Genomic DNA, 57,671 nt, shown 5'->3' with positions numbered 1-57,671 from the left:
GTACTTGGCGCTGGGGCTGAAGGCAAGATCATGCGCGACCATCGACCGTCGGTGGTTAGCGAAGGATGATGGGTTCGTGAGAGTCGAGTGATGGACGAATCAGTTCCGTATCCGGCCACGTAGTTCTCCTAGTGGCGCCCGTCGGAGTCGTTTTAAAGAGCAATTGCACAAGTGAGAGGAAGGAAAGCTGTTTGTTTGTGCAAGTTGTTTGATTTTGTTATACTTTGCCATTAATTAGAAGGAGATTCCTTGATAGGGGCAGGGCCGGTTGCGAAGCTCATCGATGGAGCGGTCTATCCCAAAGCGTACGTGCTCAATCGGTTTATTGCGAAACTCATTGATGTATTCATTGTCGTGGCGGCCGATGAGGTTGCACCGCCGGTCGGGTTTCTGGCAGGACTGGTCTACATTCTGATTGCGGACGGGTTTGCGGGTGGGCGAAGTATCGGGAAGCGGCTGGTGGGTTTGCAGACCATGCGTCTCGATGTTCGTGAGACGGCCGGATTCCGGGAATCGATTATTCGGAACTTGCCGTTCGGAGTGGCTCAACTGCTGTTTGCCGTGCCGTATGTCGGGTGGATCGGGTCTGCGGCCGTGCTGGCCTTTGAGAGTGTCTTGATCGTAGGAAATGAGCAGGGACGGCGCCTTGGCGACGAGGTTGCGCGGACCCAGGTGTTGGACGCAGAACAGTTAGCGGTACCCGACTAAATTTATGAATAGCGAGGGACTCGCGCAGCGCGTAGCGAGTTCATGACGAAGGGAGAGTGCCGTGGGGTTCACGGGAGATGTGTTCGGATGGTTTTCCAACGATCTTGCGATCGATTTGGGGACAGCGACGACACTGGTGTATGTGCATGGGAAAGGCATCGTCCTGAACGAGCCCTCGGTGGTGGCGGTGGAAAAGAAGACGGAGAAGGTCTTGGCGGTCGGCGCCGATGCGAAAAAGATGCTCGGTCGAACCCCTGGGAACATTGTCGCCGTCCGGCCGATGAAAGAGGGCGTGATTGCCGACTTCGAGATGGCCGAGCAGATGCTTAAGCATTTCATCCGCAAGGCGCACAATCGGAGCGCCTTCGTGCGGCCGCGGATCATCATCGGCGTTCCTTCACGCATCACCCAAGTGGAACAACGCGCGGTTCGTGACTCTGCCGAATTGGCGGGTGCACGCGAGGTCTATTTGATCGAAGAGCCGGTGGCGGCCGCCATTGGGGCGGGCCTTCCGATTACCGAACCGTCCGGTAACATGGTTGTCGATGTGGGCGGTGGCACGACGGACATTGCGGTGATTTCGCTCGGCGGCATCGTCTATAGCGAGTCGGTGAAAGTCGCCGGCGATCGGATGGACGAAGCGATCATGAATTACATCAAGAAGAAGTATAACTTGCTCATCGGCGAACATATGGCGGAACGGGTCAAGTTCGAAATCGGATCAGCCTATCCCTTCGAAGAGCGCAAGACGATGATGATCAAAGGACGGGATCTGATTTCCGGCATTCCCCGCACGCTGGTCGTCGACGATGCTGAAATTCGAGAGGCGTTGCAGGAACCGATCGGAACGATCGTCAATGCCATTAAGGTCGCCTTGGAAAACACTCCGCCGGAATTGGCGGGGGATATTATTGACCGCGGGATCGTGCTCACAGGTGGAGGCTCCCTGCTGAAGGGGATGGATACACGATTCCGTGAAGAGACAAATTTGCCGATCATTACGGTCGATGACCCGCTGACCTCGGTGGTGCTGGGGGTCGGGAAGATTCTGGACGAACTGGATCTTCTCCGTAAGGTGTCGGTCATGTCTCAATGCAGTAGCCTCCGGTAAGGTTCCTTCCTCCCCATGCGGATGGCCAACTTTCGTTCATCATACGGCGCCCGGCGTCTTGCCCTCGGGGTGTTGCTCTCCGTGCTTCTCGGGTTTTTCCTGCTGCCGCACCAGCTTCAGGCGCTCTTCCAGGAAATCGGCGGTCCGGTCGGGTGGGTGCTCAGCTGGCCGATCCGTCTCGTCGCCTCGGTGGAAGGCGGGATCGGAGAGACCTGGAGCCATTACGTGGCCCTGCAGGACGTAGACGAAGAGAATCGGCAACTGCGCAAAGAGCTCGAGCTGTTGCAGGGGCAAAATAGTCAACTGCGCGAGGCCGCATCGGCGACGGACCGGTTGACGGCGTTGCTTGAGTTCAAGGCGCAAGCTCTCCCGACGATGATTGCGGCGCAGGTCATCGGCCGGGATACGGGCAATTGGTATCGAACCATTCTCCTGAACAAGGGAAGCACCGACGGCATCCAGGCAGACATGGGTGTGGTCACGTCCGCCGGCGTCGTCGGACGAGTAGTGAAGACGACGATGGCGACCGCGGTTGTGCTCTTGGTGTCCGATCCCAACAATGCCATTGCCGGGCTGATTCAGCGGACGCGAGATGAAGGCATTGTCGAAGGAACGACCCCCGGTCTGGCTCGGCTCAAGTATATTCCGCTGCTCTCGAATGTTCGCGCCGGTGATCGCGTGGTGACCTCCGGACTCGTCGGGGGCTTTCCCCGCGGACTTGCCATCGGCACTATCACCACGATCGGCAAAGAGGAAGGCGCGTTGTTCCAATCCGCTGAATTGCGCCCTGAAGTTGATGTGAATCGAGTCGAAGAAGTTTTGGTTATTCAGTCTCCCTATATACCCGGCGAGGACGGAAAGAGCGATGCGCTTCTTCCGAAAGCCAAACCGTGAAGATTGTCGTGTATGCCTGTGCCGTCGCTGTCCTGGTGGCGGTGCACGCCACGGTGCTTCCGTACCTCAGTGTGTGGGGTGTCAAACCGGATCTCGGTCTTGTGGCGGTCTGCTTTATCGGTCTCCTGTCTGGTGAATTGGAAGGGTTGATCGTCGGGCTCTTCGTAGGATGGGCCATGAGTTTGTTTTCCGCCACCGACCTTGCGACAAGTATGGTGACCAAGGGGACGGTGGGATTTCTTGCCGGACTGGTCGGTCGCCAGGTAGCCCAGATCAATCCGTTGGTGTTGGTCAGCGGCCTTGTTGTCGCGTCTACCTTGTCGAGTCTGATGATCATCTGGTCGCTCAAACCGAATGATCAGCAGGATGTTTGGTGGATGATTCGGACGATCCTCATGCCGCAAGCCTGTTTCGATGCGGTGGTCGGAGGACTGTGTTATTGGCTGATCTGGAGCCGGTTGAATCTTGACCGGCTGGCAGAGGGGCGAGAGTTCTAGGAGTTATCGTGGCGACCAGTAGTACCCATGAGTCTGAACTCGGAGAGTTACAGCGGCGGCTCATGCTGCTGCGTGTGGGACTGCTCCTGGTCGTCGGGCTCCTGGCGGTCCGGTTGTGGCATTTGCAGATTCGTGAAGGCCCATACTACCGCGACCTCTCGGAGAATAATCGTACCCGCTCGGTGCTGCTGGAGCCGGCCAGGGGGCTGATCTACGATCGCCACGGGGTTTTACTCGCGAATAACGTGCCGAGCTTTAGCCTCTACGTAACGTTGGAAGACGTCAAGGATCGGGAGGGGTTGATTCAGAATCTGGCGGACTTGCTGGGACTCGATCCGGCCATGATCCGGAAAAAACTGGCGGTGCGGGGCAGTAAGATGCTGCCGAAAAAAGTAAAAGACCGGTTGACCTTGCGCGATGCCACCGTAATCGAATCCCACCGGCTTGATCTTCCGGGTGTCATGATTCAGGTGGAGTCGCAGCGGAACTATCCCGGCGGTATGGCCGCCGCGCATCTCCTTGGGTACGTCGGAGAAATTTCTCCTGAGCAATTGGAGAAGCCGGAATTCGCGGATCTCCATCAGGGCAGCGTGGTCGGGCAATATGGAGTGGAGAAGTCGTTTGATCGTCACGTGCGCGGCCAGGCCGGACAAAAAAGCGTCGAAGTGGATGCCTTAGGCCACGAGAAGCGGACGGTGTTGGTGGATAAGCCGCTCGCCGGAAACGATCTCTATCTCACGATTGATATTAAGCTACAAAAGGTGGCGGAGGATTTATTGGGGGACGAATCCGGTGCGATTGTCGCCCTGGATCCTACGAGCGGCGACGTCCTGGCTATGGCGAGCCGGCCGGGATTCGATCCGAATATTATGTCGCGCGAGCTCACGCCGAAGCAGTGGGTGGAGATCGTCCAGGATGAGAGACGCCCGCTCAACAATCGTGCGTCGCAAGGACAGTATCCTCCCGGGTCCACCTTCAAAGTGCCGATGGCCGTCGCGGCCCTGGAATCCAATACCATGTCGCCGTCGAGTTCCGTGCTCTGCACGGGCGGGTACCAATTCGGCAAGCGTATTTATCACGATTGGAAAGCGACCGGTCATGGGTATGTCGACCTTCACAAGGCGCTTATCCAGTCTTGCGACGTGTACTTTTACACCATCGGGCAGCGGATGGGGATCGATACGATGTCGGAGTATGCCAAGGACTTCGGCCTCGGTCGTGAGACCGGCATTGAATTGCCTTCCGAGCGAGTGGGGTCGATTCCTTCCACGGCTTGGAAACTGAAGGTGAAGAAAGAAGCCTGGCTGCCAGGTGAAACGATTTCTGCCGCGATCGGACAGGGGTATGTCACGGTGACGCCCTTGCAGATGGCCAGCATGATCGGCACGGTGGCCAACGATGGCGTGAGCTATCGTCCGCGTCTGGTGCAGGCGATTATGGATCGCACGACTGGAAATTTACAGGAGATGCCGGCGGTTGCGCGGGGGAAGGCGCATGCCAAACCGGAGACGTTTCGGATCATCAAAGAAGCATTGGCCGCGGTGGTGACGGAAGGGACGGCGACTCGCGCAAAATCTTCGATCGTGACGATCGGGGGGAAAACCGGGACGGCGCAAGTCGCGGCGCTGGGAAAAGAGAAGAGGGCGGAGAAAGACATTCCCAAAAAGTTTCGTGATCATGCGTGGTTCGTGGCGTTTGCGCCGGTCGAGGCTCCGAAGATTGCCGTGGCGGTGTTGGCCGAGCATATGGGACACGGTGGGTCGGCGGCGGCGCCGCTGGCCAAAGAAGTGATTGAGACCTATATGAAGCTGAGTGCGCAGGAGCCGGCGGTTGTCCCGCCAGCGCAGTGACCGTGGCGCCATGGGTGGTGTGTGTGAGTTTTTATGATTGATCGTCTGACCGACAGCCGGGGGCTCGATAGTTTCGACTATCGGTTTTTGGCATTAGTATTCTCTATCCTGGGGATCGGCGTTCTGTCGATCCACAGCGTGACGCACAGCCAGCAGGCGGGCCTTGCGCCCTACTACGTCAAGCAGATGGCCTGGATTCTCATGGGCAGTGCGGCTTTCGTGTTCATGTTGGTGTCCGATTATCATCGCATCGCACGGCTGGCCTACCCGCTCTACGGGGTCGTGTTGCTCATGCTGGCATTTGTGCTGGTCGATGGGCGCACCAGCAAAGGCGCGCAGCGCTGGATTTCGCTCGGTCCGTTTGGCGTGCAGCCCTCCGAATTCGCCAAGCTGGTCTTGATCCTCGTGTTGGCGCATTACTATTCGAAGGCGCCTCGGGTGGGGTGGTTGCAGCGGGTGATTATGCCGGGCATGCTGATGTTTCCCGGTCTGGTCTTGATCCTGAAACAGCCCGACTTAGGCAGCGGATTGAGTTTCGTGGCCGTGTATGCCGCCATGCTGTTAATGGTCGGCGTGCGCTCAAAGGCCTTGGGCGTCATTCTCCTCCTGATCGTCATGCTGTTCCCATTTGCCTGGGAAGGGGTCTGGGGGTCCTTGCATGATTATCAACGACAGCGCATTATGGCCTTCGTCGACCCGGAATACGATCCGGGAGGAAAGGGTTATCATGCCCTACAGTCTAGAATTGCGATCGGATCCGGCGAGCTGATGGGCAAGGGCCTCTACGGAGGGACGCAAAGCCAGCTGAAGTTCCTTCCGGAGGGCCATACAGACTTTGTGTTTGCCGTCTATGCGGAAGAATGGGGATTCTTGGGAGTGTTGCTATTGTTGGTGCTGTTTGTCGCACTGATCTGGCTCTCTCTGGAGATTGCATCGAAGGCGAAAGATCAATTGGGCGCGCTCCTGGCTGCCGGTATTGTCGCCATGTTGTGCTTTTGCGTCGTGGTGAATATCGGGATGACGGCCGGGATGTTCCCGATCGTCGGAATTCCGCTGCCCTTGATGAGCTACGGAGGCAGCGCGACGATCATGACCATGGCGTCGTTGGGATTGTTGCTGAACGTCAAACGGAGACGGCTGAGTTTGTTCTATTGAGCGGAGACACGAGTGTTGAGCGGTGTGAATGAGTGGAGTGTTGTGAGGCGTGGGATTGAGTCGCTGGAATGTGACGCGGATGGTGGATGTGACGGACCTGGGCGTTGTGCCTGCGTCTGTCGCCCATTGCGTCGTTCTAGGGCTTGCAGACTAAAGGAGTAGTTATGGGAATTGAGATTGCGATTTCGGTCGCACGGGAAGAAACCCGTGTGGCGGTGTTGGATGGCGGTGTGGTCACGGATTTATTCGGCGACCGGGCCAAACATAAGGATTTCGTCGGGAACGTGTACAAGGGCAAGGTCGCGAAGGTGCTGCCGGGCATGCAAGCGGCGTTTGTGGATATTGGTTTGGAGAAAGCGGCGTTCATGCACGTGTCCGACCTCTCGGAAGAAGCGGAGCCGGGCGATACGCTGGTGGATGCGACCGACGACGATGATGATAAAGATGCGGACATGCTTCGGCCGAAACGCCAGAGTGCCAAGCCCATCGAGCAACTGCTGACCGAGGGGCAGGAGTTGATGGTACAGATCTCAAAAGGCCCCATCGGGACGAAGGGGCCGCGCGTGACGACTTATGTGTCGCTCCCCGGCCGCTATCTGGTCTTTATGCCGAATGTCGAGCACATCGGCGTGTCTCGCCGGATTGCGAAGGACGAGGAGCGCGCCCGCTTGAAAGACATTATGCGCCGGGTGCGCCGCCCAGGGTGCGGGTACATCGTGCGCACGGTGAGCGAAGGCGTCAAGGAAGACGAATTGAAATCCGACGTGGATTTCTTGCATGTGCTGTGGCAGGACATTTTGACCAACCGGGAAAAGCTGAGCGCGCCGGCGTTGCTGCATACGGATTTGAGCCTCAGCTTTCGCGTGGTGCGCGATCTGTTCGGGAAGAAGGTGGATCGCCTATGGATCGATTCGCGCCAGGAGTATGAGGCTGTGCGGGACTTCGTGCAGCGGTTCTCTCCGGAGCAGACCTCCCGCATTCATTTCTATGACAAAGATGAAAGCCTCTTCGATCACCTTGGTATCGAGCAAGAGATCACCCGCGCGACGAGCCGGAGGGTCTGGCTGAAATCCGGCGGCCACTTGGTGATCGATCACACCGAAGCCATGACGGTCATCGACGTCAATACGGGGCGATTTGTCGGTAAGCGGGATCAGGAAGAAACGATTCTCCGCAATAATCTTGAAGCGGCCAAGGAAGTGGCGTACCAGATGAAGTTGCGCGGGATCGGCGGCATCATCATCGTCGACTTTATCGACATGGAACGGGAGAAAAATCGGGACAAGGTCTATCACGCGCTGGTGGACGCCATGGCGTCGGATAAAGCGCGGACTCGAATCTCAAGGATTTCGGACCTCGGACTGATTGAAATTTCCCGGGAGCGTGTCCGCGAAGACCTGCTGCGGTCTTTGTCCGAGCCGTGCCACTACTGCGAAGGCCGAGGGTACACCAAGTCTCCGACGACGGTCGCCTACGAAATTTTCAGGGAGATTCGAAAGATCGGCGAATCGGGGGAGAGTCAGCGGATCGTCATCGGGGCGCATCCCAGCGTTGCGGGGCTGCTCCAGGATGAAGAACGCCAAGGTCTCGAAATGCTGGAGCGCGAGTGTTCGGCGAAGATCATCGTGACACCGGACCATCAGTTACATCTTGAGCAGTATGACCTCGTGACGCTGTAGATCGCACGGTCGTCTGTGTCCCATGTGTTTCTTGCCTGATCGCGAGGCCAGGAAGGCCTGCGGTCAGGCCGCGTATATGTCACGGTTACAGATTGCCCTCCTGCGCAGGTCTGTCGCATGGACTCCACTCAGCTCACATCCTGGCTTCTTCTGCAATCGATCGATGGAGTGGGTGACCGCACCGCCCTGAAATTGGTGCAGGCCTTCGGGACTCCGGCCGGCGCGTTGGCGGCTCCGTCGGGGGACTTGAGGCGGATCGGGTGCAGCGCGGAACTCGCTGAGGCGATCAGGCGAGGTGCGGATCTCAGGATTCGTCATCTCATCGATCGTCAAGTGACGCTGGTCGAACGGCTTGCTATTCAGGTCGTCACGCTGACCGATCCCTTGTATCCGAAGCGCCTGAAGGCCATTCCCGATCCGCCGCCCTTGTTGTATTACACGGGTGCGCTGCATGAACAAGATGGGGCAGCGCTGGCGATCGTCGGTGGGCGATCGGCCACCTCTGCCGGGAAGGCCCTTACGGAAGAAATTGCTCAGGAGTTAGCGCGAGGGGGCTGGACTATTGTCAGCGGGATGGCGCGGGGGATCGATGCTGCGGCTCATCGTGGCGCGCTGGCCGGACAGGGGCGCACGATTGCCGTCCTCGGCTGCGGAGTGGATCAAACTTATCCACCTGAACATGATCAGTTGCGCAGACAGATTGAGGCACAGGGAGCGGTGCTGGCGGAACTTCCCGTAGGATCGCCGCCGCAGAGCCATCATTTCCCGAGACGGAATCGGATCATCAGCGGGTTATCCGTCGGGGTGCTCGTGGCGGAGGCGGCGATGAACAGCGGATCGCTCATCACTGCCAAATTGGCGTTGGAGCAGGGGCGCGAAGTGTTTGCCCTTCCGGGGTCTGTCAAAGAAGCACGGTGCCGCGGGTCGAATGGATTGATCAAGCAAGGGGCCAGATTGATCGAGTGTGCGGCGGATATGATAGAGGAGTTGTTGCCGCAAGTGGAGCCCGCTGTCCGTGTCCGTATGGTGAGCGGAGTGACGGGTGCATCGGTGCGTGGCGAATTAGGGCCGGAGGAACAGCGGATCTATGAGGTTCTTTCTCCTGTCGCGCAATCCGTTGACGTCGTGATTGAACGGACCGGACTCAGTGCCGCGACGGTCGCTGCGACCATGCTGGCGCTGGAGCTCCGCGGCTTTGTCCGGCAGCTGCCTGGTCCGCAATACCTGCGTCGCTGATCCGTGGCCGAGTGCATTCCAGTTGCAGGATGTCGAAAAGTTTGGTACGTGATGGGACAACGCGTGCGCTGAATACGGAGATGTTATGGCGAAATCGTTGATCATCGTTGAGTCGCCGACCAAGGCGAGAACGATTACGAAATATCTGGGCCGCGGATACACCGTGATGGCCTCGGTCGGCCATATCAAAGATCTTCCGACGAGTAAGTTGGGCGTCGATCTCGAACATGATTTTGAGCCGCAGTACGTCACCATCAAGGGCAAGGCCAAAGTGTTGGCCGATATCAAAAAGAAAGCCGAAGAGGCCGACAAGATTTATCTGGCGCCCGACCCCGATCGCGAAGGGGAGGCGATTGCCTGGCATCTGGAGCAGGAGTTGCTCGGCAAGTCCAAAAAGAAACAAGGCGGAAAGATCTTTCGCGTCTTGTTCAACGAGATCACCAAGACGGCGGTTAAGCGGGCGCTGGAGTCGCCCGGTGAAATCGACATGAATCTGGTCAACGCGCAGCAGGCCCGCCGTATTCTGGATCGCATCGTCGGGTATCAAGGTAGTCAGCTCTTGTGGACCAAGGTTCGGCGCGGACTCAGTATGGGGCGCGTGCAGTCGGTCGCCATGCGGTTGATTTGCGAACGCGAAGCGGAGCGGGAGGCCTTCAGGACCGAAGAGTATTGGTCGATCGTCGCGTTGTTGTCCGGCACCAATCCACCCTCATTCGAAGCCAAGCTCCATAGTATCAATGGTGAAGCCGCGTCGATCGAGAACGGCGAACAAGCGGCGCGTGTGGTCGAGCATATTCAAGGGAAAGCCTTTGTTGTCGAATCCATCGAACGTCGTGAGAAGAAGCGGAACCCGGTTGCGCCGTTCATCACCAGCCGTCTCCAGCAGGAAGCCTCCAGAAAGCTGCACTTCTCGCCTAAGAAGACCATGACCCTCGCGCAGCAGCTCTACGAAGGTATGGAGATTGGGGCTGAGGGAGCCACCGGTTTGATTACCTATATGAGAACCGACTCGCCGCGCATTTCCAATGAAGCGATGGCCGAAGCGCGGGAAGTCATTCAGGCAAGATTCGGGGCAGACTATCTGCCGGCGACGCCGAATATTTATAAGACTCAGAAGGCCGCGCAGGAAGCGCACGAAGCCGTCCGGCCCACCTCGGCGGCCCGCGACCCGGAGTCGATTCGCCAGTATCTCGACCAGGATCAATACAATCTCTATAAGTTGATCTGGAATCGATTCATCGCGTCGCAAATGGTGCCGGCTATTCTCGATGTGACTCGGATCGATTCGACCCCGGTGGGGACGCCGGTGAAGTATGGTTTTCGTTCCACTGGAACGGTCGTCAAGTTCCCCGGCCACACCATCGTCTATATGGAAGGCGTCGATAAAGAGCTGCCGACTGAAAAGCCGAAAGCCGATCAGGAAGCGGAGGACGACAATGATCGCCAGCTTCCGGCTCTGTCCGAAGGGGAACAACTGCGGTTGGTTCAACAGGAGGGGGAATCGGCGATCGGACTGACGTCAAAGCAACACTTCACTCAGCCGCCTCCCCGCTACAATGAAGCGCTGTTGATCAAGGAATTGGAAGAAAAAGGAATCGGCCGCCCTTCCACGTATGCGGCCATCATTTCCACGATTCAAGACCGCAAGTACGTGGAGAAAACCGAGGGCCGGTTAGTGCCGACGGAAACCGGCAAGACCGTTCACGATTACTTGATGAAGGGGTTCCCCGAGCTGATCAATGTGGACTTCACCTCGCAGCTTGAGGAGCAGCTTGACGAAGTGGAAGGGGGAACGAAGCCCTGGGTCACGGCGGTACGGGATTTTTACACGCCATTCACCAAGGAACTTGAGCGGGCGAAGACGATTCCCGGTCCGAAGGATATTGTGGAGCCGCCCACGGATGTGCCCTGTGAAAAATGCGGCAAGATGATGGAGATCAAGTGGGGGCGAAACGGAAAGTTCCTGGCTTGTCCGGCCTATAAAGCCGATCCTCCCTGCAAGAACACGCAAAATTTCCAGAAGCTCGAAGACGGCACGATTAAGATCGTCCCGAAAATTGAACTGACGACCGATCAGAAGTGCGACAAGTGCGGGAGTGGCATGGTGGTGAAGACCGGGCGGTTCGGCAAGTTCATTGCTTGCTCGGCCTATCCCGAATGTAAAACCACTAAACCGCTCGCGCTAGGCGTGAAATGTCCGCAGCCGGACTGCGGCGGAGATTTGGTCCAGAAGCGCACGAAAAAAGGACGATCATTTTTTGCGTGCGGCAACTATCCCAAGTGCGAGTATGCGCTGTGGGATCGTCCGATCAATAAAACCTGTCCAACCTGCCACGCGCCGTTCCTGATTGAAAAAGTCAGCAAGCAGGCGGGGCGAAGCGTGCAGTGCCGCAATGAAGAATGTGGCTATCGTGAGGCCGGATAGCGGTAAACAGTTTCCGTAATCTGGTGGCGGCGATGCGCGTCATGCACCGACTCTTCTTCCGTCGAAACTGAGAAGCAGACTCATCACGCTCAACTTTTTTCTCTCTCAATCAGAATCTCCTTGGTTGACGACCGCTTTGCTGCGGACGATAATGAAGCTATTCGTATGACGTCATCTGATAGCGCGAGCTTCTGATCCGATGGCTCACTCACATTCTGAAAGGGGGAACACACTATGAAAGCAAAAGAGGGCGTCATCAATATTCTGAATAAGGTGCTGACGGCCGACCTGACGGCCATCAATCAGTATTTTGTGCATGCCAAGATGTGCGAGAACTGGGGCTTTGAACGGTTGCAGCATAAGGTGCGCGAGCGCAGCATCGATGAAATGAAAGATGCCGACGAACTCATCGGGCACATCCTCTATCTCGAAGGCGTGCCGAACGTGCAGCGCATGAATACGGTGCATGTCGGCGAGACGGTGCCGGAACAGTTCAAGCTGGATCTGGCGGCCGAGCAGGAAATGCTGACGCTGCTGAATGAAGGCGTCGTGCATTGCATGAAGGTGACCGACTTCACGACCCGCCATATGCTCGAAGAAATGGCGAAAGATGTGGATGCGCACATCGATTGGATCGAAACGCAGATGGAAACGATCAAGCAGGTCGGCCTGGAGATGTATCTTGCCGAGCAGATCACGAAGGAAGGCTAGTTCAGGCCACGACAACAGTCCGTGCGCTAAAACAAAGGGAATGTTATGAAAGCCAAAGAGGGGATTCTCGATCAGCTTGGAACCATCCTGACCGCCGAGTTAACTGCGGTGCATCAATATCTGTTGCACGCAGAGCTGTGCCGTCACTGGGGCTATGAACGATTGGCCGATAAGTTTCAACATTTGTATACGGAAGAAGTCACTCATTCCTCGCAGCTGGTTCGTCATATGCTGTATCTGGGCGGCCAGCCGGATGTTGGGAAGTTAGACGAGGTAAAGGGGAGTCAGTCGGTGCAAGGTCTTTTCGAGACCAACCTGGCGTTTGAACGGGAAGATGTGGAGATGCTGCGGAAGGCGATCGTTCATGCGACCGCAGTCGGAGACTTTACTACCCGCCAGAAGTTGGAAGAGATGGTGGTGGATTCAGAAGAACATGTCGATTACTTTGAGCGACAACTCACCACGATCGCCCAGGTGGGGTTGACGGGGTATCTCGCCGAGCAGATTAAGTCGTAAACCGTTTCTCGGTATGAAGCGCCTGGAGATGGAGCGGTTGTCCGTGCCTCTCAAGGCCGACCGGTAGTGAACAAAGGGCGGGTGGGGTGACCCCATCCGCCCTTTTGTTATCGCTGAAACGGCTCACAGATTCTTGTGCGGTCCAATCCAAGAAATAATAGGGCGGGGGGACCCAGGAGGACTGAGGCCCCCCGCCGCAAAGAGGCGGGATACTACGAATCGCGCCTCTTTGCTCGGGAAGGATATGTTCGAAGGGGGATGCTCGACCGATCTCGACAAGATCCCTCACTTCAGCTCAAACAGCAGCAGCGCCAGCAACGGCGGCAGCATGCCGACGGCAACCAGCCATTTCCCTCTGCGCGCCATTCCATACTTGCCTTTCAAAAGGAACAATCCTGTAAAGCTGAGGATAATCAAGATCAGTGCAAACGCGTCCGCCGCCCATTTCCATCCTTTGAGGCGATTCAAGTGCAAGGCGTTGACCTGATATAAAACCGGTCTCCGAGAGACTTTCTCATAGGTGCCGCGTCCGTCCGCGAAATGCAGATGAAGCGACGCGTTGTCATAATAGATTTTGACCTGGTCGGAGGTCGGGAAATCGTAGACCTTGTAGTTCTCTTCCTGGACCAGTTGTCCAAACTCCGCGATTCGTTCTTGTGTAATGTCTTCTTTCGCGAAGGGATGAGGCAACGAGATCGACTGTCTCGACACGATGAAATCAGGATTCCAATCGCCGATATGATTGAGGGCAATGCCTGACAGGCAATAGGCCAGAATCAGAGAGGCGCAGGCATATCCGATGTCCCTGTGCGCCGCCATGTTGAAGCGCGTGATGGCGTCCGGTCCCGGCCAGCGGAGTCTGGTTGTCATCCATTTCAGCATCAGTTCACTCTGGAGACTTGCGGTTGAATCTTCCGCACATACTCGTCGGTGACCGCGACCACCCATCGCTCGATGTTCGGATCGGGCAGAATGGAATCCGGTCTATATTGCACACGCTTTTTACTGTCGGGGACTTTGGCGATCCCATCGCCGATAATCTTAATTTGAAACTGTTCGTCGTGCGCAACCAGCACAGGGATGACGAGGGCTGTGCCTGACGTTTTGAGGACCGAGTTGATGGCCGCAGTCGTCTCTTCAGGTTTATAGTTCGCGATATGGCCGCACCAGCCGTAGGAATATCCCGTAATGCCCGTATGCTCTCTGACGTAGCCTGCCGCTTTGTTGAAGAGCTCAACCCATTCCTTGTCGTAGGTCTCATCGCCGTATCCAATCAGCACGAGACCCTCATCAGCCGGATTGTGTGAGAGAGCCGTCACTCGTCTGAGGAGGTTCTTCTGAAGGATGTCTGTAAAGTCGAGCGGCGGGGTAATGTGAGGTTTGGCTTTCGGAGAGTACCGCTGGATATTTTCAATCTTGAGCTGCTGCATGGAATGCGGATCTTCCTTCAGTCCCACAATGGTGGGAATGTCGTCAAAGGTATGGGGGCTGACGGTCAAGAAGACCGGCACAATGATGACGTCGGTGAATCCTTCGTGATCGAATTCTTTCATGCGAGTGGCGATGGACGGCTCCGTGTATTCCATGAACGCGGTTTTAACGGACTGGACTGCGTGGCCCTGCATGATCGTCGGAGCGACCTGGGCTTCAAGTTGGAGCAAGGATTGGCGCCACGTCACGGATCTGGACCCGTGGTTGACCAGGAGGACCCCGATCCTTGGTGCGCTGGAAGATGAAGGAAGAGTTGTAGGCGCCGCCAGGGCTGCCCATGGAGCAACTGTCATCAGAAGCGCAGAGAAGAAGACTATCATCTTGACCGGCATGTGCTACCTCCTGTGTGAGTAATGGGAGTTCAAATCGTCATCCGCAGGGCGCCGCAATGCATGCGCTCGCCGTGGTATTGAGCGGCGGCCCCATCAAGAGTCGATGCGCCCGCGCTGCCACGTGCTTCGACATAGTTCCCGGCGTCGTTCGTGCGTGTGCTTGTGAATCGGAGCTGGCGTGGGATATGGGACGGAGCCTGTTCGTTCGGATTGATCCGGCGGCGGCGACCGGTCTCAAGGTGAAGCCGATCCGATTGATTGTCAGCAGCTCGCAACGGCAGTGTGGCTCACGATCCAGCAGCTGCCGAAGCACGTGCACATGGACATCTACGGTGTGTTCGCCGACTGCAATGTCTGGCCCCCATACAAGATCGATCAATTTGCTTCGGCTGAATACCTTGGATGGTTCCCGCATGAGGACGCTGAGAATGGCGAAAGGCTTGGTGGTGAGCTTCACCGGCCGTCCGGCAATGGTCACCTCGTGCGCATCGCCGTCCAGCTCAATGGCGCCCACATGATGGACGCCTCGCCGCGCGCTCGCGCATCGCGCCCGCCGGAGATAGGCGCCGACCTTGGCGATGAACAGGCGATGCCCGTCGTGCATCTCGTAGATGCCGTCCATCCCTCGTTCTAGGTCCGCGATCACATGGCACTCGGTGTAGAAGCAGTCGGGAGGAACGACGGCCATCAGCAGGACATGGCGCAGTGAGGAATCTGTCCGAAGCATGTCCCAATCGTGGGTCCGGCAATCCACCAACACCAACAAGAGCGACGCCGGATCCGTGAGGGCAACGATCTCGCTGGGTGTGGCTGCCACTCGGGCTTCATAGCCCGCGCGATGTAAATACCCTTCCAGCTGGGTGGCCAACCCACCGTCGGATGTGAGCACGACAATCGGCACGGCCGCGCCTCGCCGAGGCGGGGCAAGGTCGGACGCAGGCACGGCTCGCTTGAAGCGCGCCTCTCCCCGCACCGCGGTCACGGTCCCCAGCATCCCCACCAACGCTGTCATGAAGAGAAGGCCTGAAGACGGAGGCGTAGAAATCGGCACTGCCGGTGCATTGCTTCCTGCGTCGATCGCTCCAGCGTGCGGCTGTGCAGGACTGGAATACGCGACATCTTGAAGAGACCGATCGAAGGTGAACCGGGGGGAGCATTGATCGATCCAATGAGACGGTCTTCCGGTATCCGCAGCGGGATTCTGGCGCGACGCCGGCACTACGGGGGCCATGTTCTCCGGTCGCTCGTGAAGCACGAGCGCGGCATCCTGCGTCTCGGTCTTTTCGGGCAGGCGATGGCTGATAAGCCAGGGCTGTGTGTCGGACGCGAAGCCGACGGATCCGGCCCCTTCGTCGACCGGCAATATCCCGGAAGCGTGCGTCTCAATACTGGTGAGGCTAAGTAAGAGCAGCGCCCCAACCAGACAGAGCGAATTGACCCTGGGCTGCGCGTTGATCCGGCGTAGAGAGTCGTGCGGGTGTTTCATTCGGTTCCTTGTGTCAGTTTCAGAACGTTTGCATGGTGTGCATTTCGTCACCGATGGGAGGGTGACAGTTGTCGGACGTATGGCCGGGTCCATGGGGGCGAGTGCGCCGTCCATGACCTTGCTTCTGGCCTGGCTTCGCGGCGGTTTGTGTGAACGCATAGTGGTGTCTGTTGCCATAGATCATCAGAACGACAGTGACGCGAAGACGCGCAGGTTGTAGCCCGGTGCCTCCTGGCCGATTCCTCCACCAAAGCCATCGTTGAGGAAGTACCGAGTGTTGGTGAAATTATCGAGAGTCAGGTTCAGGCTGAGCATCTGATGGGGCCGGTATGCCGCAAACAGATTGTGCAGGAGATACCCGGCCTGGTCCCCGATCGTGAGGCCGGTGTTGCAGGGGGAGGCGATTTGGGCGCTGGAGCCGGTGATCACTCGGCGGGGACCGACGGCGCGGATGCGATACCCGTATTCGAGCCGGTTTCCCAAATCGCTGCGCCCGAGGGTGAACACCAAGGTATTGCCGGGGATGTCGTACATCGCGCGTTCGCCCTCGCAGACTTGCTTGCCGCGTACGGCGGCGAGGTTCAGGTTGCTGAACCAGTGTTCCGTCCGAAACCCAAGCTCGAACTCAATCCCTTCCCGATGCTCTTGCCCGTCTTGCGTGAGGTGCGTGCAGACGGTATTGCCCTGTCCCAAACTATTGAACGGATCGCAGAGCACTCCGCTCGACGTCCGCGCCGCGAGCGATTCGAGGATGTGTTGAACGCGGTTGCGGTACACCACCACTTTCGCCGTGAGCGCATCGACGCCGGCGAATAGGCGGGGATAGTTGAGCGACAGGCCGACTTCATGGTTCCGCGATGTCTCGGGCCTGTAGCGATCGCCGCAGACTCTGGAATCCGGCGCGAGCGCACCGAAATATAAAGGCTGACAACGGCTGAATCCGCCTTGCGTGAACAATTCGTCGACAAGCGGCGGCCGGAACGCTTCCGCATAATTGTAGAAAATGGTCAGGGGGCCGCCCAGCATGTTCCATGCAATGCCGGCGCTGGGCACGGTCTTCGCGAATTCAATGCGCGGGCTGCGGCCTTCGGTTTGCAACAGAGTGCGAGTCTCTTGTGCGTTGACCTCGACGGCATACTGGTCGTGGCGGAGGCCGGCGGTGAAAGTCATGTCGCCGATCTCCAGTCGATCCTCCACCATGAAGGCCAGATTGGACTTGAGACCTGACGGCTGACTCAGGTTGTCCACGGTCTGTCGTCCGACGGGGCTGACCTGCTCGGTCTTGGTCGTGCGGCTGTTGTGGTTGTATTGGATGCCGTAGGTGAGCGCATTGCGCACGGGGTTGATGCGCAGCATAGAGGTGTTTCTCAGATCGAGCGTCAGAATCCGGTAGTCGAAGAAATTTGTAGGCGAGTTCGGGATCAACACGCCTTTGGCATTTTGTCTATCGGAATCGGTGACGCTGGTGCTCGTATGACCGAGCGTGCCTCTGAGATTGATCCAGGGCGCAAGCGTGTGCGAGGCCGGCGTGTATTCGAAATTGGCGGTGGGAGTGCTGTCGGTCACGGCTCGCCGCACAAATCCAAACACCCCGGGAATACCGATCGTGGCGTCAAAGGGCTGCAAGGTGCTTTCCTGGGAGTACGTCTCTGCGAAGGTGATCGATGCGCCGGGCCGCGGGCGGTACGTCGCCTTTGCCAATCCGCTCAAGCGGTTCGACTTCGTGTTTTTTAATGGGTCGCCGCTCGCCGTGGTGATGTCGCCAGACCAGCGCCGGGTGAAATTGGCGAGGAGATCGATCGAATCGAGCACGACGCCATAGACACTCGCCGATCCAAGCTTTTCGTCATTGTTGCTGGACCACCCGCTCTTGATGCGCGCGCCTGCGCGATCCCCGGGCGCCAGGAGGTCGGCGGCGTCCTTGGTCCGCATCTCCACCACTCCGCCGATCGCGCCGGAGCCTTGCAGCGCGCCCGCCGGCCCGCGTGTCACCTCGATGGCTTTCAATAATTCAGGCTCGATGAAGACGCCGCTGCCGAAGCGGTACTTCTCGAAATTGCGCATGGCGCCGTCGAGCTTGATCAGCACGTCTTCTGAGTCACTGAAACCGCGAATGTTGAATTTCATGCCGCTGGCGAGCGGTCCGCCGTTGACCGAGACGCCGGGGGTATCCTGGAGCACCGTGAAGACATTGTCCGACTGCCGGCGTTCTAGTTCCTTGGCGGTCAGGGTCGTGCGCGAGCGCGTCGGATCGAATTCGACGGCCTCGCGTCTCCCTGTCACTTCCACTTCCGCGATCATCAGCGTGTCTCCTTGCTCAAGACTCGGCGTCTCCATCGATGGCCGCGCAGCCGCAGTGTCATTGCGCTCTGTCATGTGCGATCGGCTCTCCCCACGGTTCTGTTCCGCGGTCGTGGCTTGGCTCAGCGCCGCTGGCGCTGGGCTGCTCGCGGCGATACTCCGGCGTTCCTGATCTGCGGGCAGCGGGTTGGGCAACGGACGAATATCCGCCGCCCCCCCCTGAACAGGCCATGCATGCAGCAGTGCCACGACCGTCATGACAATTCCCCAGTGTGCGCAATTCATGCTGCATATACGCATTCGCATGGCCGCCCTTCGGCAGGCGGCCACTCCTATGCGGAATAGACCAGGATCCTTAGACGGCTCGCTGTCTGCGCCGAGCCATGGCCGCGATTCCCGCAAGTCCAGAACCCATCAGGTACACTGCGGCGGGTAATGGCACCGGGGCCACATCAAGGGAAAGCTGGTCCAGGCTCACGCTGCTGCCGATGGCGTGGAACGCGATATTCAACGATCCGGTGTGCGTCACACCCAGCCAGCTCACAAGGCCTTCGACTTCGTTCCCGCCGAATCCGCCGGTGATGGTTTCGTTGAACAACTGCGAGTAGGCGCCGGAGACGCCGTTCAGCGTGAACCCGGTGAGACTCTGGTTGAGCGTGGTATCGAACGCGCCCACGGTGGCGACCCGCAGAAACACGTTAGACGTTCCGCTGCCCAGATTGCCTGCCGTCAGGGTAAACGCTGTTGGAGAGGAAGGGCTGTAGATGTTCCCGCCGCCGATATGGCTGACATCCGGTGTGTTGTCCTGAATATTCCCACCAGGAATGTTGTCGTTGAACGCGTTCCATTCGGCATAGTGCGGCCCCACCTGCGTATACGCGCCGTCCCAAACGGCCTGCACGGCATGCGCCGGCTGGCCGGCGGCCAGCAAGAGCCCCAGGCCGAGCAGGCCCCCTGTAAAAAGTGACGTTCTGTTGTTCATGGCAAGAATCCCTTTCACTGATTGGCCTTCACCGCCTCACTCGCTGAGGCCGGAATACGGCCGGCGGCTGTCAAAATAAAGCAGCGGCCCCGCACCGCCTGCCTCAACGTCGGTAACAAAAACATGCCGAAGCCCTCAGCCCTCCTTTCGTTATCGCCCTGGGGCGTCAGGGCAGTTGATGACGAACCGGTATTGCCTGCCGCAATGGAGGATCACTTCTTTCTGTCCGCGCTTGAGGAGGCGGATCTCCACGGACATCTCCGCGAACCCGTCGTGCGTAATGAGCTCGTCATACAACGCGGAGAGCCGCGACTTAACTTCGGCGTTATCTACCCGTGTCGACATACGGTCTTGTCCTTTGTCTTCGCCCGCGGTGCGCAGCCGGATGGCCCGTGAGGGTGGCTGCCTGTTTGCGATCCTCAACCCGTGGTCTTCCTGATTCATTCCGCTCGGAACGCTCCCGGCCTTGTTCCGAAACCCCGTCTCTCGTCCTGTCGGCGCGTGCGCGGCGAATGGACATGAACAAAGACGACTAGGGATGGGCGGCGGCGGATTGTTCGCTTTTTGACGGGATCAACTCCGCCGTCATGCGCGTCAGCCCGTCCTCCAGCCATCGCGTGAGCACGGGATCGACCAACCCCTTTTCACTCAACTCAAAATTCAACCCGCTGAGCATGGTCTTGTAAGGCCCCGATCCGTACAGGCGATTGGCGATGACGAGCACGCGTCCCTGTTTGCTCGCTTCTTCGATCATTGTGCGGACGGCAGCAACCGCCTGCTCCCGTTCCTTGGGCCAGTCTTCTCTGACAGTCAGCGCCGTGATGGCTTTCAGTTTGGCGCAGTGAGGGTCCAGGCGAAGCCGGGCGATGTTCTGATTCATGACGGAAATCCATTGAGCATCCCCCTCGTCAGTGCCCTCGCCGTGCGCCAGCAGCACCACGGTCTCATTGGCTGGGTCTTTGCTCAGCTCGGCGATCCGTTTGTGCAGAACGAGGGCGATCTCCGGATTCTGCTCGTAGCCTCCGAAGGTGGAGAAGAGCGCGGCTGTTCTGACTTGAGGCGGGACCTCAGACGCATGATCGTGTCCGCCTGCAGGGGCACTCTCGGCCAGGCCGAGAATGTAGTCCGTGACCGGTTTCATATGGTGATCCAAGGCATACATTCGGACAAAAACGATCCGTCTGATTCCCTGCTGCTCAAGACGGGAGACGGCGTCCTGAATGATATGCGGATCGCCCATGCCATAGGCCATCTCGATCGGATACTTGGACCTGAGTGGCGTGATGGTTGTTTCAACGGCGTCGTTCCAGGGCTGGGTTGACCCGTGAGGCATGATTACGACGCCAATCTCGTTCGAGGCTAAGGCGGTCTCGCGGTTGGCCGTCTTTTTCAACCACAAGAGGGCGTTCGGGTGAGGCAGCAATTCGTCCGGCTTATAGGCCGCATTGGTATGCTTGAATTGGGCATCCATCCAGGCTGCCAGCGACATGGAGTAATCGAATTTCGGGCCGATGAAGACGGGCACCAACAGGGTCCGGCCTTGTTTCGCCATTCGGGACAAAAGGTGGGCTTTGATGTCCTTGTTTTTCTGTTCGGCATTAGTCGCGTCGCGCTCGTAGTACACGACGACGTCTGTCTCGCGGAAGGATCGGTATCGCGCGACGTAGGCCAGGAGATGTTCCAGGTCGGCTTTCAACCGGTGTTCATTGGCCTCGTCCGTTGCGCCGGCGCCGACGAGGATCAATCGATCCGATTCAGAGGCCGCGCTGAGCGCAGCGATACGGTCGAGCACGATTTGCCCGATCAGATAGTCGTGCGCCATCGCCGGCGCCCACCGCACGGGTAGCTCCCCAGAATAGGCCGCTATGAGCGGTCTGATTCGCGTGAGCAGCGGATCGGCGTCAGACAGAAACAGCGGAATGGCGACGATCTCCGTGACGCCGTTCTGTTTCAACTCCTGGGCTGCACGGGTGAGATATGCGGCATATTCGCCCTGCACCCCGGTGTAGTCTTTCCCGATCAACCCGAGCGCGGCGGGGTAGGATTTCTTGAACTCCGCGACGAGCGAGCGGATTTCCTGATTGCCGAGGAACCCGCGGTCAGGAGCGACGACGAGGAAACCGACCTTGGGCACAGGTGCGGCATGGGCCGGCATCCAGCCGATGCCGAAGATGAACAGGATGGCCAGACTTCCTGTCGTTTGTCTGAATGTGAACATGTCGTTCCCTCCTTCATGCACCAGTCGAGTCAGTTGAATTCATCGAGTCTGTAACGGATGGGAATCATGACCGCGATTTGGGACTGCCCAAGGTCTCGCGGCAAATGAATCGGACAGACTCGATGCATCAGTTGCAGCGCATCCTCGTCAAGCGCGTCGTACCCCGAACTTTTCGTGACTACCGCTTCAACCAGGGTGCCATCGCTCTTGATCGTGGTTTTGACAATGACGATCCCTTCCCAGCCTTGTGTGCGAGCCCTATGGGGATAGGCTTGGAGGCTCAGGATCTGTCGTCTCAGCAATTCCGTCAGCCATGCCAAGTGCTGTGTCGCCGGAACCGCCCGTGCGATCGTTGGATGGTTCAGAGCGACGGTGTCCGAGGAGGAAGTGGCGGAGGAGCCTGAATCACCGGTTTGTGAATCGGTCGCAGATGCGAGATCTGTTTGCGGCAAGGAGGCCGCCTCCTTATTGTGCGGTGACGCCGGCGCGACGCTGGCGCTTGCCTCGACAGGATGCTGCGCACGCTCCGGTGGAACAGGCGACGACAGCTCCGCGTGATCGTGGACATTCGTGGCGACGGTCTCCGTGACGGGGCTCGTCTTCGCATCGGAGGGAGACCAGTCGGTGGGCGGACGGGATTCATTCAGAGGCGGCATGGGCTCAATCGGCCGTTTGATTGGCATCGGACCGTCCATGGGAACGGGATCACTCGCGGCGGTAGATTTTGCTGTCGTGTGCAGTGCCGGTGCGGCAGGGGTGACCTGCCGCTCCATTGGTTGAACCTTCGATGGTTCGTTGACGGGGTGTGGTTCAACCACTTCTGCAGAAGATGCCTGGATTGAAGGAGGCGGGGGGGACGTGACCGGTGAGGAATCTTCAGCAAGGGCGGCCGTTTCTTGGGATGCCGCCGGATTGGCTGAACCGAGCGAATCAGGGGAGGCCGTCTGGTCCGCTTCGCTTTGCGGATCGGTAAGAAGGAACTCCATGTGGGACACGAGAGTCGGGGCCTGGGGGACTTCCCTCAGTGAGACCGCAGAGACCGCAGCCACCGCCAGTGCCATGGTGTGAAAGCAGACAGAACAGGCCCATGACAATGCCCGGTCTTGCGACAGAAAGGCCGACTGAAGATCCGTGAGCAGTGCGTGGTTATGATCGAGAGGTGCCATGGGAACGACTTTCTGAACAATTGAGATCAATTCTCAAACTCATATACAGGGTTCCGCCGTCCTGTGGCTATGTTTAGCCGCCTGGTGCGCATGTTCTCTTTCCAGATGTCCCGCTGAAGTGTGTTTCAGATAACTGTGTTCGATCGAGATACGCGCTACGAGTTTGGGGTCTGCTAGGCAGTTGTAACGGAGATTGGAGTTGTCGACGGGTGGTATGCGGTGAGGGGAGGGCCGTTTTATGGTGTGGGTGAATTACGAGAACCGGCAACGAGCGTCGCTTTAGGCGTTATGCAATAGGGTGCAAAGCGGTCTTCACTCCCGACAAAGATGTGCGTGTAGATCGCGGCAGGACTCATCCCGCGCAATCGTGTCTTCATGAAGTGAGTGCCATACGTTGCCGCCGTACGATCTCGATGCGATTCACAGGCATGCATTGGAGTATTGTTCCTCTAAGATCGCCTCTCTGGTAAGACCTGAAAAGCGTTCTGCGTTCCAGTGCAGAAACGTATCGGTGTTCACGCCCAATTGAATCACCACCAGATTTCTTTCCCGCGTTGATCGGTTCTCTCGTCCGCCGTGCAACAGCTTTGAGTGAATTATCACCACGTCTCCCGCCTCCGCGTTGAGAGAGACGATTTGGCGCAAATCGAAAGCCTTGTTCTTTTCCTCCTGAATCGCTTCCTCATCGGTGATGGTATGGCTTTGGGGAAGAGCTTCCGTGCAACCGTTTGCGTCATACATTCCTTCAAGCGGAATCAACGCCCGGAGGAACGTGCACGCCTTGGCCGGGCAGATGTAGCGGTTTGGGTAATCGCGATGCCAGGAGAGATTGGGGCCGACCCGGGCCGGTTTTCTGGTGACATTCGAAAAATGATAGACGACATCGTTTGAACCGAGTAGCGCTTTTGCAATGTCCCATAACGGCTGATGCAGAACGAACTCTTTCAGCGCTTCTGAAAGGGTCGGAAGTTCCCCAATCAGAAACGGAATCTCTCAAAGGGAATCGGGCCTGAGCCCAGGGTTGCGGTGCTCAGGTAGAGCTGAAAGAGGGGTGATACGGGTGCGCCACGCATTGTCTTCGGGCCGGACATTCTTGCAGATGCGTTCAACCGCGCGTCTCGCTTTTTGGATGTCACGCTGTCGGTAAACCTGTGAAAAGGTATGGTGCCCGAGATCGAAAAAAGACATTGCTGCTCCCGTGAAGCGGCTCGGGGTATTTACGTTGACGCTGTTGTGAGATCGAACCATCCGCGCACCTGGCGCCTTTTCAGCTCAGCCGATGACTCCGCACGTGGAGGTACCACTGCGGTCACATTCATCGCATTGTGTATCGCACCTTGCGAGCCATCGCTCCGATGCCCAACAGGCCGGACAAAAACAGCGGCAGCGCAGCTGGAATTGGAACGGGAGCGACTTGGTAATCCAGCGTGTAGGTTGTCGTTCCCTCTGTTTCCTGAAGCCAGAAACTATAGGCTCCTGGCCCAATCGGGCCATCGGCAACGAAGTCGAGCAGATTGTCCCCGACTGAAAGTCCGGGCAGTGTGCCGATCAGGGCCCACCCTGAGAGGCTACTGAACCCTAACGTCTTAAAGTCGCTTCCACGGGCCAGGCCGAAGAACGACTGGTCGTCGGTGGTCGTATAGCTCGACAACACGATAGCATTCAACGCGTGGCCTGCACCGATGGTCACCGTGAAAAAATCTCGATCCAGCGAAGGCTGGTGAACGGTAGAACCCAAGATCAGGTTCTGCCCGACCCCGAGGGTTACAGCAGTGGGGTGTAGGTGGTCGTTGGAGAGGTCGCCCCGCAGGGCTTCATCATACACTGTTGCCGCCTGAGCGTTGAGTGCGAGCAAGCTGCACAGTAAGAAGCTCCAAACCGTTCGGTGCATCGTCTGTGCTATTCCCTTCATGTGTCCCTCCTCCAATAAATTGGAATGCCACCGCAACACCGGTATCTGTAGTCACACGCATATGTCACATGCAGCTACCTACGCCGGTTGCGATTCGGACGCCATGTTCAGGTGCTGGAATCGTATGCTCATTGCCCTCATGCTCCGATCCAAGACCGATTCGTTTGCCGAGGAAGAGAGGGGGACGGGTTATCGGCCGGGGGCGCGTAATGCGGCGGCGACAGACAAGCGGGCTGCCCGAACCGCCGGAGGGATTCCGCCGATCATGCTGATGCCCAGCGCAAACGCCATCGTAATCAGAGCGGAGGCGGGAGTCAGTGTTAGGCGAAAGGCGAGTTCTGAGAACGTGCTGAAGTTCATCGTCGAGAGCGTGACAAACTGCAAGGCCGTGCCGCCGCCGATTGCCAACAGCCCGGCCAAGGCGCCGAGCAGCAGGGACTCAAACAAGAAGGCCGAGAGAATTTGGCGCGGCTTGAATCCCAGCGCCCTCAGCATCCCGATCTCCCTTGTGCGGGACGCGACGGCGCCGTACATGGTCATGGTGCCTCCCAGGACCGCGCCCACGGCAAAGATGAAGGTGAAGGTGAAGCCCAGGAGGCGAATGAAGGTGGCCATCGCCAGCGATTTCTCGAGGTAATACTCGCGTTCTCGTTTCACTTGCAGCAGGAGTCTGGTGTCTGCCGCGATGGCGGCATCCAGCGCGTGAAAGGCCGACAGGCTGGAGAGACGTAAGGTGAGCGACGAGTAGGAGTCCCGTCCATACGCGGACATGAGTTGGTCGACGTCGCCCCAAATCTCGGACTCAAAGGCGGTGCCCTGCGCCTCCGCGATACCGACGACGAGCCAGTCCCGTTTCCCGATACGTAGATGCGTGCCGATACCGTCACGGAGAAAGCGCGCGGCGATTTGAGCGCCGATGACGATTTCAGTCGTGCCGGGTTGCCAGGCGCGCCCCTGGGTCAGCCGAACCTGCGGACGCAGCGCGAAGGCTTCCGGCTGTGTTCCTCGGACCACCACATTGGCAGGGGAGTCGGTCCCGCTTTTTGCGAGGCTGATCAGGGCGACCAATTCGGGGATCGCCAGGGGAGCGCCGCCGGGCGTGCGCGCGATGTCGGCGAGCGTGCTCACGATGTGCGCTTGATCGCGGTAGATCCCGCTCGCGATCTCCGTGGTCGCGCCTTTCCGCAGCAGAAGGACATTGTCCGGTGAACCGCTTTCGATCAATGCCCGGTTCAATCCATTGCCCAGCATGAGGACCGCCAGCAGGATCAGGCTGACCAGTGCCAGGCCCGCGATGGTCAGCGCTGCCGTACTGCTCCGCACCCAGACGTTTCGGAGACTGTAGGCCAAGAGAAGTGTCATGGATCAGGGTCCTATCCGGCGTTATGCAAGTCCTCCGCAACCTTGTCGCGCAACAGGGCCACGATAGGAAATGCCGCCGCGCAGACGGCGATCCCCAGTGTGACGAAGGCGCTCAGTAACAAGGTGCTCGGGTACAGGGTCAAATGTTGGAAGAAATTTCCCAGTTTAGCGGCCACGAGGGTTCCATACAGGTGTGAGGCGGGAATGGTGATGGCAATGCCCAGGGCCGAGCCTATGACCGCAATGAGCAGCGCTTCTCCCGTGACCAAGCCCGCCAGATGCCGTGGCTGAAATCCGAGCGTCCGCAGGACGGCCAGCTCCTTCGTGCGTTCGCGCACGGCCATCACGAGGGTGTTGGCGAGCACCAGCAAGGTAACGCCGTTGAGTACGATCGCCAGCAGCTTCAGTGCGTTGATGATGGATCCGGACATGGCGACGAATCCGGCTTGAAACGCTTGCTCGGTTTCTGTCCTGGTCTCCGAAGTGGAATTGGCAAATTCTGCATCGATCGATCGGCTCACGCGCCCGGCGAGAGAGGGATCGGCAATGCGAATGACGTACCAGCCGACCGTGCCGGCTCGATCGGGGTCTAATTGCTGTCGGCGTTCGTTCATATAATCCCAGCGCAGGAGCATCCAGGTTTCATCCGTGGCGGCGTCGGCCCCGCGATAGATCCCGCGCACGACGAATTCCCAGTCTCCGGGATAGAGTGTCCCTTTGAGCGCGATGACATCGCCGACTTTCCATCCGTAGAGCGCTGCCAGCCGGCGACCGATCAGACATCCCCTTCGATCAGTGAGAAACGCTTGGCGCTCCGCTGCCGGTACAGACAGTTCTGGATGAAGGTCCAGAAACGACGCCGGCTCAACGGCGAACTGCGGGAAGAATCCCTTGGCATCCCGGTAGACGCCGCCGAACCAGTTGGCGTAGCTGACGCCGGTCACTCCATCCAGCGCGGCGATACGGTCTCGATAGGCGAGCGGAAGATGAATGGACAGCGAGGCGGCCTGGCGAGTGATCAGTCGGTTCGGGACCGAGGCCTCGACGCCTGCGTACCAGGCGCGGACCGTCGTGACAATTAGATTGAAGGCGAGGATGACCGTGGCGATGCCGAGCGCAGTCAGCACGACGCGCAGGGGATGCCGCCGAAGATTACGAACGATCAATGTCCCGAACGTCATGAGCTCGTCACCGTTCCTTTATCGAACTGGAGAGTCTCTTGAGCGTATTCGGCGGCCCGTGGATCGTGGGTCACCATGAGAATGGTCTTGTTAAGGTCCCGATGCAGCCGCGAGAGGAGCGCCATGACGGATTCGGCCGCGGTTCGATCGAGATTCCCGGTGGGCTCATCCGCCAGTAAGATCGTGGGGTCGCTGACAATGGCGCGCGCGATCCCGACGCGTTGCTCCTGTCCTCCGGACAACTGACGGGGATAGTGATGGATCCGGTCCGTTAACCCGACGAGCCCGAGGGCCGCCTGGACGTGCTTGACGCGTTGGTGCCGCGTCAGGGTACTCAGCAGCAGCGGCAATTCGACGTTTTCCGATGCGGTCAACACCGGAATAAGATTGTAGAACTGGAAGATGAAGCCAATGTGCCTGGCTCGCCATTGGGCGAGATCGGACTCCCCTTGCTGTGAGACGGCCAACCCAGCCGCGCGGATTGTTCCCTGGGTCGGACGGTCGAGTCCGGCGACCAGATTGAGGATGGTCGTCTTGCCGGATCCGGACGGGCCCATGATGGCAAGAAATCGTCCGGGGGGTACAGACAAGCTGAAGTCTTTGAGAACCGGGATTTCTTGTTCTCCTCGAAAATAGGATTTGGAGACGTGCTGGAATTCAACAACAGAGGCGGTCATGGCTGAGGCTCCTCTCGCTGGGGGATTCGTGACCGGACGTTCATGCCCGTGTGCAGCGATGACGGCGGCGCAAGGATGACGTGTGACGACGCGGTCAGGGTTCCGCGCACTTCGCTGTCTCCGCCGCTCCGGGATACTTCTTCAACGGAGACTTCGCGGACGGTCTCGTTTTCGAGCACATAGAGGATGGGCCGGCCGTTGTGCTGCACAAGCGCGGATGAAGGAACGAACAGCCGCGGTGCAGCCGACTCGTTCGTCCGCACCACCGGTAAGAAGGAGACCTTGGCGCTCATTTCAGGGAGGACACGATCGTCACGCTCGACGAAGCGAACTTTCGCCAACACCGTGCCTTTGGATCGGTCGGCTGTCGGCACGATTTGTTCGACCATCGCGGGATAGTGCTTGCCCTGGAGGGCGTCCAGAGTGATCTCGGCTGATTGGCCCTGCGCGATTTGTGAGAACGACGATTCTGAGATCTCCGTCTCTACCGCGAGCGAGGTCATATCCGCGATGAGGACCACCGCGCCACGCGAACTGGCAGAGCTGGCCATGGGCGCGACCACTTCGCCGATCTCGGCAAATTTCTTTAAGACGGTGCCGTCGAACGGCGCGCGTATCAGCGTGTTCTCCAACATGACGTCGGCTGTCTGGACGTCGGCTTCCGCCGCCGTAATGGCCGCCGCCGCCGATCGCACCGTCGCTTCCGCGCGCCGGAGGCGCGTGGCGGTGGTGTCGAACTCGGCTTGCGACACAAACTGATTGGGCAGCAAGGCTTGGGCTCGCGCATAGCTGAGCCGGGCATCCCGGTGTTCGGCTTGGGCGTTGGTCAACGCGGCTTTTGCCACATCCAAGCGCGCCTGTACCTGGCGCTGAACGGCTTGGACATCGTCCTGTTGAACCCGGGCAATGATGTCACCGGTCGTGACGCGACTGCCGACGGAGACGGCGAGATATTCCAGGCGGCCGGTGCCTTTGGACGCGACAGAGGCTTGTCGCTGCGCGACGACATAGCCACTGGCGCTCAACATTGATGACGGCATGGCGCCTCCGACGATCCGTACCGGCGCCGTGTCAACTTCCGGCAAGGCGGAAAATTCCGGCAGCATCCAATAGAGTCCCGCCAAGAAGCCGCAGCCGGCGATGCCGGCCCCGACCCATCTGAGCCAGCGCTTTGATGGGCGGGGTTCTTGCGGGGATTCTTCCCGTGGCAAGGTGAGGACGGACACATCCGCATCTCGAATCGGCGGGGACGTCATGAGGGGTTCCTTGCCGGGCCTGGGCGTGGTTTGGAGAGCCGCCGGCTGCGTTCTGATCGAAACTGGATCGGAGATTGGCCGGTCGCGCGTTTAAAGAAATGGCTGAACGCAAACTGATCGCAGAATCCGATAACCGTCGCAATTTCAGCCACGCCCTTGTCCGTGGTCTCCAGCAAGCGGCTGGCGATTTCAAGACGGCGACGCTTCAGATGCGCGGAGAACGATTCGCCCATCGTGCTGTGGAAGAGGTCCGAGCAGTACTTTTCCGAGTATCCGAGAAACTGCGATAGGAGTTTGAGGGTCAAGCCCCTGTGAAGATTGTCGGTCATAAACTTGTGAATGCGCGTGGGAAGCGATGGCTGCGGGGGCGCCGTGTCCTCGTCTTCCGGCTTGAGGATGTGCGCCAGGTTGAACAGGGAGCTGACCACTTCCAGCAGTTCGCGTTCCGATTTCACCTGGGCGAGTCGATCGGCCCATTGCGGGGCATAGCGGCTCAGTTCTGCCGTGAGGGTGTGAATACGTCCAGTAAGCATGATTGACTCCGAAGGCTTCGTCATGTGTGGCGCGAATCCCATTCCAATACGTCCTGTCAGCGCGGCGGCGCCGGCAAGACGGACGCAATGACCCTGTTGCAATATCGGGCTCTGGACTCACGTCCTCTGGCCTTCCCACACGCATGTGTGTGGCGTGGTTGAACGACTGTGACTAGGACATCCTGGGCGGCGTCCCGCGGATCAATTCAAGTGGGACGCACACCAGCCGGCGACACCGTTTGCATTTGATTTCCACGCCGGCCCTTGTCCAGCGGGCAATCAGTTGTCCGCAGGCGCAGCGCAGGCTGCCGTCATGCGCTGGTTGTCGGCTCTGTCCATCCACGCGTGTCCGCTCCTGACTTGAAGCTGGAGCCGCTGCTCCGTAAACGGTGCCATAAAAAAAGCCCATGGCCAGTGTCTGACCATGGGCTCTGGACGATGGGTCCGTTGGCCTTGCCCGTACTGATCAATGGAAGATCAGCGGACGTACTGTGTATTCAAGAAGGTGGGACGGGGGGCCTCAGGAGGACTGAAGGCCCCCGTCCGTGAAGTGGGAGGCGTTGGCCTCCCACTCCCTTGCCGGCGCGTGGAGGGCGCCGGCTGGTCGTGTTCGTTTCCGTCTAGTTCGACTATTGATAGTCCTCATCGAGTGATTTCAAGAATGCGACGAGCGGTGCGATATCTCCCGTCGTCAGCGCGATGCCTTGCAGCTGCGAGGCTCCGTTGCGCAGGGTCGCGGCTCTGGCTTGCGTAGAGACGTCTCGATAAAACACGATGATATCGGTCAGTGTGTCGAACTGTCCGGTATGCATGAATGGAGGGGAGTGGCTCAGGTCGCGGAGCCCCGGCGTCTTGAAGCGGGCGATCGCTCGATCCAGCAGGGTAGCATCGGATTGAAGACAGGGCACTTGGTTGTCGCACAGCAGGGTGCGAATTTTGGCCTGTGGGTTTGGAATGTCGGGATTGGCAAAGACATTCCAAACTCCCAGATCCGTCAGCGCCGGATTCGACAGTGTCGGGATCGATCTGAACGGTTCCTGCGCGGCCGGGTGCGTTTCGGTAGCTGGAAGAAACTGATTGTAGTTCCCGTTGCGCGTAGTCAGGTTCGGAATAGACAGGCTGGCAAATTGGCCGGCGCCGTGAATGGCGTCGTACTCTTTCTGCGTCGTGCCGGTGTTGTGCAGTTTGAAGTCGGTAAAGTTCGGCGCGGCATGGCAGGCGAGACAGTTGCCGATTCTTCCGGCCGTCAGTTCTGTCGGTGAGGCGGTACTGGCCGCCGGTTCCGCGAGAAACATCTTCAGCCCGTCGAGTTCTGTTGCGCCAAAGGTAAAGCTCTGCGCGTGGAATTGAAACTGGCCATTTGACCGATTCGGGTTCACGGCTACAAATTGCGGGGTAAACCCCGGCGCGGTGATCAATGTCCGCAAGCGCCGGCTGTAGTCAATCGGCGTTTCGTTGGCATCCGGTTGCTGCGGCAAGCCATTGCGTTCCAGAAAGACGTCGAAGGGGGAGCGAATGAGGGCTCCGCTGTCTTCGGCTTGCGAGAAACGGAGTCCGTTCACGTAGGCGGACACCACTTTTACGACAGCGTCGAAGACTTGCTGGTCGGTGCTGGATCCGATGAATGCGCGGAACTGCGGAGGCAGACGGAACTCGTCTGGAATAGCTGGGGCGGATCCGGTAAATAACGTTCCATAGGATACGCCGTCGAACTGCTGGGCAAGGTCTCCTGCGCCGTCGTCGCCTCGAACCACGCGCGCGAGATGCGCGATGGCTTGGGCTTTTTCCCCTGGGAGCCAGCCGAAGTTTCGGCCAGTGAAGGTGGCAGCGACCAGGTCTTCCATCGAATTGAACTCCGCATCGAAATGGAAGAGGACGCCATCCGGCCGATCCAGCATCGAGTTGACGAGCGCCGGAGAATTGCGGGGCGCATGAGTTTTTCCATCGGCTCTCGCCGGAATTGGACTGCGGCGGGCAAAGTCGGCATAGGTGCGCATGCCGCCGCCTGGCGCGGTCAGCACATCATCGACCAGGTGGCAGGCGCGGCAATTCATCGATCTGCCGGCAAATGGGCCGGGTGTGATCGGCGCGCCGGTCGTCTCCACGGTACTCATAACAGCATCGCCCGCATTCGGATCATTGACGGCGCCACCGTTGTCCATAAATACTTTGAACGCCTGCGCAAAGCGGGTTTCGAGGAACAGTCGCTCTCCGACTGCTTCTTCGGCTCCCGCGGTGCCGGCGGCGATTGTTGTCGGGGCTTTCCCGGAAGAGCTGTCTCCTCCGGAGCATCCATATCCGGCAACGAGGCCGATAAGTCCCATGAAGCTGAGTAGGGCGGAAATGGGAGTGCGGGTGTGGGATCTGTGATGTGTCATGACGCGTCCTCTTTCATGCGATCAGAAGCAACGAATTGACGCGGGGAGTTCAGCGTCGAATTCTGATCATGTTCTCCCTCACTGAGGCAACCGTCCAAGAGTTGAACCAACTGGGGATCGAATTGAGTGCCGGATGCGACGCGGAGAATGTTCATCGCAATGCTGTTACGAAGAGATCGGACCGGCGCGTCAGGGACGACGATGGCATCGAACGCATCGGCGATGGCCAGAATTCTCGCGCCCAGAGGAATGTATGCGCCGCGGATTCCATAGGGATAGCCTGAGCCGTCCCAGCGTTCGTGGTGATGGGCGATGAGAACGGATGCCTCCTGCAAGAAGGCAAAGGGTTCGAGGACAGTGGCTCCGAGCCGGGCATGTTGTTGCACGGCGACGTAGGCCTCCGGTTCGAGCGCTGTGCGAGTGTTCGTCAGATGCGGCGAGAGCATTAAGAGTCCAATGTCATGCAGGAAGGCGGCGAGCTTGAGGTGGTGCAAAGCCTCGGCGTCGAGGGCTGCGGTGCGGCCGATCATGAGGGCGATATCGGCGGTATGGCGTGCATGGCCGGCCTGCCAGGGCAATGCACGGTCGATTTCCTTGGTCACCTGGCGAACGAGAATAGACTCGACATCGCGCCGGGAGCGATGAGGCAATCGGAGGCCGTCGATCTTACTCAGCATGGCGACGATGCGAGATCGTACGGTTGTGACGATTGTGTCCGTTTCAACGGTCATGCAGGGTCTCCATGAGACGGAGCGGGCCGGGGACTTCTGTTGGAGCCCCCGGCCCTGCGTCATTAGAAATAGGTGGCTGCTGAAACGACCAGCGCACTGTCGTGGATGCGTTGCCCGCTGTTCGGATTAAAGGCCTTGGGCATATATTGGTAGCTGATCTTGAAGACCGCATCTTCGACCGGCCGATAGTTCAGACCGAAGGAAATCTGTTCCAGCTGGCCTTGGTTCTCGCCCCGGTTATCTCTATTCAAGTTGACCTGGTCATAACGAATCACCGCGGTGAAGGTTGAACCCTCGCCGAATCGCTTGGGTGACAGCGCCGTCAAGAAGGACGGCATAAAGTGATAGTTGCCCTGGATGTAGAACCCCTGCATCCGCTGCGGCGGAGCGGCCAGAGGGTTGAACGTATTGATTCCCGTCAGGATGGTGCCTGGCGCAATGCTGTTGAAGGTGTTGCCGGCAATGGCGCGTGAATTTCCTCTTGCATAGGCCCAGGCCGCTTCACCGATGATCTCGAACGGCCCTTTCTGGAGTGTCCAGTCGATGGCCGTAATGCTCAGGGGGTTATAGCTGCTCGGGGAGGAGTTGCCGAAATACCCGGATCCGGCGACTTCGATGCCGAGGACAGGGCTAAAGGCCACACGGCCTGAGACCGCTTTGCCATTGTTGATATCGAGTCCGTCCGCGGTGTTTTCGCATTTTCTCTGGCGCGAGTTTTTGGTGCCGGTTTCCTCATTGATGCGCGGTTCGCCGGTAGGGTTGTATCCGCAGGGGCCGGTCGTCACATAGAGTTCGTAGTCGAGTTTGCCGGTCGCCCCTGGGTAGAACGTGCCGTAGAAGCCCGCGCCGGTTTCAGACATGGTCGAGGGAATAATGAACTGACTGACCAGCGGACGATCCGTCAGGTCGTTCAGCGGAGAGTCGTGGAGCAAGTTAAACTTGCCGATCGGGATCAAGAGAATACCTGCGCGAATATTGAACGGCTCGCTGACGAGGTAGTCCAAATGCGCAAATTCGAGGCTGATTTCTATTTCTCCGGCCCCTCGAATTCCATGTTCAATCTCCATTTCCGAGGCGAACTTCAGATGCTCGGTAATATCCGCATAAATAAACGGCACGAAACGCTGTTGGTCGAATCCGTTTGTAACGCCCTCGTTATTTCGTATGGCGTTATAGTCGCCGGTCTCCATGACTCCTTTGCGGTGGCTTCGATACTGAATATCCATGTAGCCTCCCACGATGGCTTTCGGGGCTGCCACAAACGGCTTGGCATAGACCAAGCGGCCTGATCCGCTCGATCCGAACGACAAGGGGGCTGCTGTCGAGGTACGAAGGTCTCTGCCGACCTCGGGAAGGGAGCCGATCCCCGGTTCATTCGACGCGGTTGAAGCCCCGTCCCGCCGTTCATGATCCTGAGATTGCTTCGCGGCGGCGCGATATTGGCGCAACTCCTCTTCCACCTGCTTGAGGCGATCCTCAAGATTCTTGTCTTCCGCGAATGCGGGAACTCCTGGCCAGAATGCGATGATCAGTAAGCCGAGTCGTAATGCCGTCTTCATGACTGATATTCCTCTACAGTTGATGGTGAAGGTATGACTCGGGGCGCTGGGGCCTCTGGCCTGTGGTAGTGGTTGCTGTTGACGCTCTTTTCCCCACGAGTACACACACGAACAACACAAACCCCAAGATCACTTGTGTGAACGTGGGCTCTGGGTGAAAAACCTCTGGCCGTTGTAGATTGTCAGGACCGCGCTGGTAGTCGCTAGGTTTCCTCGGAGCGTTTCCCGCCCATCAGTGGTTGCTTGAGAATCCACATCTCACGCAAGGGAATCCACATCATAATCAAAAATGTCACCATCATCAGCGTATCGCCGGTCAACATCGTCAGCACGAAGACGGGCGACACGTAGCTGATCAACCAGGGAGACAGTAAATCCAACCCGACACCGGCAAAAGAGAGCCACGTCATCCAGACCTTCATGGCCTGGCTGGCGCTCGTCAAATACAACACGTGGACCAGAATCATGAACACCACCGGCATGGTGAAGAGGTGGAAATGCGTGACTTCCGCCAGTTCTCTGAATGACATCGGCTCGCCGAACGTGGCATCCGATCCCCGGTAGTGTTCCGCAATGCCTTGTGGCGACAAGCTGGTCATGCTGTGAGCCCAAAAGAACGAAAACAGAAATCCGATCAGCATCAAGAACAAGAACTGTGTGTACAGCAGTCTGATATGCCGGTCGGAGTCCCGGAGTTTGAATCGTTGATTAAAATTTTTCATAGGGGGACGCTCGGTCCGCTTCGGTTAGTCGCCGAAAATGGATGTAAAGATGCCCTTCTCAGATTTGCGAGATGTGACGGTATCGCTCCCCAGCCCGGCCGGCTTCAGGTAAAACTCGTCGACCAGGACCAGGACCCGCTTGACGCCGGCGCTCATCGATCGGACGGACATGGTGGCACCGCTGATATTGATGATGTCCTTGTTGATCCGGATAGGGTCGGATACCGTTCTACCGTCATATTGCGCATTGAACCGCTTTTTCCCGACCTCACTGCCTCTGGCATCGCGAAAGACCAGCAGCTCCACGTCCGTGCAGGCGCCCTTCGAATCGACGCCGACCATATAGGTCATGTGTTTGTACTTGCCGATGGTGTTGTGGATCATGGCATAGCCGTCGATCTTGTCTCCGGTCTCTCCGATGTATAGCTCAAAGGATTCTTCTGGGAACTTCCAGCCGATTCGCTGCTCGATGAGCTCTTTCTTGTCCGGTGTCAGGCGGATTAGCTCCTTGTGTATGCGGTGCGACTTCGGGAGGATGGTTTTCACGGCCTCCTCTTCCGTCATAAATTCTTCATACTTGAAGTCGTCGTCTTTCAGAAATCGGTGCAACTCGTTATCCCAGATCTTTTCGCCGGCAAAGGCCGGGAGAGCTGAGACCACTAACACCAAGACGGTCGTAACGGTGCGGAACGCACTCAGCTGAGAGAACATCCTTGCTCCTTTAGTTTTGTATCCAGACGGCTTTGTACATCGGCCATGACTTCCGCCGAGGGATCGGTGGAGGCCCAACCGAAGAGGCGTGAGCCGCCGCGGAACGCCCAGCGCTGCCGCTCTTCGGTAAAACTGATCTTGGTGACATCGTTGAGACGCTTGACGACCAGGGTGATACGGGACCGATCTCTGCTATCCCCCAAATCGCGTTGGAGGGCACCAAAGGTCCGTCCTGGCATGGGAATTTCGAGCCAGCCGGTGACGATCATTCCGTCTTCTTTGTCTTTCGTCACGACCGCGCGATCCTTCACTGCATCAAGGGCCGCATCCCAGGCGTGGTCATAGCTGCACACCGCAAACCGCTGCTGCATGCCACTCATGGAGGCGCAGGCCGTGAGTAACACCGGCATCAGGAGGAGGGGAACGAGTCGTTTCATCATCATAATAGTACGCGGCCTTATTGTTCGCTGAGAGGCCGCCCCTTTCCGAGGCGGCCCCTCATGGTTCTTCTAGAAGTACGTGGCGGCTTGAATCAGGAAGCCGTTGCCATTTAAGAGACTGGTATTCGTTGCCAGGTCGCCAGCTGGAACGAGCCCTCTTGCGTTGTTCTGAGTGTTGAGCTGCCAGTCAAATTTAATGACCGTGTCTTCAATCGGCCTGAAGTTGAGGCCCAGGGTCAGCCGGTTAAGTTCCCGCCGGTTGCCTCCGCCTGCGTTGTTCAGGGTTCGGTCGCCGACATCGGTATCGACCTGTTCCCACCGGACGACGGCGGTAAATGTCGATGCGTCCGTGAAGTGACTGGGTGCCCAGGTCTTCAGGAATTCCGGCATGAAGTGGTAGTTACCTTGCACGTAGTAGCCGCTCATCTTACCCGGGCCGATCCCTGGATTCGTAATGGTTGTCCAGGCAGCTTCTCCGATGACCTCGAAAGGACCTCGTTGCAGCGTCCAGTCTACGGCTCCAATGGTGATGTTGCTGACGCCGGTGATCCCGTTATTGGTCTGTCCACCGGGATTCAGTTGTCCGTGATACCCGGACCCGGCCACTTCGATTCCCAGCATCGGGCTGATGGCGACCCGGCCGACGATGGCCTTGCTTTGATCGCGATCTCGCGAGACGCTGCCGCGCACACTGCGCACTCCAAGATCGTTGATGGTTCCGGCCGTCGAACTCATGCCGTTCACCGCATAGAGTTCGTAGTCGATCTTCGATAAAGAGGTCGGGTATAAAGTTCCATAGATACCAGCGCCGGCTTCGAACCAGGTGCTAGGGATAATGATGCGGGAGACCATCGGACGATCAACGAGATCGTTCAACGGCGAATCGTGCAGCAAGTTGAACTTGCCGACCGGCATCAGCAGGATACCGGCGCGCAGATTAATAGCTTCATGGATCAAATAGTCCAGCTGGGCGAACTCGATCTGAAAAGATCCATCGCCAGTCTGAGGGGCATTTGCTCCGCCTCGCTCAAACTCGAGTTCCGTCGCAAACTTAATATGATCTGTAATGTCGGCGTAAATAAACGGCACCAGCCGTTGTTGGCCGAAACTGTTGCGGCTAGGATTGTCCAGATTGGGGCGCGACAGATTGTTGTACATCACATCGACATATCCGCCGACCGTCGCTTTGGGCGCGCTTAAGAACGGTTTCGCGTAGATCAGTTTTCCTGATCCGGTCGATCCGAATCCCAAGGGAATCTTTTCTTCGCCCTTGCGTTCGACTCGAATGTCGGTGATAGGGCCGGAGGCCATAGGATATTGCGCTGTGCCGGGTTGGCCGTCCTTCCGCTCCAGGCTTCGTTCGGCTGAACTTTCTCGCCGTTCGTGCTCCTGCATCTTCTTGTTCACGGCGTCATCGACTAACTTCTTGATTTCCTCCGGGGTCATATCGACTGCCAAGGCCGGCACAGCCGACAAACTGGCGATGATGAGAGCCCCGAGGATTGACCGCATCTTCATCGGTATCCTCCACGGTGAGTTGGGTTGTGGTCTGACTCGGGACTCGACGGTCTCTGGTCTGGCGTATGTACACAGCACGGCATCTCGAATGAATGCTGCAGTAGTTCTGTGGAGACCTCCTTTCGTGAATCGACTCACGATGCGACGGTGCTCCATCCTTCGATGGACGAGAAGGGAATGATGACAATGCGTTTGCAGCGTTTGCATTTCAGTTCGATCCCTTGCCCGCGCACTTTAGCGATCAGTTGCCCGCATTCGCAGCGGGTTTCAGTGCCATGACACGTGTCAGAATTTGAGGCTGATGTAGTGATCATAGTGGTCGGCAATCCTGGTAAATGAAATTGAGAACGATTATTAGTATCTCGCTAGAGGTTCCATTGTCAAGAGGGTATCGCGTGCCGCATAGTGAGGCCGTACGGCTGGGTGGTTGTGTGGTTTGGCGCTGGAAATGGTGAAATTATGATGCGAGCGTGGTTCTCAGGAGTGATCGGGGGGGTGATGGTTATCCTGCTTGCGGGGTGTGGGACGATCCGCTCCACTGAACCGCCTGTCGTGGGGAAACGAGCCCAGATGCATATGGGGACGCTGGTCTCCATCACGACGGTCGCTCCGACTAAGGCCATTGCGCAGGCTTCAATGGACGCGGGGTTTCATGAGGTGAAGCGACTAGAGCAGCTTCTCAGTACGTGGATTCAAACCAGTGACGTATCTCAGGTGAATGCCGCCGCGGGACGAGAGCCTGTGGCGGTTGGTCCTGAAACCTTGGAGGTGGTTCTGCGTTCGCTTGAAATGGCTGGTTTAACCGAAGGTGGGTTTAACATTGCAATTGGCCCTGCAGTCGAAGCCTGGAGCGTAGTCGACGATCAGCGGATTCCCAGTCATGCGGAATTGCAGTCACTGAAGCCGTTGATCGATTGGTCTGCGATCCGAGTTGATCGAACAGCCCATACTATTTTTCTGCCTGTACGGGGGATGCGAATTGATATTGGCGGGATCGGTAAAGGGTATGCCGCCGATCGGGCGGCCGACGCGATGAAGAAGGCCGGCGCGATAGGAGGCGTCATTGCGTTGTCCGGCGACATTAAGGCGTTCGGCAATTTGCCTGGGATGAAAGGATTTTCGGTCGGTATCCGCCATCCTCGACAAGACGGTGCACTGGTCGCGACGATCGATCTGCAGGACGAAGCCATTTCGACTGCCGGGGATTACGAGCGGTATTTTGAGCGGGCGGGTATACGGTATCACCATATCCTCGATCCGGTATTGCTAGAGCCCGCGAGGAAATGTCAGAGTGTCACCGTGATTGCCACCGAAGGGACAGTCGCGGATGGGCTTGATACAGGTATTTTTGTTCTTGGGCCAGAGCGTGGAATGGCGCTGGTCGAGCGCCTTCCGGACGTCGAAGCCGTCATCATCGATGATCGCGGGAGGATGACTGTCTCCTCAGGACTGCGATCCCGGCTACGGTATCCATAAGAAGATTTCTTTCGAGAAGGGGGTACGATGGCTCAAAGGCGGGCGTATGCGATGATGCGATGGATTCGGTGTTGTCTGGTTCTGGGGCTGGTTTTCTGTGGTGCTTGCGGGGAGTTTGAAACGGGCTATTTCCAGAGCAAAGTGAATCAGGTCACGCAGGATGAGGTGGCCAAGCGCTATGGAGCTCCCCATAAGCAGGAGCCGCAGCCGGACGGACGCGTCCTCTGGACATATTTTGTGCGAGGCAGCGGGACCAGCGGCTATAGCGGGTATGCCAGAGAGGAATATTGCCGGGCCTATCAGCTCACATTCGATCAGCAGGGAATGCTGCGCGACTGGCATGACCAGGACTGTGCGATGAAGCCGGCGAAAATTACCGACCCGTTTTCAGATCGTAATTGATCGAAAGTTTGAGCGGGAGAGTAGTAGCAGAACTGACGAGAGTCGGACTGTACGATCAAGCCGATCGGCCATCACCGAGTAATTTTTAGGTCGTAACTGATCGAAAACTTGATGGGGCGTTGTGGACGACCGAGCGGGCGGGAGAGCTTGATCGGTGGGCCTTGCTCCACATCGGCAATCGCCGCGTGATCGAGCACAGTATTTCCTGAGCTTTTTGCGATTCTCACATCCGTCAGTGTTCCATTCTCATGGAGCATTGCTACAAGCACGACTTTCCCCTGTATGCCTTCCAGCCGTAGGGTTGCGGGATAGTGTTTTTCCAGATCGGCAATCCATTTCCCCATCAGCGTTGAGAGCCAGCCATCATCAGGCTTGGCTGTGTTGGACTGACTCGGCGGAGTGAGCGCGGCCACTTCCGTGGCGACTGTCGCTGCGGGCTGATTGGTTGCCGTGGATGCCTCCGCGGTCCTGCTGGGCGCAGGCAGTGGTTGCTGAGGGACATCGACCTGTCTGCGAACAGGCTCGGGCGGGACAGCTGTTGGTTCCGGAGGGCTGGTTGCTGGACTGGCAGGTGCCGAAGTTTCGAGTGGTTCGGCGGGTGCCTGTACCTGCGCGGTTGGTAGCCGGTCGGTCGGGGGCGTTGGGGGTGATGCCTCAGGCGATTTCATGGCGGCGGATAGCTGAGGGCGTGGGTGCTCGCGAACTGGTTCAGGCATGGGCTCGGGCGTTGAGGGTGCTGCGGCGTGGATCGAGGGAGAAGGGGCCGGCTCAGTACGAGGAGGGGGGAGGTGGGTGTCAATCGCTGGTGCTGGGGCGGGAACAACGGGAGACGGCACGGGCTGAGCTGGTGTGGGTTCCGGGCGTCTCGGAGCGAGAGCCTGTGATGGTGTCGGCGGAATCGGCGGTGACTCGTTGGCGGCAGCCGGTGAGGGTGGCGTCGCGGCGGGCTGAACCATGGCGACATTCCATTCGAATGGTTCCTCCAGCTGCGTCAGTTGCATCTGTTGAAGCAAGACCATCGCTCCGAGCACCAAGCTGCCATGGAAGCCAAGCGACACCAGCCATCCGGCTGTATGTGCCCCGCCTGCGCGCAGTCGATCTTGATTCCGCACGGACATCACAACCGGATCACCTCAAGGCTGACCTGTTGAAACCCCAATCCTCTAACTTCATCGACGAGGGCGACGAAGCGCTCGAGCACGGTCACTTTATCCGCCCGAACGACCACCGCCGCGTCGCGCGATTCTTCCCCGAGCGCAGCGGGCAGGCCGTCATCCGGTATCGGCTTGTCATTCAGGAATAGATGCCCTTCTGATGTGAGGGTAATGACGAGGGGCACGTCTTTGCGGTCGCTGACCGACTTCGCTTTGGCGAGATTGACGGGGATTTGTCCGGTGCTGATGAAGGTGGCGGTCGTCAGTACGATGACCAGCAGCACGAGCATGACGTCCACGAGCGGGATGACATTGATCTGATCAACTTGCTGACGATCCATGATCCACCTTGTACTGGGTCAGCAGTTCGGCGACCCGGCGACGGAGAATGTTATTCATGACCACACAGGGAATCGCGACGAGCAATCCCACGGCGGTGGCTTTCAGGGCGAGGCTCAATCCGATCATGATCGTGTTGACCGCCATGGTGCCGGAGGTGCCCATGGTGTGGAATGTCAGCATGATGCCCAAGACGGTGCCCAACAGCCCGATGTAGGGGGCGTTGGCTGCAACCGTGCCGATGATCACCAATCGCTTCGTCAGGGCGATTTCGAATACCTGGGCGTTGGGGTAGTGAGCGGCGTTGATGTTACGGTAGAAGAGCCAGCGTTCAACGGCGACGGCGACCGACCACAGGCTCAGGCCGAGCAACAATCCGATGATGCCATAGTCCACGACGTGTTTCAGTGAATCCATTACCTGTGCTCCTTCGATAGCGCCGGTTCTCAATCAGCACCGGCGGCGCGGAATCGGCTTGTGTGCCTACCATCAATGCCAGATGGGGAAAAGGCCTGTCAACTGGACGGCGGCACGCGTTTAGGCTGCCGGAAAGGGGGCGGGGAATACCACCGTGTGGGTAGCCAAGACTTGGAGTTCAACGGCGGTCCCTTCCTGATACACGCTCGTCGAGCCCTCACTGCTGTGGACGATCTGCCCGGAGGGAAGGCGGACCGTATAGAGATTTTCAGATCCCCGGAACTGACGACCGATGATTCGAGCGCTCGCGCCCTTGGCCGGCAGCAGGTGGATATCGTCGGGCCGGATCATCACGGTCACGGCCGCGCCGTCCACGACGGGGAGTGTGTTGGGAAATTCGCCCAACTCGGTATGAATCATTCCGTCACGGATGTCGCCCTGAATGAAGTCGGCTTGTCCCACAAAATCCGCGACGAAGGGACTGGCCGGCATGTGGTAGATCAATTCCGGCGTATCCATCTGTTCCAGCACGCCCTGGTTCAAGACGGCAATCCGGTCGGCCATGGCAAAGGCCTCTTCGTGATCGTGCGTCACGAGGATGGTCGTCGTTTTGGTACGCCGCAACAGCGCATGGAGGTCCTGGCGCATTCGTCCGGCCATGTCCGGATCCAGATTGCTGAAGGGTTCATCCAGTAAGAGGACGACGGGATTTTGCACGAGTGCGCGGGCGAGCGCGACGCGCTGCTGTTGTCCGCCGGAGAGCTCATGCGGATAGCGGCGATCAAACCCTTCAAGACCGGTGAGCGTGAGCATTTCTTGAATCTGGCACTTCCGGTCGCCTCGCGAGAGGTGTTGGAGGCCGAAGGCGATGTTGTCCGCCACGCGCAGATGAGGAAACAGCGCATATTCCTGGAAGACCATGCCGACGCGCCGCTCTTCGGTCGGGACGGTGAGATTCGCATTCGACACCAGGCGGCCGGAGAGAAACAGTTCGCCGGATCGGACCGGTTCGAAGCCGGCAATCGCCCGGAGGATCGTGGTCTTTCCACAACCGGAGGGACCCAGCAGACAGAGAATTTCTCCCTCGCGCGCAGCAAAGGAGATATTGCGAATGGCCGGCCGTCCGGTTTCATAGGCGCAGGCGACGGTGCGCAGCTCCAGCACATTGGAAGCGGGCTGATAGAGGTCCGGCTGGTTGAGGGCCTGATGTGGTTCAGTGTGCATATATTCCACCGCTGGGTTGAGGCGTTGCCTCTTACGCGGCTCTCCAGTCTTTTGAGACTAATAGGAATAGGGCCGGCAGACTCAATAAGACAATGAGCAGCGCCGCAGGCGCCGCCAATTGAAAATACTCCTCGCTCGCTTCCAGCCAGACGCGGATGGCTAATGTGTCGAAGCCAACCGGGCGCAAGAGCAACGTGGCCGGCAGCTCTTTCATCGTCTGAAGAAACATGAGCACCCAGGCGACGATAAAGCCGTTGCGCACCAGCGGCAAGGTCACGCGGCGCCAGGTCTCGCGGACGCCCAGCCCCAAGGTGCGGGCGACTTCTTCGAGGTTTGGCGTGATCTGCTGCAGGGCCGGTTCCAGGGCTTGAAGCCCGGCGGGAAGAAAGTGGATGACATAGGCGATGACCAACAGCAGGATTGTCCCGTACATCACCGGGGCAATCTTCAGACAGAGGACGAGCACCGCCAATGCGGCGACCGGTCCAGGGAGTACATAGCCGGCATAGGCGGCTTGGAGACAGCCGATATTCAGCGCTGTCGGACGCCGGCTTGCCAGATAGGCCAGGGGCAGGCCGATGATCACGCCGACCGTTGCGGCCGCTGCGGCCAGCAGAGCGCTGTTCCAGATAAAGCCGAAGAATCGGCTATCGATGATGGCTTGCGCTTCCGGCGAGAGGCTCCAGGTGATCAGCAAGTAGGCGGGAATACCGAAGGACATCGCGACGATCAGACTCATGAACGCGGTGATCGAAGCCGCTCCCAGCCAGGAACAGCGGATGCGTTGCGGAGGCCGGTAGCGGCCGGTGGTCTGGTAGAAGCGGCTGCGTTGGCGGAACCAACGCTCCGTGACAAGAAACAGCAGGGCCAGGATCACCAACAATACACTCAGGATACTCGCGGCGGTATTGTCGGAGCGCCCAGTCATTTGTTGGAAGACGGCGTAGGTTAGTGTCTGATAGCGCAGCAGCGAGACCGCGCCAAAATCGGAGACCACATAAAGAATGACCAGTGCGACTCCCGCAGCGATCGACGGGCGTATGAGGGGGAGCGTCACGCGCCAGAGTGTCATGGCTCGGGATACTCCGCAGACTCGCGCCACTTCCTCGAACGACACATTCAGACTTAAGAGGGCGCTGCGGGTGAGCAGATAGACGAAGGGAAAGGTATCCAGGGCCATGACGAGCGTCGTGCCCCAAAAACTCTGCGGTGACACGATGCGGGCTTGCGGCCCGGCCCAGAGTTGCCACAGATGCTCCACCGGTCCGCCGAATCCGAGGAGATAGGTGTAGACGTAGGCTAGGACGTAGGTGGGCATAGCGAGGGGAAGGATCAACGCGGCTTCCCAGAGGCGGCGTCCCGGAAAATCGAAACGGACCACCAACCATGCCGTAGAGACTCCCAGAAGTAATGTGAGGGCGGCGACAGCCCCTGCAAGGGCAATCGTATTGAACAGCAGCTCAGGAATTCTCGTCGCCCACAGGCGAGACCAGACGGCGGGGTCGGCCGAGAGTGCGAGGACGGTGACATAGCCGAGCGGCAACAGAATCAGCCCCGCCGTGGCAATGGCGGCAAGTTGCAGCGGAGAGGTGAGCTGCTGGCGAAGCGTGGTCACAACGGGCCTCGTGTATTAGCGGAGGCCCACTTGCTCGATGAGCATGAGGGTCGGTTCCCGGAGCTCGGCCAATCGTGTCAGCGGCACCTGAGCGGCGCGAAAGCTCTTCCGGTCGACCAATGCCGGATCGGCCTTGACCTCCGGGTGCAGCGGGTACTCTTTATCCAGGTCGGCGAACATCTTCTGTCCGGCTTGTGCGACGAGGAACTCGATCAGCAGCTTTGCCGTATCGACATGGGTGCTCGACTTGGTGATGCCGATCCCTGTCACGTTCATGATCGCGCCCATCCCGCCTTCTTTTTGATCCGGCATGATGACGGCCAACGGCGCGGCGGGCTGCGTGGCAAGATGGCGATAGACGTAATAATGATTCACGATGCCCACGGCAACCTGCCCTTTGGCCACGGCATCCACGATCTGAGAGCTTTTCTGGTAGACCTGTGAGCCGGCGTTGTCACGCAGGCCTTCCAGGAATTTCTTGGTGCGCTCGTCGCCGTGAGTGGCGCGGATCACCGACACGCCTGCCTGAAGATACTCACTGCCTGAGTTGGGAATCGCGAGCTTGTCTTTCCATTGGGGGTTCGCCAGGTCAAGCAGGGAGTTGAGCTGATCGGGCTTCACCATCGTCGTGTTGTACACAATAATCCAGAAGCGGCCGGAGAGACCGACCCAGCTATTGTCCGCGGCGCGGAACTGCGAAGGAATAGCGCGCTCGATCTCGCGCATGTTGAGCGGCCGCAGGAGTCCGGCTTCGCGTGCGAGTTCAAGGCTTCCGGCATCATTAGTTAACAATAGGTCTGCCGGGGTCCGGTCGCCTTCCGCCTTCAATCGGTTGACGAGTTCGGTGGTGCCGGATGACAGGAGATCCACCTGGATGCCTGTTTTTGCGGTAAACGCATCGAACACCGGCTTGATCAAACGCTCTGCTCGGCCGGAGTAGACGACCAGCTTGTCAGCCGCAAATGAATCCGCCGGCAGAAAGGGGAATGAGCTGAGGGTAAGGAGGAGCAGCAGCGCGTGTATGTACCGACGGTGAAGCATGGGGAGGGAGGCGCGAAGTCGTTCCCGAAAAGTAGCCATAGTGCGCGGTGTGCCTCGCAATTGAAATTGATAAATCGTCTCAAGAAAATAGCAAAAAAGTCGGCAGGGGTCAATGACGGCAGCGTCCGCAGAGGCCGTAGAGCTCGAGGCGGTGAGTGGAGATGGTGAAGCCGTTCCGGGTGGCGACTTCTTGCTGAAGCTTTTCGATTTCGCAGTTTTCGAACTCCACGATCTTGCCGCAGTCGGTGCAGATCAGATGGTCGTGGTGACCCTTGTGGGAGATATTGTCGTATTGCGTTTGCGTGCCAAAATGCCGCGCTTGCGCCAGGCCGGCTTCGCAAAACAGGTTGAGTGTGCGATAGATGGTCGCGAGCCCCAGATGCGGATCTTTCTTCGCCAGCTGATGATACATTTCTTCCGCGGTGATGTGTTCCTGCTGCAGGAAGGCCTCCAGGATGAGTTCGCGCTGGCGCGTGTACTTGAGCTGGTGTTTGCCGAGGTGCGCTTTCAGCGCTTCCATTTCTTTCGCATGCTTGGGCATAGAGTCCGTCGATCCTCCTTCACGAACCGACATTAAAGACGAAAGTCGGCGGAGGGTCAAGAGGAGAATGGCGTGCGCGATGGGTTTGACGATTCTCCAGCGAGCTGTCTATAGTTCGATCATTTGAAGATTCATGGAGACCATAGATGAGAAAGCCGAATCAGATTACGGTGGACCGGGCGCTGCTTCTCTATGTGCTGTATCTTGCAGAGCCGCACGGGTTGCTGAGTGACGTTAAGTTGCAGCAGCTGGGATTTCTCTGCGAACTCCAGACGTTCGGGAAGGGGTTCAAGGGGTTTCATTTTGAGTTTTTCCGGTTCGCGTACGGCGCCTTCAGCAAGGATCTGGACAATGATCTGATGTCCCTGCGCCGGAAAGAGCGGGTCGAGAACTTTACCTTATCTGATCAGGCGAAAGAGGAGGTGATTCCACTCTTGCTCAAAAGCATCGAGGGCGTGGAGCCGAATGAAAAAGTGAAGGAGATTATCGATGCCGTCATGACGACCTATGGTCCGCAAGACAGCGGGGCCATCACGAATTCGGTCGAGGCCGTCGAACTGAGCACCCCGCAAGATCCTGAGTTCAAGATTCCCATCCGCGACATTGTCTTCCACACGACGCTGCTGGTTCCGCATCGTATCGAGGTGCAGGCGGAATTCACGCTGCCGCCGGCCGTTCTTGCCAAACTCAACATCGCGATGGGGTACTAGCCGTTCGACCCGCGTCCTCGCCAATGCCCTCGCCGGCCGGCGAGTAGGTGAGGTGTGCGAGAGTCTATACCTGAGGGCCTCAAGTGTCAGCGGGTATGCGTTTTCTGCGTGGGCGGCAATTCGCCATTTAGGGCGCGGGCGGTAGTGTCGGTCAGTCCGGCCATGGAGTCGGTTGCGACGGGAACGAGCCAGGCATGCAGCGCGCGAGCGGCAGCGCCGCCATAGGCCAGTCCCGTGCTCTGGTCTTCGCGCGTCACGGCGATGAAGGGTGTATTGGGATGCAGATTGCGAAACAGCACCAGCCGCGAGAGCCCGTCATGATCGGTTGCAAGCACCTCCGCGACAATTAAATCATAGCCGGACACTTGTCTTGTCCCCGGCTGGCTCAAGATCGCTCGCGTGTTGGGTACGCCGAGCACGGCCGCTCCGTCTTTCCCCATAGACTGGCGGAGTGTGTTTCGGAAGGTGTCATCGTCACTAATGAGCAGAATGGTGGGCATGTAAGAACTCCTCTTGACTGAATGCGTAGAGCCGCGGCCGTTCCCAGATCTTCTCGGCCCTCATGAGCGGATTGCGAGGAAGGGGCTGTTGGACGGTTTGGCCGATGAACCAGGCGGCGACTTGAGAGCGGCGCGTCATGTGTAGCCGGTCGAAGAGATCGGCGAGATAGTTTTTGACGGTCTTCTCGCTCAAATGGAGTTGCAGGCCGATTTCTTTGTTGGTGAGGCCATCACTCAGGAGCGGGAGAATCTGTTGATGTCTCGGCGAGAGCTGCGGATGCAGTCCCTGCGGAGACTCTGCTTGCCCGCCCATCCACTTCAAGGCGGTGCCCACCAGGTCATGGTCAAAGGTGGGTTCTCCCGCCAGCGCCTGAGCGACAATCCCGGGTACCTGAGCAGAGGGGGTCGTTTTCAGAATGAGTCCTAGCGCACCGGCCTGTACCGCGTGCATCAGGAGTTGCGCGTTGGCGGTATTGGCGACGAGAAGTATGCGCATCGTGGGGTATCGGCGAAGAAGGGTCCGGCAGAGATCGATCCCGTTGCCGTCTGAAAACCATGTGCCTATCAGGACGGCATCGGGATGGTATTGATCCACCGCCTCGAGTAACTCGATCGCGGTGGCAACGGGCGGCGGCAGAGATAAGCCCGGCTGGTCGGTCAGAATCGCGTGAAGCCCCAGGCGAGTCGGCAATTCCCGTTCCGCAATGACGATGGTGTGAGTTGCGCTGTGTGACGGCCGTATGGACATTATCGTGGCCTACCCAAGTGGTATAGGAACATCTCAGTAGAAATGTGCGCGTAAGTGAGGATTTTGACAATCGGCAGCAGTCTGACTCTGAAGTAGGAGTCACTAGGGCTCGCGTGTCGGACAAATGCTGACACGCCTGTGTGGAGAGCGGGAGTTACTTGGCCAGCTGATGATCTACGGCAAAGCGGATCAGTTCGGCCGTTGTGCGAAGATTCAACTTCTCAAGGATGCGGGCCCGATAGGTGCTGACGGTTTTAATGCTGAGGGTGAGTTGTTCCGCAACTTCAGTGGGAGTGTGTCCCGATCCGATGAGGCGAAGCACTTCGAGTTCCCGGTCCGAGAGCGTCTCGTGCGGTTCGTGTGCCTCACCGAAGGCAGTGCCGAGGTCGGCGGCGAGTTGTTCCGCCAGCGCGGCGCTGACATAACGGCCTCCTTGCAAAATGCGCTTCACGGCGGTCGTGACTTCTTCCGGCGCGGTATCTTTGGTGAGATAACCGGCGGCGTCGGCTTTCAACGCGCGTCGTGCGTAGTGTGCTTCCGGGTAGAGGCTCAGGATCAGCACCGGGAGATCGGGGCAGACGCGCTTGATGTCTTTGAGCGCGTCGAGCCCGCTCTTGTCAGGCAGGTTGATATCGAGAATGACGAGATCCCACGGCATGGCTTGCGCCGCCTCAATCGCATCCTGCGCGGTGCCTTTCTCGACGATCGTCAGATCGGGAAGGTCTTCTCGAAGCACATGGGCCACACCGCGGCGAACCAGCGCATGGTCATCGACCAACAGGATTTTCATGTCCCTCCTGGGCCAGGCGTGAGGGGTAGGTGGCGGTGGAAGGCGGAGGAAGAAGGACCGCCATCGGGATACGCAGTGTGGCGACCGTGCCTTCCAACGGATGGGGCGCAATCGTAAAGGTGCCGTCAAGGAGCGCGGCGCGCTCGGTGATCCCTTTCAGACCGAACGAGTCGTGCCGGGTCTGATGGTCCGGCGTGATGCCGGTTCCATTATCGTAGACCACCACCGCAAGCAGGTCCTGCGCGCGGGTCAGCGAGATGGCCACCGCCATTGCGCGCGCGTGACGCAGGACGTTCGTCAGAAGCTCCTGCACAATTCGGAAGACGGCTGAGGCTGTCGCATCATCGAAGGGGACCTCGACGAGGGCGGGATCGACGGCGACGTCGCAGGCGATCCCGGTTCGTATTTCAAATTGTTGCGCGTAGGTCTGCACCGCGGGAATCAACCCGAGTTCATCCAGAATTGCGGGACGGAGGGACGTGCTGACATGGCGGACCTGATTGAGCATGGAATCGTTCAGGTTCAGGAGATCGCTCAGACGGATATCGTGGCCGTGCGCGCGCAGGCTTTTTTTCAACGAGGTCAGTTGAAAGCGCATGGCGGTCAGCAGTTGCCCGAGTTCATCGTGAATTTCCCGGGCAATCCGGCGACGTTCGTTTTCTTCCGCCGTGGCGGCCTGCCGGGTGACTTTCTGCAATCGTTCATAGGCCGTGCGAAGTTTGGCGTCGGCCAAATGCCGGTCCGTGATGTCTTCGACGGTCCCGGCGACGCGCAGCGGGGTGCCGGTTGTATCGAGGGTCACTTCCCCGCGGCAGCGGATGTGGCGCGCCTCTCCTGATGGACGAAGAATACGGCAGACCAAGTCAAAGGGCGCGTTGAGGGACAGTGTCTCGTGCAAGGTGTCGATGACCCGCCGGCGGTCATCCGGATGCAAGGATTCGACAAACAGATCGTAGGATGGAAGGACGCTGTGGGGGCCGTAGCCGAAGATGCGGTAACTCTCATCCGACCAGGTGACGGCGGCATCGCTGGTCCATTCCCAGCTCCCGAGCCCCGCGATGCGTTGAGCCTCCTTCAATTGCATCTCGCTCCGGCGGAGGGCCTCCTCTGCAAGCTTTCGATCCGTGATGTCCCGGCAGGATCCGGCCATACGCTGAGGTTCGCCGTGCGCGTCTCTGATGGCCCGGCCGCGTCCCTGAAGCCAGCGGTAGTCCCCCCGGTTCGTTCGAATACGGTATTCGACGTCGAAGGGCGTCTGCTGCTGGAGATGTGTCCGCAGGGCGGCAAAAACCCGATCGCTGTCGTCGGGGTGTAACCGCTGAGCCCAGTGGGCGAGCGTGTGAAACGGATCTGACTCATTCAGCGCCAGAATGTCTCTGATTTTAGGCGACCACCAGACTGAACTTTCCCGATCCAGGAGGGAGCGCCCCGGCAGACGGTGTTCATCCCACCACGCATCGGTCGAACCTTCTGCGGCGAGCGCCAGCCGTTCCTCGCTTTGGCACAACGCGGCTTGCAGATGCTTTTGGCTGGTGATGTCGATGAGGACGCCCTGCACCGTCTTCGGGCGGCCCTCTTCGCAGGTGACGGTGACGACCGCGTGGATCCAGACGATTCGCCCATCTGCGGCGATCATGCGGTATTCCGCGGGATAGTTGAGCCCATGGGCCGTTGCCGTGAGGCATGCTTGCACGGTGGCCTCACGGTCCTCCGGGTGAATGTGGTTGGCCCAAAACGCCGGGTCTTCCAGCCACTGGCGTACGGGGTAGCCCAGGAGCGCTTCCGCGTGCGGGCTGACGAAGGTGAAGGCCAACGTGTCAGGCGCGGCTTCCCAGACGATACTATCCAGATTATTCACGAGATTGGCGAACCGCGTTTCGGACAGTTGCAGCGCTTCTTCGGCTTGCGTGCGCGCGGTGATATCGATCATTGCGCCGATCATGCGGATCGCTGAGCCTGACTCGTTTCGGATGATAGTGCCGCGATCCAGAAAGGTGCGATAGGCGCCGCCCCGGACTTGCAACTGGTACTCACCGGTCCAGCCGGATTGCCCGCTCTCGATCGCGGCGTGGATGTCTCGCCGTATACGGTCGCGATCGTTCGGGTGCAGCCGCGATTGCCAGGCTTCGATGGACGGCGTGGTGCGGGTATCCTCCTCGAAGAGCGTCCGACCTTTGTCGCTCCACCAATAGTCATTGGTCACGATATTCCAATCCCACAAAATATCTTGCGTGTGCTGCGACAAGAGTTGCCAGCGCCGCTCGGTCTGGAGGTGTGCGATGCGGTCCCGGATCAATCGGCGGAGTCCAAAGGCCGTCATCCAGAGCACGATCACGACCAAGGACCGATTCAGGACGGCATAAGCAATCGGGGCGCCTGGCGGAGAGAGTGCAAAACCGACCACGATCAGCGCAGCACTGGCGCCGGCGATGCGAAACGGGAGCTGTGGTTGATACAGGAACGAGCTCAGGAGGAGCGGGACGAGATACAGGATAACTTCCGCATAGCCAAGCGGGATGAGGATATCGCCGATGAACACGACGATTGTGCTGAGGACCACACTGATTGCCAACCTGGAGTTTGGCTGCGGAATCACGCGTCTGTCGCCTCCATATGCACCGCCAGGTCATGACAGACATAACGAGACCAACGAAGACGGATGGTAGCCATTTACGAATCGCGGCGGTAGGGTCTTATGGCCTAGAGGCAATTGCCGCCGGCGCAGCTAATCTCAAGCGGGTGTTACAGCTTGTAGAGCTCGCTGTACTTCGTTTCCAGGTAGGTCAGGAAGGGCTCGGGGTTGAGACTCGTCCCCGTCACGCGCCGGGCGAGATGGTCAGGGGTAAACATGCGGCCCCAACGGTGGATTTTCTGTTCCAGCCAGCGGCGCAGCCCCAGCAATTGGCCGGCCGCGATCTCCTCGTTCAAGTGGGGCATTTCCAGCTTGGCTTGTTCGAAGAACTGAACTGAATAGAGGTTGCCCAGGGTATAGGTCGGGAAGTACCCAAAGGCGCCGAACGACCAGTGGACGTCCTGCAACACGCCTTCGGCATCAGTCGGGGGCGTGATGCCGAGATAGTCTTGCATCTTCTGGTTCCAGATGTCCGGTAAATCGCCGGGGTTGGTCCGGCCTTCGATGAGATCCTGCTCGATTTCGAAGCGGAGCATGATGTGCAGATTGTAGGTCAGCTCATCGGCTTCGACGCGGATTAAGGAGGGCTTCACGCAATTGATCGCGGCATAGAAGTGCTCCAGATCGATACCGTGCAATTGGTCGTGAAACGTCTGTTGCAGGATCGGGTAGAAGAACTGCCAGAACGCGCGTGACCGCCCTACGGAGTTTTCCCACATGCGTGACTGACTCTCGTGGATACCGAGCGACACGGATTCTCCGAGCGGCGTCCCGAAGTAGCGCTGGTCGAGTCCTTGGTCGTAGAGGCCGTGGCCGCCTTCGTGAATACAGCTGAAGAGACAGGATTGGAGTTCGTGCTCATGGATGCGAGTGGTCACGCGCACGTCGGTCGGATGGAACGACGTCGTGAACGGATGGGCGGAGAGATCCAGCCGTCCGCGCTCGAAATCATAGCCCATGGCGACCAGTACCAGCCGGCCGAATTCCAGCTGCCGGGTCTGATCGTACGCATGCCGGAGAATGCGGTCGTCGATCTGATTCGGGCTCTGGGTCACGCGCTTGAGCAGCGGCACGAGACGCGCTTTCATCTGGGCGAACAGCGGCCGGAGCGTGGCGATGGTGGCCCCGGGTTCGTAGGCGTCCAGCATCGCATCGTAGGGCGAGGTCTCGTACCCGAGGTATTCAGCCTCTTCCCGCTTGAGCGCCAACACCGTGCGGAGGTTAGGGAGAAACTGGCGGAAGTTGTTCTGCGCTTTGGCTTCGGCCCAGACCTGTTGTGCCAGGGAGGTTTCCCGGCTGAGGCGGATCACAAAATCGGAGGGGAGCTTTTTCGCGCGGCTGAAATCGCGCCAGATCTCACGGAGCAACGAGCGTGAGGGTTCGTCCCACAGGTCGCCCGGTTGATCGATGGCCTGTCCGGTCGCCGGGTCGACGGTAGCGGCGAGGAATCGTTCGATGTCCGGGGCGACGAGTTTGTCGTGTGCGATACCTTGGAGTACGGCGATCTGCTCCGCGCGCGCTTCCCCGCCACCGGCGGGCATGTACGTTTCCTGATCCCAGGACAAGACGGATGCGGCGCTGTTGATTCTGGTGATCTCCAACAGCTGGGTTGTCAGGGGTGCAAGCGTCGCGACAGTCTTCACGTCCGGCCTCCTCGCTTATGCTAAGATCTCGATTCTTCAGGCAGTCTACGCAAGACAGACAGAGTTTTTCAAATGATGCGGAAATGAGACGAAAGGATCGCGAATGAAGATGCTCGTGGCTCCCGAGATCGAGGCCTATGCCCAGGCGCATTCCATGCCGGAATCGGACGTGGCCCGAGCGCTGCGCGAAGACACGCAACGGACGATGGCGCATGCCCAGATGCTGGTCGGACCGCTGGAAGGAGCCTTCCTCAAGATGATGGCGCAGTTGGTGGGCGCGACGCGGGTGCTGGAGATCGGGATGTTTACCGGCTACAGTGCCCTCTGTTTTGCGGAAGCGATCCCTGCCGATGGCCGCGTGATCACGTGTGAGATCGATGAAACATCGGCAGCCCTGGGACGAACCCATTTTGCGAACAGTCCGCACGGCAAGAAGATCGAGATCCGCCTCGGACCGGCATTGGAGACCATGCGCGAGCTGGCCGGTCCGTTCGATGTGATCTTTATCGACGCCGACAAGGTCAATTACCTGAACTACTATCGCCGGGCGTTCGATCTGCTGTCGCCCACCGGCGTCATTCTGATCGACAATGTGCTCTGGGACGGCGAGGTGCTGATGCAGCCGCCGCCTGATGAGAAGACGGCGGCGATTCAGGAATTGAATCGGACGGTGGCTAGCGATGCGCGCGTGACGGCGGTATTGGTCACGGTTCGCGACGGCGTCCTGGTAATTCGGAAGAAAGGGCCGGCGTCGTGAAGTCGTCGTCCACCAGTGCGGCCTACGGGGCGCTTGGGCTTGCCGCTGTGTTGTGGGGCGGGTCGATTGTCGCGCAGAAGCTGGCTCTGGGGTCGTTTTCTGCCGTGGAAGCTTCTGTGTTGCGCGATATCGGCGGATTGGCGATTCTGTTCACCACCTGGTGGTGGCAGGAGGGTACGCTGGTCAGATTCACACCCGCTGATTTGCGGACGCTTTTTCTGCTCGGTCTTGGAGTGCTCGGGAACCATCTGTTGATTTTGTACGGGCTGAACTATGTCAGCGGAGCGGTGGCGGGCGTCATTATCGGCTCCGCTCCGGTCGTGACGGCGCTGCTGTCCGCCGTGATGATTCAGGATGTGCCGCTCCGATCGGTGTGGGCCGGGGGGCTGCTGTCGTGCGCCGGGGTGGCGCTGGTGTCGATTGCAGGATTTCAAGCCGCCGGCGAACATCCGGTGTTCGGCGGGTTGCTCGTGTTTCTCGGGGTGGTGAGCTGGGCGCTCTATAGCATCGGCAGCCGCGCCGTGATGGACCGGATCTCTCCCTTGACCGTCAACTGGACCACGCTGCTGGTCGCCACGGTCGTTCAGATTCCCCTTCTCTGGACCGATCGCAAGATGTTCGATGCGGGTGTGGCCTCGGTCACGATGCCGGATTGGCTGGCGCTCGGCTATCTCGTCGTCTTTGCCACGGCCGTGGCGCAGCAAGCCTGGTTGTTCGGGGTGCAAGGCATCGGGCCCTCCCGGGCGTCGATTCTCGGCAACCTCACGCCGGTTGCCGCGGTCGCTCTTTCGGCGCTGATTCTGCATGAGGCGGTCGGTCCGGTCGAGTTCATGGGGATCGCGTTGATCCTCGCCGGTGTCTGGGTGGTCGATCGATTCACGACGATGCCGGCCGGCACGGAACGTTCTCAAGAATAAGGTATTTTACTATAAGGAAAAGCCTGATGCGAGAATGCTCGCCGTAGTACTGCTTCTGTTGGGGGCTTTCCTGTAGGATGCCTCCCATTCATGTGTGCTCCTTCATGCCGCACAGGTTCTGTGCCGGATGTCCTCAGCCATTCCATGGCCGACAGGCCATACTCCTTACATCAAGGTTGTTCCATCGCAGAGTTCCTATGCCGAGAGGCCTCCGGGTGTGCGTCCTTGCGTGGGATGACGGGACGGCTCAGTGAGCTCGGCAGCTTCAGTCATCGCGTGCGCCGCAGGCAATGACAACTCGAACAATCCATATCACGATCGGCCTGATACTGGCAGGGACATTCCTGCTGGATTGCCTTACGCCGCTGGGGTATCAGGGGTTTCTGCTCTATGCGGTGCCGATCGTGCTCACGCTCTGGTTGGAACAGGCCTGGTCTGCGTATCTTGCGGCGGGTCTGGCGACGCTCCTCGTCTGTGCCGGATTGGTTCTTTCTCCCAGCGGGGTTTCGGCGGATGCGGACTTTCTGAACCGCACGCTCAGTGTCGCGCTTTTCTGGGTCATGGCCGTGCTGGTGAACCGAAGCCGTGTGGCGGCAATGGACCGAAATGCCCGGCAATTGGCTGCGCTGGTCAATTCGTCCGTGGACGCGATCATTAGCCAGGATTTGAACGGCGTCGTCGTCAGCTGGAACGGGGCGGCCGAACGCCTGTTCGGCTATGGCCCTTCTGAGCGGATCGGATTTCACCTAAGCACAATCATGGCGCCGAAACAGGCCGGTGAAGATGCGGAGAAGAGCCGGCAGTTGCTGTCAGGAGAAGCGGCGCTTCCCTACGACACGGCGTGGCTGCATTGCGATGGAACCGTGATTGCCTTGTCGCTGAGCCGGTCTCCGATTCGAAACCAGTTCGGTTTCGTCGTGGGGCTGTCCACCATTGCGCACGACATCACGGCAAAGCTGGAGGTGGAAGCGTCGTACAAACACAGTGAAGTCACGCTCCAGGCGTTCTTTGAAAGCGCGTCGCTCATGATGGGCGTCGTGGAAATTCTTGACGACGACATTCGGAATCTGTCGGTCAACCGGGCGACGGCCAGGTTTATGGGCACGCTGCAGGAGGCGATGCGCGGGCGGACCGCCTCCGAATTGGGCATGTCTCGAGACGTGGTCCGCATGTGGCTGAATCACTATCGGCTCTGTATCAATGGCCGGTCGCCTGTGCGGTTTGAATATGAGCACTATGATATGCGCGGGGGCAAGGTGGAGCGGCGATCGTTACTGGCGACGGTCGCGCTGATCAATCACGGAGCGAGCGGGGTCGTGCGGTGCTCCTTCATTGTGGACGATGTGACGGAATGGAGAAAGGCTGAAGATCTGCTCCGGGAAGCACATGCGATGCTGGAGTTGCGCGTGGCCGAGCGCACGGCTGAACTCGGCAATGCCACCGTGCGGGCCCGGACATTGGCCCAGCGCCTTTTTGACGTGCAGGAAGCGGAGCGACGCGCCGTGGCGCAGGATCTTCATGATGAAATCGGCCAGGCCCTGACGGTGCTCAAATTGAATTTGCAGCAGGTGCAGCGTGACCGGCAAGGGACAGAGCCTTCCCTGGAGTTGAACGAAAGCATCGAGATCAGCGACCAGCTATTGGCCCGAGTGCGGAGCCTGGCGCTGGATTTGCGGCCTTCGCTGTTGGACGATCTCGGGCTGGTGCCGGCGCTGCGCTGGTATGCGACCAGGCAGGCGGAACGGGCCGGGTGGAAGTTGCAGTTGCATCTGGACGAGGCGCCGCTGATTTTGACGGGCTCTCGGAGCATCGCGTGCTTTCGCGTCGTGCAGGAAGCGATGACCAATATCGTTCGTCATGCCAAGGCCTCATCCGTGTCGCTCTCTCTTGCGGTGGTGTCCGAGGAGGTTCGCGTGGTGGCCCAGGATGACGGGTGTGGGTTCGACGTGGCGGCGATGCGGGTCCGGGCTCAGCAGGGATCGAGTCTGGGCATGTTGGGGATGGAGGAGCGGATCAGCCTGGTCGGGGGCACTATGACAATCCAGTCGATCATCGGGCAGGGAACGTCTTTGATCTTCTCCGTCCCGCGTACCGAGCTGCAGCAGGAGGCATTGTCATTATGACGAAGGTCCGCGTGCTGTTGGCCGAAGATCATCAGCTGGTCAGGGCCGGAATCCATGCGCTTCTGGATAAGATGGGCGGCGTTTTGGTGGTGGCTGAGGTCAGCGATGGACAGGCCGCCGTCAAGGCGGTGGAGGTGCAGCAGCCTGATTTGGTGCTCATGGACATTGCGATGCCCGGGTTGAATGGATTGGAGGCCGCCAGCCGAATCACAAAGAGCTGGCCGAAGGTCAAGGTCGTGATCTTATCGATGCATGCCAATGAAGAGTACCTTCGGCAGGCGCTGAAGGCCGGGGTCACCGGGTACTTATTGAAAGGCGCCGATATTCAGGAATTGGAACTGGCAATCAGAACCGTCAGCAGAGGGGAGCAGTATCTGACTCCTTCGGTGGCCCGGTACGCCCTTGAGGCCTATCAGCATGACGGGGCGTATCCAGTCAACCCGCTCGATCGGCTCAGCCCGCGTCAGCGGGAGATTTTACAGCTCATCGCCGAAGGCCACTCGACCAAAGAGATTGCCTTCCGGTTGAGCCTCAGCACGAAAACGGTCGAGACGCATCGTTCGCAACTCATGGAGCGTTTGGATATTCATGATGTCGCCGGGCTCGTCCGGTTTGCGATCCAGTTCGGGTTGGTTCATCCCTCCTCATAAAACTCGGACTGTTTGCTATCCAGATCATTCGTTCTCGCTCGGGCCATCAGGAATTTCCTCACTAGGTCACGCGCAATGCCTCTGGTAAGACTATCAGCCTGATCGGCGATCGCCTTCTGCTGTGTCATATGAGGGTGTGATGGTTGTCATTGGACTTTTGGTGAAGGGGCCTGAAGGGGAAGAGTATTTGGTGACCGGCGATTCCGACGCCGTTGCCGGTCTGTCGGCAGGCAGAACGTTTCGCCGCGAACCAA

The 57,671-nt window shown here is 58.7% G+C and carries 54 protein-coding genes (1 of these 54 running past the window's edge); 19 read left to right on the top strand and 35 right to left on the bottom strand.

The genetic code is table 11. From position 1 onward, the window contains the following. Positions 1-249: 249 nt before the first annotated feature. The 11 genes from NITLEN_RS02170 to NITLEN_RS02120 all read left to right on the top strand — a co-directional run bounded on the left by NITLEN_RS02170 (position 250) and on the right by NITLEN_RS02120 (position 12,782). Positions 250-708 carry an RDD family protein gene (locus tag NITLEN_RS02170; protein WP_121987936.1) on the top strand — a complete coding sequence of 153 codons (459 nt, stop codon included), beginning with the start codon at positions 250-252 and terminating at the stop codon, positions 706-708. Positions 709-769: 61 nt separating this feature from the next. Further along, complete coding sequence (locus tag NITLEN_RS02165; protein WP_121987935.1) at positions 770-1,819, top strand: rod shape-determining protein; 1,050 nt, start codon at positions 770-772, stop codon at positions 1,817-1,819. 15 nt (positions 1,820-1,834) lie between these two features. Further along, entirely contained in the window at positions 1,835-2,713 is an 879-nt protein-coding gene (gene mreC, locus NITLEN_RS02160; protein ID WP_245924364.1) for a rod shape-determining protein MreC, read from the top strand. Next, a complete protein-coding gene (locus NITLEN_RS02155; RefSeq protein WP_121987934.1) occupies positions 2,710-3,210 on the top strand; it encodes a hypothetical protein in 501 nt (166 codons plus the stop codon). Before mreC ends, NITLEN_RS02155 begins: the two co-directional genes overlap by 4 nt. Positions 3,211-3,218: 8 nt before the next feature. Then, complete coding sequence (gene mrdA / locus NITLEN_RS02150; protein ID WP_121987933.1) at positions 3,219-5,060, top strand: penicillin-binding protein 2; 1,842 nt, start codon at positions 3,219-3,221, stop codon at positions 5,058-5,060. Positions 5,061-5,093: 33 nt separating this feature from the next. Next, positions 5,094-6,215: a rod shape-determining protein RodA gene (rodA, locus tag NITLEN_RS02145; RefSeq protein WP_121987932.1), complete on the top strand. Its 1,122-nt coding sequence runs from the start codon at positions 5,094-5,096 to the stop codon at positions 6,213-6,215. A 164-nt stretch (positions 6,216-6,379) separates the two neighbouring features. Then, the gene (locus tag NITLEN_RS02140) at positions 6,380-7,894 is read left to right on the top strand and encodes an Rne/Rng family ribonuclease (protein ID WP_121987931.1); all 1,515 of its coding nucleotides are present in this window, start codon (positions 6,380-6,382) and stop codon (positions 7,892-7,894) included. Positions 7,895-8,011: 117 nt separating this feature from the next. Next, positions 8,012-9,130: a DNA-processing protein DprA gene (gene dprA / locus NITLEN_RS02135; protein ID WP_121987930.1), complete on the top strand. Its 1,119-nt coding sequence runs from the start codon at positions 8,012-8,014 to the stop codon at positions 9,128-9,130. 85 nt (positions 9,131-9,215) lie between these two features. Beyond that, positions 9,216-11,555: a type I DNA topoisomerase gene (topA, locus tag NITLEN_RS02130; protein WP_121987929.1), complete on the top strand. Its 2,340-nt coding sequence runs from the start codon at positions 9,216-9,218 to the stop codon at positions 11,553-11,555. A gap of 234 nt (positions 11,556-11,789) precedes the next feature. Beyond that, positions 11,790-12,266, top strand: a complete 477-nt coding sequence (gene bfr, locus NITLEN_RS02125; protein WP_121987928.1) for a bacterioferritin — start codon at positions 11,790-11,792, stop codon at positions 12,264-12,266. A 45-nt stretch (positions 12,267-12,311) separates the two neighbouring features. Next, positions 12,312-12,782 carry a bacterioferritin gene (locus tag NITLEN_RS02120; protein WP_121987927.1) on the top strand — a complete coding sequence of 157 codons (471 nt, stop codon included), beginning with the start codon at positions 12,312-12,314 and terminating at the stop codon, positions 12,780-12,782. Between the two features lie 285 nt (positions 12,783-13,067). Here NITLEN_RS02120 and NITLEN_RS02115 read toward each other — a convergent pair whose 3' ends face one another. From NITLEN_RS02115 to NITLEN_RS02005, 23 genes are all read right to left on the bottom strand, one after another. Next, on the bottom strand, positions 13,068-13,652 hold the full coding sequence (locus NITLEN_RS02115) for a PepSY-associated TM helix domain-containing protein (protein WP_121988538.1): 585 nt from the start codon (positions 13,650-13,652) through the stop codon (positions 13,068-13,070). 11 nt (positions 13,653-13,663) lie between these two features. Next, entirely contained in the window at positions 13,664-14,566 is a 903-nt protein-coding gene (locus tag NITLEN_RS02110) for a sirohydrochlorin chelatase (RefSeq protein WP_281267749.1), read from the bottom strand. Positions 14,567-14,642: 76 nt separating this feature from the next. Further along, entirely contained in the window at positions 14,643-16,091 is a 1,449-nt protein-coding gene (locus NITLEN_RS02105) for a winged helix-turn-helix transcriptional regulator (RefSeq protein WP_181416585.1), read from the bottom strand. Between the two features lie 183 nt (positions 16,092-16,274). Continuing rightward, positions 16,275-18,650 (bottom strand): TonB-dependent receptor domain-containing protein, encoded by a 2,376-nt coding sequence (locus NITLEN_RS02100; protein WP_181416584.1) that lies wholly within the window; start codon positions 18,648-18,650, stop codon positions 16,275-16,277. Between the two features lie 97 nt (positions 18,651-18,747). After that, a complete protein-coding gene (locus tag NITLEN_RS02095; RefSeq protein WP_121987923.1) occupies positions 18,748-19,374 on the bottom strand; it encodes a VPLPA-CTERM sorting domain-containing protein in 627 nt (208 codons plus the stop codon). 150 nt (positions 19,375-19,524) lie between these two features. Further along, a complete protein-coding gene (locus NITLEN_RS02090; protein WP_121988537.1) occupies positions 19,525-19,719 on the bottom strand; it encodes a hypothetical protein in 195 nt (64 codons plus the stop codon). Positions 19,720-19,906: 187 nt separating this feature from the next. Then, complete coding sequence (locus NITLEN_RS02085) at positions 19,907-21,592, bottom strand: sirohydrochlorin chelatase family protein (protein WP_121987922.1); 1,686 nt, start codon at positions 21,590-21,592, stop codon at positions 19,907-19,909. A gap of 29 nt (positions 21,593-21,621) precedes the next feature. Beyond that, on the bottom strand, positions 21,622-22,758 hold the full coding sequence (locus NITLEN_RS02080; protein WP_146216067.1) for an energy transducer TonB: 1,137 nt from the start codon (positions 22,756-22,758) through the stop codon (positions 21,622-21,624). A 420-nt stretch (positions 22,759-23,178) separates the two neighbouring features. Further along, entirely contained in the window at positions 23,179-23,706 is a 528-nt protein-coding gene (locus NITLEN_RS02075) for a phytanoyl-CoA dioxygenase family protein (RefSeq protein WP_281267747.1), read from the bottom strand. Positions 23,707-24,073: 367 nt separating this feature from the next. Then, the gene (locus NITLEN_RS02070; protein ID WP_121987919.1) at positions 24,074-24,670 is read right to left on the bottom strand and encodes a VPLPA-CTERM sorting domain-containing protein; all 597 of its coding nucleotides are present in this window, start codon (positions 24,668-24,670) and stop codon (positions 24,074-24,076) included. 189 nt (positions 24,671-24,859) lie between these two features. Continuing rightward, entirely contained in the window at positions 24,860-26,032 is a 1,173-nt protein-coding gene (locus NITLEN_RS02065) for an ABC transporter permease (protein ID WP_121987918.1), read from the bottom strand. Positions 26,033-26,043: 11 nt separating this feature from the next. Beyond that, positions 26,044-27,213, bottom strand: coding sequence for an ABC transporter permease (locus NITLEN_RS02060; protein WP_121987917.1), 1,170 nt, complete (start codon positions 27,211-27,213; stop codon positions 26,044-26,046). After that, positions 27,210-27,890, bottom strand: coding sequence for an ABC transporter ATP-binding protein (locus NITLEN_RS02055; protein ID WP_121987916.1), 681 nt, complete (start codon positions 27,888-27,890; stop codon positions 27,210-27,212). The genes NITLEN_RS02060 and NITLEN_RS02055 overlap by 4 nt, the downstream gene beginning before the upstream one ends. Beyond that, on the bottom strand, positions 27,887-29,146 hold the full coding sequence (locus NITLEN_RS02050; protein ID WP_121987915.1) for an efflux RND transporter periplasmic adaptor subunit: 1,260 nt from the start codon (positions 29,144-29,146) through the stop codon (positions 27,887-27,889). The genes NITLEN_RS02055 and NITLEN_RS02050 overlap by 4 nt, the downstream gene beginning before the upstream one ends. Continuing rightward, the gene (locus NITLEN_RS02045) at positions 29,143-29,679 is read right to left on the bottom strand and encodes a helix-turn-helix transcriptional regulator (protein WP_181416583.1); all 537 of its coding nucleotides are present in this window, start codon (positions 29,677-29,679) and stop codon (positions 29,143-29,145) included. The genes NITLEN_RS02050 and NITLEN_RS02045 overlap by 4 nt, the downstream gene beginning before the upstream one ends. A gap of 629 nt (positions 29,680-30,308) precedes the next feature. Then, a complete protein-coding gene (locus NITLEN_RS02040) occupies positions 30,309-32,057 on the bottom strand; it encodes a hypothetical protein (protein WP_121987913.1) in 1,749 nt (582 codons plus the stop codon). Further along, complete coding sequence (locus NITLEN_RS02035) at positions 32,054-32,788, bottom strand: HD-GYP domain-containing protein (RefSeq protein WP_181416582.1); 735 nt, start codon at positions 32,786-32,788, stop codon at positions 32,054-32,056. The genes NITLEN_RS02040 and NITLEN_RS02035 overlap by 4 nt, the downstream gene beginning before the upstream one ends. A 62-nt stretch (positions 32,789-32,850) precedes the next feature. After that, on the bottom strand, positions 32,851-34,347 hold the full coding sequence (locus NITLEN_RS02030; protein WP_121987911.1) for a hypothetical protein: 1,497 nt from the start codon (positions 34,345-34,347) through the stop codon (positions 32,851-32,853). Positions 34,348-34,550: 203 nt separating this feature from the next. After that, positions 34,551-35,069 carry a hypothetical protein gene (locus NITLEN_RS02025; RefSeq protein ID WP_121987910.1) on the bottom strand — a complete coding sequence of 173 codons (519 nt, stop codon included), beginning with the start codon at positions 35,067-35,069 and terminating at the stop codon, positions 34,551-34,553. Between the two features lie 24 nt (positions 35,070-35,093). Further along, complete coding sequence (locus tag NITLEN_RS02020; RefSeq protein WP_121987909.1) at positions 35,094-35,780, bottom strand: FMN-binding protein; 687 nt, start codon at positions 35,778-35,780, stop codon at positions 35,094-35,096. After that, positions 35,765-36,223: a hypothetical protein gene (locus NITLEN_RS02015; protein WP_121987908.1), complete on the bottom strand. Its 459-nt coding sequence runs from the start codon at positions 36,221-36,223 to the stop codon at positions 35,765-35,767. Before NITLEN_RS02015 ends, NITLEN_RS02020 begins: the two co-directional genes overlap by 16 nt. 66 nt (positions 36,224-36,289) lie before the next feature. Next, a complete protein-coding gene (locus tag NITLEN_RS02010) occupies positions 36,290-37,738 on the bottom strand; it encodes a porin (protein ID WP_181416581.1) in 1,449 nt (482 codons plus the stop codon). A 134-nt stretch (positions 37,739-37,872) separates the two neighbouring features. Continuing rightward, on the bottom strand, positions 37,873-38,052 hold the full coding sequence (locus NITLEN_RS02005; protein ID WP_121987906.1) for a hypothetical protein: 180 nt from the start codon (positions 38,050-38,052) through the stop codon (positions 37,873-37,875). Between the two features lie 145 nt (positions 38,053-38,197). Here NITLEN_RS02005 and NITLEN_RS02000 point away from each other — a divergent pair, with 145 nt between their 5' ends. Both NITLEN_RS02000 and NITLEN_RS01995 read left to right on the top strand, forming a co-directional pair. Next, positions 38,198-39,214, top strand: coding sequence for an FAD:protein FMN transferase (locus NITLEN_RS02000; RefSeq protein WP_121987905.1), 1,017 nt, complete (start codon positions 38,198-38,200; stop codon positions 39,212-39,214). Positions 39,215-39,265: 51 nt separating this feature from the next. Further along, on the top strand, positions 39,266-39,616 hold the full coding sequence (locus NITLEN_RS01995) for a hypothetical protein (protein ID WP_121987904.1): 351 nt from the start codon (positions 39,266-39,268) through the stop codon (positions 39,614-39,616). A 71-nt stretch (positions 39,617-39,687) separates the two neighbouring features. Here the strand turns inward: NITLEN_RS01995 and NITLEN_RS17985 are convergent, their stop codons facing one another. The 7 genes from NITLEN_RS17985 to NITLEN_RS01960 all read right to left on the bottom strand — a co-directional run bounded on the left by NITLEN_RS17985 (position 39,688) and on the right by NITLEN_RS01960 (position 45,926). Beyond that, positions 39,688-40,029, bottom strand: a complete 342-nt coding sequence (locus NITLEN_RS17985; RefSeq protein ID WP_181416580.1) for an energy transducer TonB — start codon at positions 40,027-40,029, stop codon at positions 39,688-39,690. 704 nt (positions 40,030-40,733) lie between these two features. Further along, on the bottom strand, positions 40,734-41,111 hold the full coding sequence (locus NITLEN_RS01985) for a biopolymer transporter ExbD (RefSeq protein WP_121987902.1): 378 nt from the start codon (positions 41,109-41,111) through the stop codon (positions 40,734-40,736). After that, entirely contained in the window at positions 41,092-41,526 is a 435-nt protein-coding gene (gene exbB, locus NITLEN_RS01980) for a TonB-system energizer ExbB (protein ID WP_121987901.1), read from the bottom strand. The genes NITLEN_RS01985 and exbB overlap by 20 nt, the downstream gene beginning before the upstream one ends. A 120-nt stretch (positions 41,527-41,646) precedes the next feature. After that, positions 41,647-42,750 (bottom strand): ABC transporter ATP-binding protein, encoded by a 1,104-nt coding sequence (locus NITLEN_RS01975; protein WP_121988536.1) that lies wholly within the window; start codon positions 42,748-42,750, stop codon positions 41,647-41,649. Positions 42,751-42,781: 31 nt separating this feature from the next. After that, positions 42,782-44,365 (bottom strand): ABC transporter permease, encoded by a 1,584-nt coding sequence (locus tag NITLEN_RS01970; protein WP_121987900.1) that lies wholly within the window; start codon positions 44,363-44,365, stop codon positions 42,782-42,784. Between the two features lie 15 nt (positions 44,366-44,380). After that, positions 44,381-45,445 (bottom strand): extracellular solute-binding protein, encoded by a 1,065-nt coding sequence (locus tag NITLEN_RS01965; RefSeq protein ID WP_245924363.1) that lies wholly within the window; start codon positions 45,443-45,445, stop codon positions 44,381-44,383. A gap of 70 nt (positions 45,446-45,515) precedes the next feature. After that, positions 45,516-45,926 carry a Fur family transcriptional regulator gene (locus NITLEN_RS01960; RefSeq protein WP_245924362.1) on the bottom strand — a complete coding sequence of 137 codons (411 nt, stop codon included), beginning with the start codon at positions 45,924-45,926 and terminating at the stop codon, positions 45,516-45,518. Positions 45,927-46,093: 167 nt separating this feature from the next. On the opposite strand from NITLEN_RS01960, the gene NITLEN_RS01955 reads away from it, so the two are divergent. Next, positions 46,094-46,657 carry a hypothetical protein gene (locus NITLEN_RS01955; protein ID WP_121987897.1) on the top strand — a complete coding sequence of 188 codons (564 nt, stop codon included), beginning with the start codon at positions 46,094-46,096 and terminating at the stop codon, positions 46,655-46,657. An 86-nt stretch (positions 46,658-46,743) separates the two neighbouring features. Here NITLEN_RS01955 and NITLEN_RS01950 read toward each other — a convergent pair whose 3' ends face one another. The 5 genes from NITLEN_RS01950 to NITLEN_RS01930 all read right to left on the bottom strand — a co-directional run bounded on the left by NITLEN_RS01950 (position 46,744) and on the right by NITLEN_RS01930 (position 52,970). Next, positions 46,744-47,157: a response regulator gene (locus NITLEN_RS01950; protein WP_121987896.1), complete on the bottom strand. Its 414-nt coding sequence runs from the start codon at positions 47,155-47,157 to the stop codon at positions 46,744-46,746. After that, positions 47,135-47,905: a LuxR C-terminal-related transcriptional regulator gene (locus NITLEN_RS01945; protein ID WP_121987895.1), complete on the bottom strand. Its 771-nt coding sequence runs from the start codon at positions 47,903-47,905 to the stop codon at positions 47,135-47,137. The genes NITLEN_RS01950 and NITLEN_RS01945 overlap by 23 nt, the downstream gene beginning before the upstream one ends. A gap of 154 nt (positions 47,906-48,059) precedes the next feature. Continuing rightward, positions 48,060-48,695 carry a response regulator gene (locus NITLEN_RS01940; RefSeq protein WP_121987894.1) on the bottom strand — a complete coding sequence of 212 codons (636 nt, stop codon included), beginning with the start codon at positions 48,693-48,695 and terminating at the stop codon, positions 48,060-48,062. Continuing rightward, the gene (locus tag NITLEN_RS01935) at positions 48,673-51,291 is read right to left on the bottom strand and encodes a PAS domain-containing sensor histidine kinase (protein ID WP_121987893.1); all 2,619 of its coding nucleotides are present in this window, start codon (positions 51,289-51,291) and stop codon (positions 48,673-48,675) included. Before NITLEN_RS01935 ends, NITLEN_RS01940 begins: the two co-directional genes overlap by 23 nt. A 146-nt stretch (positions 51,292-51,437) precedes the next feature. Further along, positions 51,438-52,970, bottom strand: coding sequence for a carboxypeptidase M32 (locus tag NITLEN_RS01930; protein WP_121987892.1), 1,533 nt, complete (start codon positions 52,968-52,970; stop codon positions 51,438-51,440). Positions 52,971-53,073: 103 nt separating this feature from the next. On the opposite strand from NITLEN_RS01930, the gene NITLEN_RS01925 reads away from it, so the two are divergent. The 5 genes from NITLEN_RS01925 to NITLEN_RS01905 all read left to right on the top strand — a co-directional run. Then, complete coding sequence (locus NITLEN_RS01925) at positions 53,074-53,727, top strand: O-methyltransferase (RefSeq protein WP_121987891.1); 654 nt, start codon at positions 53,074-53,076, stop codon at positions 53,725-53,727. Then, complete coding sequence (locus NITLEN_RS01920; RefSeq protein WP_121987890.1) at positions 53,724-54,644, top strand: DMT family transporter; 921 nt, start codon at positions 53,724-53,726, stop codon at positions 54,642-54,644. The genes NITLEN_RS01925 and NITLEN_RS01920 overlap by 4 nt, the downstream gene beginning before the upstream one ends. Before the next feature lie 290 nt (positions 54,645-54,934). Then, positions 54,935-56,767, top strand: a complete 1,833-nt coding sequence (locus NITLEN_RS01915) for a PAS domain-containing sensor histidine kinase (RefSeq protein WP_121987889.1) — start codon at positions 54,935-54,937, stop codon at positions 56,765-56,767. Further along, a complete protein-coding gene (locus NITLEN_RS01910; protein WP_121987888.1) occupies positions 56,764-57,417 on the top strand; it encodes a response regulator in 654 nt (217 codons plus the stop codon). The genes NITLEN_RS01915 and NITLEN_RS01910 overlap by 4 nt, the downstream gene beginning before the upstream one ends. Before the next feature lie 139 nt (positions 57,418-57,556). After that, on the top strand, positions 57,557-57,671 hold the 5' portion of the coding sequence (locus NITLEN_RS01905) for a hypothetical protein (protein WP_121987887.1). 146 nt of this gene lie beyond the right edge of the window; the window shows 115 of its 261 coding nt (coding positions 1-115); the start codon lies at positions 57,557-57,559; the stop codon falls past the right edge of the window.

This window comes from Nitrospira lenta, assembly GCF_900403705.1.
Taxonomy (GTDB): domain Bacteria; phylum Nitrospirota; class Nitrospiria; order Nitrospirales; family Nitrospiraceae; genus Nitrospira_D; species Nitrospira_D lenta.
Note: the sequence above shows the minus strand (reverse complement) of the source record. Positions and strands in the feature narration are given on the sequence as shown.

What these genes read in the sequence shown, in the direction of transcription:
- mreC (WP_245924364.1), top strand. Translation starts at nt 1,835, where the DNA reads ATGCGGATGGCCAACTTTCGTTCATCATACGGCGCCCGGCGTCTTGCC.
- rodA (WP_121987932.1), top strand. Translation starts at nt 5,094, where the DNA reads ATGATTGATCGTCTGACCGACAGCCGGGGGCTCGATAGTTTCGACTAT.
- NITLEN_RS02140 (WP_121987931.1), top strand. Translation starts at nt 6,380, where the DNA reads ATGGGAATTGAGATTGCGATTTCGGTCGCACGGGAAGAAACCCGTGTG.
- dprA (WP_121987930.1), top strand. Translation starts at nt 8,012, where the DNA reads ATGGACTCCACTCAGCTCACATCCTGGCTTCTTCTGCAATCGATCGAT.
- topA (WP_121987929.1), top strand. Translation starts at nt 9,216, where the DNA reads ATGGCGAAATCGTTGATCATCGTTGAGTCGCCGACCAAGGCGAGAACG.
- bfr (WP_121987928.1), top strand. Translation starts at nt 11,790, where the DNA reads ATGAAAGCAAAAGAGGGCGTCATCAATATTCTGAATAAGGTGCTGACG.
- NITLEN_RS02120 (WP_121987927.1), top strand. Translation starts at nt 12,312, where the DNA reads ATGAAAGCCAAAGAGGGGATTCTCGATCAGCTTGGAACCATCCTGACC.
- NITLEN_RS02115 (WP_121988538.1), bottom strand. Translation starts at nt 13,652, where the DNA reads ATGACAACCAGACTCCGCTGGCCGGGACCGGACGCCATCACGCGCTTC.
- NITLEN_RS02110 (WP_281267749.1), bottom strand. Translation starts at nt 14,566, where the DNA reads ATGACAGTTGCTCCATGGGCAGCCCTGGCGGCGCCTACAACTCTTCCT.
- NITLEN_RS02105 (WP_181416585.1), bottom strand. Translation starts at nt 16,091, where the DNA reads ATGAAACACCCGCACGACTCTCTACGCCGGATCAACGCGCAGCCCAGG.
- NITLEN_RS02100 (WP_181416584.1), bottom strand. Translation starts at nt 18,650, where the DNA reads ATGACGGTCGTGGCACTGCTGCATGCATGGCCTGTTCAGGGGGGGGCG.
- NITLEN_RS02095 (WP_121987923.1), bottom strand. Translation starts at nt 19,374, where the DNA reads ATGAACAACAGAACGTCACTTTTTACAGGGGGCCTGCTCGGCCTGGGG.
- NITLEN_RS02090 (WP_121988537.1), bottom strand. Translation starts at nt 19,719, where the DNA reads ATGTCGACACGGGTAGATAACGCCGAAGTTAAGTCGCGGCTCTCCGCG.
- NITLEN_RS02085 (WP_121987922.1), bottom strand. Translation starts at nt 21,592, where the DNA reads ATGTTCACATTCAGACAAACGACAGGAAGTCTGGCCATCCTGTTCATC.
- NITLEN_RS02080 (WP_146216067.1), bottom strand. Translation starts at nt 22,758, where the DNA reads ATGGCACCTCTCGATCATAACCACGCACTGCTCACGGATCTTCAGTCG.
- NITLEN_RS02070 (WP_121987919.1), bottom strand. Translation starts at nt 24,670, where the DNA reads ATGAAGGGAATAGCACAGACGATGCACCGAACGGTTTGGAGCTTCTTA.
- NITLEN_RS02065 (WP_121987918.1), bottom strand. Translation starts at nt 26,032, where the DNA reads ATGACACTTCTCTTGGCCTACAGTCTCCGAAACGTCTGGGTGCGGAGC.
- NITLEN_RS02060 (WP_121987917.1), bottom strand. Translation starts at nt 27,213, where the DNA reads ATGACGTTCGGGACATTGATCGTTCGTAATCTTCGGCGGCATCCCCTG.
- NITLEN_RS02055 (WP_121987916.1), bottom strand. Translation starts at nt 27,890, where the DNA reads ATGACCGCCTCTGTTGTTGAATTCCAGCACGTCTCCAAATCCTATTTT.
- NITLEN_RS02050 (WP_121987915.1), bottom strand. Translation starts at nt 29,146, where the DNA reads ATGACGTCCCCGCCGATTCGAGATGCGGATGTGTCCGTCCTCACCTTG.
- NITLEN_RS02045 (WP_181416583.1), bottom strand. Translation starts at nt 29,679, where the DNA reads ATGCTTACTGGACGTATTCACACCCTCACGGCAGAACTGAGCCGCTAT.
- NITLEN_RS02040 (WP_121987913.1), bottom strand. Translation starts at nt 32,057, where the DNA reads ATGACACATCACAGATCCCACACCCGCACTCCCATTTCCGCCCTACTC.
- NITLEN_RS02035 (WP_181416582.1), bottom strand. Translation starts at nt 32,788, where the DNA reads ATGACCGTTGAAACGGACACAATCGTCACAACCGTACGATCTCGCATC.
- NITLEN_RS02030 (WP_121987911.1), bottom strand. Translation starts at nt 34,347, where the DNA reads ATGAAGACGGCATTACGACTCGGCTTACTGATCATCGCATTCTGGCCA.
- NITLEN_RS02025 (WP_121987910.1), bottom strand. Translation starts at nt 35,069, where the DNA reads ATGAAAAATTTTAATCAACGATTCAAACTCCGGGACTCCGACCGGCAT.
- NITLEN_RS02020 (WP_121987909.1), bottom strand. Translation starts at nt 35,780, where the DNA reads ATGTTCTCTCAGCTGAGTGCGTTCCGCACCGTTACGACCGTCTTGGTG.
- NITLEN_RS02015 (WP_121987908.1), bottom strand. Translation starts at nt 36,223, where the DNA reads ATGATGATGAAACGACTCGTTCCCCTCCTCCTGATGCCGGTGTTACTC.
- NITLEN_RS02010 (WP_181416581.1), bottom strand. Translation starts at nt 37,738, where the DNA reads ATGAAGATGCGGTCAATCCTCGGGGCTCTCATCATCGCCAGTTTGTCG.
- NITLEN_RS02005 (WP_121987906.1), bottom strand. Translation starts at nt 38,052, where the DNA reads ATGATCACTACATCAGCCTCAAATTCTGACACGTGTCATGGCACTGAA.
- NITLEN_RS02000 (WP_121987905.1), top strand. Translation starts at nt 38,198, where the DNA reads ATGATGCGAGCGTGGTTCTCAGGAGTGATCGGGGGGGTGATGGTTATC.
- NITLEN_RS01995 (WP_121987904.1), top strand. Translation starts at nt 39,266, where the DNA reads ATGATGCGATGGATTCGGTGTTGTCTGGTTCTGGGGCTGGTTTTCTGT.
- NITLEN_RS01985 (WP_121987902.1), bottom strand. Translation starts at nt 41,111, where the DNA reads ATGGATCGTCAGCAAGTTGATCAGATCAATGTCATCCCGCTCGTGGAC.
- exbB (WP_121987901.1), bottom strand. Translation starts at nt 41,526, where the DNA reads ATGGATTCACTGAAACACGTCGTGGACTATGGCATCATCGGATTGTTG.
- NITLEN_RS01975 (WP_121988536.1), bottom strand. Translation starts at nt 42,750, where the DNA reads ATGCACACTGAACCACATCAGGCCCTCAACCAGCCGGACCTCTATCAG.
- NITLEN_RS01965 (WP_245924363.1), bottom strand. Translation starts at nt 45,445, where the DNA reads ATGGCTACTTTTCGGGAACGACTTCGCGCCTCCCTCCCCATGCTTCAC.
- NITLEN_RS01960 (WP_245924362.1), bottom strand. Translation starts at nt 45,926, where the DNA reads ATGGAAGCGCTGAAAGCGCACCTCGGCAAACACCAGCTCAAGTACACG.
- NITLEN_RS01955 (WP_121987897.1), top strand. Translation starts at nt 46,094, where the DNA reads ATGAGAAAGCCGAATCAGATTACGGTGGACCGGGCGCTGCTTCTCTAT.
- NITLEN_RS01950 (WP_121987896.1), bottom strand. Translation starts at nt 47,157, where the DNA reads ATGCCCACCATTCTGCTCATTAGTGACGATGACACCTTCCGAAACACA.
- NITLEN_RS01945 (WP_121987895.1), bottom strand. Translation starts at nt 47,905, where the DNA reads ATGTCCATACGGCCGTCACACAGCGCAACTCACACCATCGTCATTGCG.
- NITLEN_RS01940 (WP_121987894.1), bottom strand. Translation starts at nt 48,695, where the DNA reads ATGAAAATCCTGTTGGTCGATGACCATGCGCTGGTTCGCCGCGGTGTG.
- NITLEN_RS01925 (WP_121987891.1), top strand. Translation starts at nt 53,074, where the DNA reads ATGAAGATGCTCGTGGCTCCCGAGATCGAGGCCTATGCCCAGGCGCAT.
- NITLEN_RS01915 (WP_121987889.1), top strand. Translation starts at nt 54,935, where the DNA reads ATGACAACTCGAACAATCCATATCACGATCGGCCTGATACTGGCAGGG.
- NITLEN_RS01910 (WP_121987888.1), top strand. Translation starts at nt 56,764, where the DNA reads ATGACGAAGGTCCGCGTGCTGTTGGCCGAAGATCATCAGCTGGTCAGG.